This window comes from Bacteroides sp. 43_46 (assembly GCF_001915455.1).
In the GTDB taxonomy this organism is placed as follows: Bacteria; Bacteroidota; Bacteroidia; order Bacteroidales; family Bacteroidaceae; genus Bacteroides; species Bacteroides caccae.
In genome coordinates, this window is the sequence record NZ_MNQN01000127.1 from 57672 (window position 1) to 115342 (window position 57671).

38 protein-coding genes, 2 pseudogenes and 1 riboswitch (2 of these 41 cut by a window edge) are annotated in these 57671 nt (G+C 41.2%); of the genes and pseudogenes, 21 read left to right on the forward strand and 19 right to left on the reverse strand.

The window, feature by feature from the left end:
* The 7 genes from BHV72_RS15630 to BHV72_RS15660 form a co-directional block, all read right to left on the reverse strand.
* Positions 1-32, reverse strand: partial view of a glycoside hydrolase family 95-like protein gene (locus BHV72_RS15630; RefSeq protein ID WP_286856595.1) — the 5' end (the start) only. It extends 1033 nt beyond the left edge of the window; the window shows 32 of its 1065 coding nt (coding positions 1-32); its start codon is at positions 30-32; its stop codon lies off the left edge, out of view.
* Between the two features lie 36 nt (positions 33-68).
* Positions 69-1508: a glycosyl hydrolase family 95 catalytic domain-containing protein gene (locus tag BHV72_RS15635; RefSeq protein ID WP_286856596.1), complete on the reverse strand. Its 1440-nt coding sequence runs from the start codon at positions 1506-1508 to the stop codon at positions 69-71.
* 32 nt (positions 1509-1540) lie between these two features.
* Positions 1541-3529: a family 20 glycosylhydrolase gene (locus BHV72_RS15640; protein WP_122264875.1), complete on the reverse strand. Its 1989-nt coding sequence runs from the start codon at positions 3527-3529 to the stop codon at positions 1541-1543.
* A 10-nt stretch (positions 3530-3539) separates the two neighbouring features.
* Positions 3540-5348 carry a glycoside hydrolase family 20 protein gene (locus BHV72_RS15645; protein WP_182317056.1) on the reverse strand — a complete coding sequence of 603 codons (1809 nt, stop codon included), beginning with the start codon at positions 5346-5348 and terminating at the stop codon, positions 3540-3542.
* Positions 5349-5453: 105 nt separating this feature from the next.
* On the reverse strand, positions 5454-5933 hold the full coding sequence (locus BHV72_RS15650; RefSeq protein ID WP_122264876.1) for a DUF5018-related domain-containing protein: 480 nt from the start codon (positions 5931-5933) through the stop codon (positions 5454-5456).
* Between the two features lie 5 nt (positions 5934-5938).
* Positions 5939-7648 carry a RagB/SusD family nutrient uptake outer membrane protein gene (locus tag BHV72_RS15655; protein ID WP_055173554.1) on the reverse strand — a complete coding sequence of 570 codons (1710 nt, stop codon included), beginning with the start codon at positions 7646-7648 and terminating at the stop codon, positions 5939-5941.
* A 16-nt stretch (positions 7649-7664) separates the two neighbouring features.
* Entirely contained in the window at positions 7665-10781 is a 3117-nt protein-coding gene (locus tag BHV72_RS15660; protein WP_254886469.1) for a SusC/RagA family TonB-linked outer membrane protein, read from the reverse strand.
* Positions 10782-11421: 640 nt separating this feature from the next.
* Between BHV72_RS15660 and BHV72_RS15665 the strand changes: the two genes are divergently transcribed.
* The 6 genes from BHV72_RS15665 to BHV72_RS15690 all read left to right on the forward strand — a co-directional run bounded on the left by BHV72_RS15665 (position 11422) and on the right by BHV72_RS15690 (position 20841).
* Positions 11422-14376: an AraC family transcriptional regulator gene (locus BHV72_RS15665; protein WP_286856602.1), complete on the forward strand. Its 2955-nt coding sequence runs from the start codon at positions 11422-11424 to the stop codon at positions 14374-14376.
* 186 nt (positions 14377-14562) lie between these two features.
* Positions 14563-16854 carry an NADP-dependent malic enzyme gene (locus BHV72_RS15670; protein ID WP_005682800.1) on the forward strand — a complete coding sequence of 764 codons (2292 nt, stop codon included), beginning with the start codon at positions 14563-14565 and terminating at the stop codon, positions 16852-16854.
* Positions 16851-17027 carry a hypothetical protein gene (locus tag BHV72_RS15675; RefSeq protein ID WP_005679529.1) on the forward strand — a complete coding sequence of 59 codons (177 nt, stop codon included), beginning with the start codon at positions 16851-16853 and terminating at the stop codon, positions 17025-17027. Before BHV72_RS15670 ends, BHV72_RS15675 begins: the two co-directional genes overlap by 4 nt.
* A 168-nt stretch (positions 17028-17195) precedes the next feature.
* Positions 17196-18515 (forward strand): NADP-specific glutamate dehydrogenase, encoded by a 1320-nt coding sequence (locus BHV72_RS15680; protein WP_353744896.1) that lies wholly within the window; start codon positions 17196-17198, stop codon positions 18513-18515.
* A gap of 354 nt (positions 18516-18869) precedes the next feature.
* Positions 18870-20036 carry a PCMD domain-containing protein gene (locus BHV72_RS15685; RefSeq protein ID WP_286856605.1) on the forward strand — a complete coding sequence of 389 codons (1167 nt, stop codon included), beginning with the start codon at positions 18870-18872 and terminating at the stop codon, positions 20034-20036.
* 22 nt (positions 20037-20058) lie between these two features.
* On the forward strand, positions 20059-20841 hold the full coding sequence (locus BHV72_RS15690; RefSeq protein WP_005679532.1) for a porin family protein: 783 nt from the start codon (positions 20059-20061) through the stop codon (positions 20839-20841).
* A gap of 411 nt (positions 20842-21252) precedes the next feature.
* Here BHV72_RS15690 and BHV72_RS15695 read toward each other — a convergent pair.
* Both BHV72_RS15695 and BHV72_RS15700 read right to left on the reverse strand, forming a co-directional pair.
* Positions 21253-22091: pseudogene (locus tag BHV72_RS15695) on the reverse strand (Rpn family recombination-promoting nuclease/putative transposase).
* Positions 22092-22980: 889 nt separating this feature from the next.
* On the reverse strand, positions 22981-24573 hold the full coding sequence (locus BHV72_RS15700; RefSeq protein WP_286856608.1) for a PCMD domain-containing protein: 1593 nt from the start codon (positions 24571-24573) through the stop codon (positions 22981-22983).
* A gap of 265 nt (positions 24574-24838) precedes the next feature.
* On the opposite strand from BHV72_RS15700, the gene BHV72_RS15705 reads away from it, so the two are divergent.
* Positions 24839-25684: a helix-turn-helix domain-containing protein gene (locus tag BHV72_RS15705; protein WP_055173548.1), complete on the forward strand. Its 846-nt coding sequence runs from the start codon at positions 24839-24841 to the stop codon at positions 25682-25684.
* A 29-nt stretch (positions 25685-25713) separates the two neighbouring features.
* Here the strand turns inward: BHV72_RS15705 and BHV72_RS15710 are convergent, their stop codons facing one another.
* Complete coding sequence (locus BHV72_RS15710) at positions 25714-28683, reverse strand: PEP/pyruvate-binding domain-containing protein (RefSeq protein ID WP_005679539.1); 2970 nt, start codon at positions 28681-28683, stop codon at positions 25714-25716.
* Between the two features lie 357 nt (positions 28684-29040).
* On the opposite strand from BHV72_RS15710, the gene gdhA reads away from it, so the two are divergent.
* From gdhA to BHV72_RS15730, 4 genes are all read left to right on the forward strand, one after another.
* Complete coding sequence (gdhA, locus tag BHV72_RS15715) at positions 29041-30378, forward strand: NADP-specific glutamate dehydrogenase (RefSeq protein WP_022042246.1); 1338 nt, start codon at positions 29041-29043, stop codon at positions 30376-30378.
* A 234-nt stretch (positions 30379-30612) separates the two neighbouring features.
* Positions 30613-31776 (forward strand): M24 family metallopeptidase, encoded by a 1164-nt coding sequence (locus BHV72_RS15720; RefSeq protein ID WP_005679541.1) that lies wholly within the window; start codon positions 30613-30615, stop codon positions 31774-31776.
* Between the two features lie 215 nt (positions 31777-31991).
* Positions 31992-33554 (forward strand): sulfatase family protein, encoded by a 1563-nt coding sequence (locus BHV72_RS15725; protein WP_005679542.1) that lies wholly within the window; start codon positions 31992-31994, stop codon positions 33552-33554.
* A 37-nt stretch (positions 33555-33591) separates the two neighbouring features.
* Positions 33592-35118 carry an arylsulfatase gene (locus tag BHV72_RS15730; protein ID WP_005679543.1) on the forward strand — a complete coding sequence of 509 codons (1527 nt, stop codon included), beginning with the start codon at positions 33592-33594 and terminating at the stop codon, positions 35116-35118.
* Positions 35119-35234: 116 nt separating this feature from the next.
* Here BHV72_RS15730 and BHV72_RS15735 read toward each other — a convergent pair whose 3' ends face one another.
* The gene (locus BHV72_RS15735; RefSeq protein ID WP_005679544.1) at positions 35235-36668 is read right to left on the reverse strand and encodes a CCA tRNA nucleotidyltransferase; all 1434 of its coding nucleotides are present in this window, start codon (positions 36666-36668) and stop codon (positions 35235-35237) included.
* 115 nt (positions 36669-36783) lie between these two features.
* On the opposite strand from BHV72_RS15735, the gene BHV72_RS15740 reads away from it, so the two are divergent.
* A complete protein-coding gene (locus BHV72_RS15740) occupies positions 36784-37623 on the forward strand; it encodes an outer membrane protein assembly factor BamD (protein WP_122118517.1) in 840 nt (279 codons plus the stop codon).
* A 116-nt stretch (positions 37624-37739) separates the two neighbouring features.
* Here the strand turns inward: BHV72_RS15740 and BHV72_RS15745 are convergent, their stop codons facing one another.
* The 4 genes from BHV72_RS15745 to ruvA are packed head-to-tail and all read right to left on the reverse strand — an operon-like array spanning position 37740 to position 41149.
* A complete protein-coding gene (locus tag BHV72_RS15745) occupies positions 37740-39383 on the reverse strand; it encodes a beta-N-acetylhexosaminidase (RefSeq protein WP_055173538.1) in 1644 nt (547 codons plus the stop codon).
* A gap of 12 nt (positions 39384-39395) precedes the next feature.
* Positions 39396-39533, reverse strand: coding sequence for a hypothetical protein (locus BHV72_RS15750; protein WP_005682793.1), 138 nt, complete (start codon positions 39531-39533; stop codon positions 39396-39398).
* 24 nt (positions 39534-39557) lie between these two features.
* Positions 39558-40547 carry a DUF3843 family protein gene (locus BHV72_RS15755; protein WP_286856614.1) on the reverse strand — a complete coding sequence of 330 codons (990 nt, stop codon included), beginning with the start codon at positions 40545-40547 and terminating at the stop codon, positions 39558-39560.
* The gene (ruvA, locus tag BHV72_RS15760) at positions 40544-41149 is read right to left on the reverse strand and encodes a Holliday junction branch migration protein RuvA (protein WP_005679549.1); all 606 of its coding nucleotides are present in this window, start codon (positions 41147-41149) and stop codon (positions 40544-40546) included. Before ruvA ends, BHV72_RS15755 begins: the two co-directional genes overlap by 4 nt.
* 248 nt (positions 41150-41397) lie before the next feature.
* Here ruvA and BHV72_RS15765 point away from each other — a divergent pair, with 248 nt between their 5' ends.
* The 8 genes and pseudogenes from BHV72_RS15765 (at position 41398) to BHV72_RS15800 (ending at position 52627) form a co-directional block, all read left to right on the forward strand.
* On the forward strand, positions 41398-42297 hold the full coding sequence (locus tag BHV72_RS15765) for a diaminopimelate dehydrogenase (protein WP_005679550.1): 900 nt from the start codon (positions 41398-41400) through the stop codon (positions 42295-42297).
* A 99-nt stretch (positions 42298-42396) separates the two neighbouring features.
* A complete protein-coding gene (locus BHV72_RS15770; RefSeq protein ID WP_005682792.1) occupies positions 42397-44430 on the forward strand; it encodes a DUF3858 domain-containing protein in 2034 nt (677 codons plus the stop codon).
* Positions 44431-44469: 39 nt separating this feature from the next.
* Positions 44470-46344 carry a transglutaminase domain-containing protein gene (locus BHV72_RS15775; RefSeq protein ID WP_286856633.1) on the forward strand — a complete coding sequence of 625 codons (1875 nt, stop codon included), beginning with the start codon at positions 44470-44472 and terminating at the stop codon, positions 46342-46344.
* Positions 46345-46403: 59 nt separating this feature from the next.
* Complete coding sequence (gene trhA / locus BHV72_RS15780; RefSeq protein WP_005682790.1) at positions 46404-47054, forward strand: PAQR family membrane homeostasis protein TrhA; 651 nt, start codon at positions 46404-46406, stop codon at positions 47052-47054.
* A 376-nt stretch (positions 47055-47430) separates the two neighbouring features.
* A pseudogene (locus BHV72_RS15785) lies at positions 47431-47646 on the forward strand (ribose-5-phosphate isomerase A); the annotation flags it as partial.
* A gap of 248 nt (positions 47647-47894) precedes the next feature.
* Positions 47895-48081: riboswitch (cobalamin riboswitch) on the forward strand.
* Between the two features lie 34 nt (positions 48082-48115).
* The gene (locus tag BHV72_RS15790; RefSeq protein WP_005679595.1) at positions 48116-50509 is read left to right on the forward strand and encodes an anaerobic ribonucleoside triphosphate reductase; all 2394 of its coding nucleotides are present in this window, start codon (positions 48116-48118) and stop codon (positions 50507-50509) included.
* A gap of 48 nt (positions 50510-50557) precedes the next feature.
* Positions 50558-51061, forward strand: coding sequence for an anaerobic ribonucleoside-triphosphate reductase activating protein (nrdG, locus tag BHV72_RS15795; protein ID WP_005679596.1), 504 nt, complete (start codon positions 50558-50560; stop codon positions 51059-51061).
* Positions 51062-51223: 162 nt separating this feature from the next.
* Positions 51224-52627: an MFS transporter gene (locus BHV72_RS15800; RefSeq protein ID WP_122134014.1), complete on the forward strand. Its 1404-nt coding sequence runs from the start codon at positions 51224-51226 to the stop codon at positions 52625-52627.
* Positions 52628-52688: 61 nt separating this feature from the next.
* Here BHV72_RS15800 and BHV72_RS15805 read toward each other — a convergent pair whose 3' ends face one another.
* From BHV72_RS15805 to BHV72_RS15815, 3 genes are all read right to left on the reverse strand, one after another.
* The gene (locus BHV72_RS15805; RefSeq protein WP_055173526.1) at positions 52689-53777 is read right to left on the reverse strand and encodes a 2-aminoethylphosphonate--pyruvate transaminase; all 1089 of its coding nucleotides are present in this window, start codon (positions 53775-53777) and stop codon (positions 52689-52691) included.
* Positions 53778-53870: 93 nt separating this feature from the next.
* On the reverse strand, positions 53871-54656 hold the full coding sequence (gene phnX / locus BHV72_RS15810) for a phosphonoacetaldehyde hydrolase (RefSeq protein WP_286856618.1): 786 nt from the start codon (positions 54654-54656) through the stop codon (positions 53871-53873).
* Positions 54657-54699: 43 nt separating this feature from the next.
* A complete protein-coding gene (locus tag BHV72_RS15815; protein WP_122134013.1) occupies positions 54700-56043 on the reverse strand; it encodes a DUF5690 family protein in 1344 nt (447 codons plus the stop codon).
* Between the two features lie 190 nt (positions 56044-56233).
* On the opposite strand from BHV72_RS15815, the gene BHV72_RS15820 reads away from it, so the two are divergent.
* Positions 56234-57115, forward strand: a complete 882-nt coding sequence (locus tag BHV72_RS15820; protein ID WP_005679601.1) for a hypothetical protein — start codon at positions 56234-56236, stop codon at positions 57113-57115.
* Positions 57116-57370: 255 nt separating this feature from the next.
* On the opposite strand, the gene rseP is transcribed toward BHV72_RS15820, so the two are convergent.
* Positions 57371-57671 carry the final stretch of an RIP metalloprotease RseP gene (gene rseP / locus BHV72_RS15825; RefSeq protein ID WP_022042236.1) on the reverse strand. It continues 1055 nt past the right edge of the window, so only the last 301 of its 1356 coding nucleotides appear in the window; the start codon falls outside the window, past its right edge — the gene reads right to left on this strand; it ends in the stop codon at positions 57371-57373.

A 57671-nucleotide genomic window follows, 5' to 3' on the forward strand; every position in this document is an offset into this window, starting at 1 on the left:
TTAATACAATTTTTAAATAATGACTCAATCATGTATCTATCTGTTATTGTATTCTTTAATTTACTACTCTATTCATGTTCGTAAGGTTGTGCAGGATAAATATAAAATTCTTTTCGGACATCATCCCACTGAAGAAAGTTCAAGTAGAATTCTGCAGCCTCTTTCATAAACGGATAAATTGTATTCCTAAGATAGTCACGGTCTTGGGTATAAGCATAATACTCCCACATTATTTTACTTATCTGACTGGCCGGAGTATAATTCGTTGTCATATTTCCCCAATTAGCACTAACCATGTTACCGGAAAAATCATGCGCCTCAGTTATTAATAATCCGTCTTTTGTCCCTTTCTTTCTGGCTAATGCTTTTCCTTGAGGAATCATATTGACATAAGTTTCAATATAAGGTCGTAATAAATCACAATCATTCTGAACAGCAAGCCCCCAATAAGATTCTTGGGTATTCCAGTGATGGGGTGTAGCCCACTGACGATGATCATAATTAGTAGTCCATAACCCGCCATTAAATGGTACCGGATATTTTCCCCGTGAAGAACTTCCCATAAGATAACGACGAATATAATAAATATTCTCCAGATAATTGTCTGCCAGATGAACGAATGACTTCGACCAAAAGTGAGTCCACCAACTGAGATGTTCTTTCCGAAGCGCTGTAAACGTTTTTACTTCCGCTTTATCCAGTAATGAAATTGCCTCTTGAGTCGGATTGTCCGAATCATTAGAACTGACAACTGATATTAAAATCTTATATTTCTGTTTAGAAGACAAAGGTGTAATCATTGAGCTTTCCCGATCACTGACACGCAGAATCTCTGTCGGGGTCTCAAGTACCCGACACGCAATAGTAAAATGAAGACCACCTTCAAACTTTTCTTCCAAAATGATGTCATTTTCCTGTCTATTCACCTTTGCAGTACCTAATCCATTGGCCACATCCCGGTCACGTGAACCATACCATCCTCCAAAGTCACAACTGCCCCAACGCTCCAAAGAAATTCGATTTACAGCTCCAGAAGGCAATGTTTTCTTATAATCAGCCTGACAATCTATCACCCAGACATTAGAGTTTGCATCTACCCAAGATGTTATCTCCGTATCGGCAAACGGTGTCGAACTCTTAATCTTTAAATCTGCGTTTTGCAGAGATAAACGAGCTTCAAAATCAGCCAGATGCATATAGCTATAACACGGTACACCTAAATTAACATTTAACCGTCCCGCCGAACGCAAAGTCATCCTCCCATTAGCTGGTTTATCATATAAATCTATTTTGTTAATTTGTAAAGTAATGCCCTCGTTGGTAAACCATAACATACCTCCGAGATCTCCATTACCAAGAGGAAAACCATTGAAACTGTCAAACTCCGGTTCCAGATAGACAATATCATGCTGACTCAGATAGTTATCGTCAATTTTAAAAAGGGAAGAAGCTTGTATAACACATACATTACAAAACAAAACAATTAAAGCAGAAACTATATTTTTCATTTTACATTTACTCTTTGATAGTGATTGATTTTTTACTTCTGTACACAAGTCACATTTTGTATCTTTCCTTTAAACCCATTCAACGGATTGCCAATCCAGCGTAAGGGGAAGATTAACGTCTCCTGATAAGGCATATAATCCATACGCTTGTTTTTTTTGCAATAAACTTTCATTTTACGTCCTTCTAAACGTTCTTGCAATTTGCCATTAACATATAGTGATGTGCCTTTATAATCCCCTGAAATACAAATATCTGTCCATTTTCCTTTCGGAAGGCAATAAGAACCGAAAACAAAAGTATACCCATCACGACTGAAAGCAATCCGTCCGGTATTTTCCCAGTTGGTATATACTTTGGAATGTGGTCCTTCAAATAGAATTCCGTTGATATTGGTATCCTTGTCCGGATAAATTTTAAATGATACTACGTAAGGGTAACCCACTTCCTGCAAAGCAGTACGAATAGTATCCGTCCCACTCAATAAACACACCTTTCCTAAAGGAGTCAGACACATTTCTTTAGGAATCCGTGCCAATAAATTCACTCCCGGAGCTTCCGGCATTATGCGGCATAAGGCTTCAAAACTTTCGTAAGAAACAATCTTGTTATCTCCTTTCCAAAGTTTTTCAGCCAACACTTGAATAGCAGGAAAAGAACGTAAATGTACATCCTGTTCAGAAATACCATTGCCACACATGTCATTCCATACAGCAAACATTCCACCTAACACTCCCGGAGTTCCTTCAGGAAGCGTCTGCTTACTATTCATCAACCATGGACTCCATGATTCATAGATCCATTTATGATCTAAAAATTCACGATAGTAACCAGCTCTGGGCACAATATATAGATAAGTATCGCATGTGTTTATTAGTTGATATCCCTCCCTTAAAGAGGCTTCGGGATCTATCCAGTCATACGACCATGCATTAACTGTCACTCCTCCTGCCTTTACGGGAGTTTTACCGGGTAGCCATTTCAAGCCACCCCACATACGAGGGTTCTTACCATATTTTTCGATATACTTCAGATAACGATCAGTAAAATAACGATATTGCTCCGCTTCCTTCTTGTTATATTCATCCGTACCGATATGTACGTCAGGACCAATGAATATAGGATGCTCACCAGAAAGATACTCATCAAACAGCGTATCAAGAAAATGATAAGTCTCATCCTTATAAAGATCCAAATGATCCATTCCGTATTCCTTACTGCCGATCTCCGGTTTGTAATGCGTAAAAGCAAGAGAGTGTGCAGGAATATCTATTTCAGGAATAACGTTTACTCCATAGCTCATTCCCATACGTTGTAAATTAGAAAATTCCTGTTTAGTATACGAACCATCCTTAGCCGTCAATCCAGGAAAACGTTCACTTTCCAGGCGGAAAGCAGCGTAGGTCATCTTCCAATCATTGTTAAAGAATTGTGGAAAACCATTGTCATTCAAATGGATCTGGAACTCATTCATTTTATAGAATGAAAGTATTTTGACATATTGTTTCAAATAATCCAACGTGAAAAATTTACGAGCTACATCCAACATAAACCCACGACTCGAAAATTTCGGAAAGTCACGTGCTGTTCCTTTCGGCAATTTACCTTGCTGATTATACAAGATTTGCAAAAGGCTGCGTGTCCCCCAAAAGAGTCCCTTCACAGTAGGTGCCTCAATACTGACATAATGGGTTGTAGCCAACACATACCCCTCGTCACCTAACTGTTTGTCTGGTTTTATCAACGATAGATAAATATCATTCCTTTGTGGTTTTCCTGTTTTTATGATGTAATGCCAATTCATTAAATCTCTCAAGTCATCGACCAATATACGAGCAGTGGATAAAAGTTCTGCTTCATTGGCTGGATTTACAACGATACTTCCTTCAGCAGGCAGGAGCAATTTTCCATTTCCTCCCTTCCATTGCTGCAAAGCAGGAATAACACAAGGACACGGTTCTTGCGCAGAAGTACCCAAGCATACCACAAACAGATAATATAATGTAAGTAACAGTTTTCTCATAATTTCAAATTTATCTATACTTTTGATAGAACATCTCTCTATTTCCACTCTGATCATTACGATTATCTACCTCACTGAACATCCAGATATCATTTTCTTCAGCCAGTTGAATTAATTGAGTAAGCAGTTGTTTGCGTTCTTCTCTCGTGCCATATTCCAAACGAATTTGAGCATACATTATAGCCATTCGCTCTTTCCGAACCCGTTTCAATACATCCGGTTGGTTTATTACAGCTTTTTCAGCTAAATCAAACCAATGTTTGTAACGCTCTATACATTCTTTTGACAGATAACCTTCACGATGAGCTTCAAGATCACCATCCATAGAAAGTATGGCTTTTGATTTTTTTAATGCTTGTTCCATGTCAGCGATATATCGCTTGATATAAACTCCTGCCTTACCATAATACCCTGTTAAAAAATCATCCATCTCCTGTTTCATATCACATTGTGGATTCCATAATAATTTAGCTAGCAAATAACCACGTAGCTCGGCAAACTCACCCCCTTTTTCCCTATTTCCTTGACAAAAAACAGCTGAAACATTATTAGCTATATAGAAATTAATATTGTCCTGCATAGTACTGAAATTGGGAAATGGTGAAACTAAGTTTTGAAATTGGATAACATAGTCCCAAACCAATATTTCATTACAAATCTTTCCCCAGTCTACCAAATCCTTTCTAAATGTAGCATGAATATTTGAAGTAGCGATAGGAAAATTAATACCTTGCCGGGCTGTTTCTATAGCACACATTTGAATTACAACATTAGATGCCGGTTTAGTATATAGCGGAGCCTTTCTAGTGTAAGTATAAGCTAAAGTCGCTATTTTTTTGTGCGGAAAGTGCTCAGCTATTTGATTAACGAATTTCAACATCGTTCCACTGGGGCTTCCATCATACAAATCTGATGTTTGACATTGCTGACAAGTACAGTTCCCTCTTCCGTCCATTTGACTCACACTCCAATAATGTGCTAATGAATCAGCCCATACAGGAACTTCTGCCTGTGTTTTTTGAATCAGTCGATTTAAAGAATTGATAGCATGATAAGGAAGTTCTGGATTAGTCAAACATAATTGTGTTCCTTCCGAACGTGGTTGAATTCTTTTTCCCTCAATTTCAGAAAAATATTCAGGATGAGTATCATAAAGACTGGGAGAAACCACATCATAGAGTGAATGACACCACAGCCCCCAATCAGCATGACGACCACCTTTTATAGCCCACCTATTAGGAGCTGTCAGTCCTTTTCGAAGCATATTCCCATTCAGTTTCAGTTGTGCAGCAATAACAGGATCACACAAATCATAATAATAAACTTCCCGCCATTTCACAACAGGTGTATAGCTTTCTTCTATAAAAGGTAATTGCTTTTTATTTAATAAGGGAATAAAAGAAACTTCAGAGCTATACCAGCGACATCCTATATATTTTTCTAAAAAAGAATATACTCCATATAGAACACCTCTACCATTTTGTCCACTGATGACAACTGCATTTTTTTGTATGTTTAAGTAATAACCATCTTCACCAAGTGCAATATTCGCCGGGAGTACGTATCCTGTACTATCTTTCTCTTTAGTAAATACTAACATTTCAGGTCGATCCAATGAAGCAGAATGTCGAACACATGAAACTTTAAATACTTGAGTGATGTATTTGCTTAATTCATCGGCTGCATGAGTTACGACTTTGGGGGCGTCAGGGCAAGTATAAACATAATAGGTTCTACCACTTTCTAAAACCATTTTTTTGTTTTGGGCCTGCAAAGATACTGCTACCAATAGAATATACGTAACAAATATATATTTCATGGAAACTTTATCATTTATAAAATTTAGAATAAAAAAGAGGGGACAGGACATTCAGAATAATGCTTATCCCCTCTGTTAATTATATATACTGATTATCTATTGGAGCTATTTTATCAACGTACATTGTATAATCCATTCTTTGGTTGTTTTACCATCGGCTGCAACAACCTTGTATTTGGAAACTTTGGAAAAATCGCCCCATTTGCCTAAGGCAGGTGCACCTTCTAGCGGATAAATAGTAGATGCGGTAGAAATTGTAGCAATACCTACAATCTTTTCCAACTTTACATTATTGCGTACCTCCTCAGTGAAAAAACTGGGATTTCCAGCTTCAGGAACAGTGATTGTGCAATAAACAGTATTTCCTTCTATTTTTACATTAGTAGGTAGTGAAACCACACCCAATTGAGTGTTATTTCCCCCATTTATAGTTTGTTCCCAACGATGTTCAAACTTAAATCCTCTGATCTCTGCGTCATTATAAGATTCCAGTTCATCCAGCCCTGCTTCCAAACAAGAAGATAAAGTCAATAACATGAAGAACGTAAAGGCACTTAGCCAAGAGATATCTATAACTTTTTTCATATTCATTACCAATGATTATTTTGTTGTAAATTAGGATTAGACATGAGTTCTGATTCAGGCAACGGGAAATACATGCGTCTAGGCCAAGAGAACACTCGGTCGCTTCCTGTCGAACTTCCATGACTGGTATCAATTAAAGTAAATGTATCATCGTCCCCATCAATAATAATACAGTGGGTACGTTTGTTAAACTCAGATACGGAGGTTGCATTTTCCACTTTTGCCCAACGAATGACAGAAAAATAGCGGTCACCCTCCAAAGCTAATTCAACCCGACGTTCTATCTTATAATATTTCCAGAAATCTGCTTCTGAAGAACTTTCCGGCAAAGCGGGTAATCCACCATGTTGAGTACGAGTCATGTTCATCATTCTAATAGCCTTGTCTATTTCTCCCTTGCGGCCAAGCGCCTCAGCATAGTTAAGACAAGCTTCCCCCAATCTAAATAGGATATAACGAAAATCATAAAGGATCTGGTATCCCGGAAGTGCATCTGTACCGTCCAATTCATAAATGTATTTACGCCACATATATCCACTTTGAGTCATAAAACCATGATTCTGTGTATTTTCCCAGTAGCAATTACCTTTAGTATCCATCTCAATAGGAGAAGTGAAATAAGTAGTACCATCATAACAAATAGTAGCATCCAAACGTTTATCTCTGTTACTATACATAATGGAAGCAGTCTTTACCGGAGCATTTTTCCATTTTGCTGTCTCTGTATAATGTTTTGCAGTTTGGTCTCCCTCTACATCAATTGCCAAATAGGCTTCTGTCAGTTCATGGGAGGGCCAGTTAGCACACCATGCATCCACTTTATCATTAAAAGCCGGCCCCATAATATTTCGTCCGGGTGCTAATGTACCGGCAACATACATAGGAAGTAAATTCTCACAATACTGTTTTTTATCACCTTGTGTAAAATAGAACTGAATTTCCGGACTCGTTTCCGGATAAGAAAAACTACCGAACATTTTACGATATTCAGGGTCTATACTCCAGTTAGCAGCTTCCTCTCCTTCAAACAGTTGTTTTCCAGCAGCAATAGTTTCATCATAGAGACCGCCTTCCAATGATACACGCGTTAGTAACGTGAGTGCTGCTCCTTTTGTAAAACGCTCTTTATTGGCAGTTGAGGGTAGATCGGGAATCGCAAGTTTCAACTCATTGACCATAAATCTATACATTTCTTCTTCTGTACTACGAGACATTAACATTTCATCACTAGGAGTCATCAGTTTATCAACAAGCATTACTCCTCCCCAGCGACGTACCATCCAACTATACACCATTACGCGCAGACAACGAGCTTCGGCAATAAACTGTTTACAACTTTGTCCGTCAATATCAGGATTGTTAGTCAATTCTTCTATGATAAGACTCGTTCTACGGATATAAGAGTATTTATTAAAACCTCCTATATTATTTTCAATATTTGTAGGAGAAATAGCTTCCGCTGCTACAGAGTTGTTATCCTTATTCCAAACATTATCTGTCCACGAATCTGTACGCAAACATTCTGTATTATTATCTCCCGAACAATACAAATCCTTAAGAATTGTCCAATAAGCTTCTCTCAGCACATTTTCGGCCAAATCTTTATTACGCCATATTAAAAGTTCGTTGTACGAGTCCATTGGTTCTGTATCAAGCACATCACAAGATGCCAGTCCACACACCATTATCAATGCTATATATAAATATTTTTTCATATATTTTCCCTTTTATTTAAAATGTTAGGTTAACTCCAAACTGAATAATCTTCTGCACCGGATAACCTACTTGTCCCATAGACTCATCATCTCTACCGTCTTCCGGGTCAATGTGATACTTTTTAACCGGAGAGAAAGTCAACAAGTTGTTACCACTTACATAAAGCTCAAATTGAGAAATAAAGCTCAAATTTTTCAACAAGCTGTATTTCAGGTCATAGCTAAATTTGACATTCTTTAGTCTAAGATAAGAAGCATCCAGCAACCAATAAGTTGAAGCCATATCATTGTTCCCCCCGTTTTCTTGTGCATTATTAGTTAAGCGAGGGTAGAGTATTTCTCCGGTATTACCCGGATAATAGAATTTTTCACTACCTGCCAAACCAATCTGATTTGTATTAAACTTCCGGTTGAATGATTCCAACAACATATTTCGGGCACCTGTACCTTGTAACAATACGTCAAGTGTAAATCCTTTATAAGATGCTCCCAAAGTGATGCCATAAGTCAAATGCGGGAATCGTGGAGCACCTTGACGTATCCGGTCATTAGTATCTATCACACCATCACCGTTGATATCCTGATAAGCGATATCACCTGGTCGTAACAAGGTAGAGGCCTGAGGACGGGGACTATCCAATATTTGTTCCATATTTTGATAAAGTCCGTTTGAGACATACAATAAGTCAAAATATGATTTTTGGTGTGTGAGACGACGTAATGGATTCTTCAAATCGGATTCTTGTTCATCATATTTCCTTTCCCAGAGTTCATTATAATATGACAAATTAAGTCCCACATTATACTTGAAGTCACGTGCTATCTTATCTCTCCATGCCAAATTTAGTTCATACCCCGCTCTACGATGAGCCGAATTTGTCTTAACCATAGGCATAGCAGTCCCCAACGGTGTGGTATAAGCATCTTTAGGATTAGCTAAATAATTGGTCGTACGATAATAGAAATACTCAAAGTTAGCAGATAAACGTTGTTGGAAAAACTCTGCATCAACAGCAAGGTTGATAGTATTTCTGCTATACCATGTCAAATCCTGACTAACTAAATCACCTTCACGCAAGGTAGAATTCCATTTTCCTCCTTCGTAGAAATCATTTCCCTTATTATACACCGACAAATATTTAAAATTACCTACGTCATCCAAGCCTATTTTGCCCCATGAGAAACGAAATTTCAAGGCGCTAAACCAATTGTTATTCAATAAAGGTTGCATGAAAGGCTCTTTATCTACATTCCACCCCACAGAAACTGATGGGAAGAATCCCCAACGCTGGCCTTTAGGAAACTTGTCCGAGCCGTCATAACGGAAGTTAGCTTCTACAATATAACGCATCTTATAATCGTATTTTAAACGACCTACCAATCCCATACGTCCATTTTCCCTTGCAGTACCGTTGTTTTCCGCTGTAGAACTTGGTCCTCCGTTTATCTGTTCAATAACGCTAGTCTCATATTGTCTTCTCAATGCTCCCAATTCGTTATAATTGTACTTCCAAGAGTTGAAAACAGCAGTCGCCCCAATTGTATGAGCTTCTTTGAATGTTCTATTATAATCTGCCCGTGCTTCAAAAGTCACCTCATTGGAACGGTACATATCTTCATCCAAACGAGCTTTTCCAAGATTAGTAGGTTCATCATTCCATTCCCATACAGGTCCTACGCCTGCTTCATTAGCACGCCAATCCTTATTAAAACTATCATACAGATTATAATTCACAAGTGCTCCAAAACTCAGTCCGGTAACTTTAGGAACATCCCATTGCATCGACAAATTCATATTGGTATAGCGGGTATCATTTTTTCTATATCCAGCAGTCGGATCAATTTCCACATATGGATTTTCCTGACCACCCGTCGGATGACCTGCACTATTAAAACATCTAGCCAAAGAATTTAAACGTGCCACATGTGTCCAAATAGTATACAAACCATTAGGGGGATATTGTGTTTTGTTCTGACTAAAAGAAACATCTCCATTTAGTCTCAATCCTATTTGATCGAAATAGTGGTCCACATGCATTCTCATATTTAAACGATCATTTTTAGAAATATCTGTTTTATAAATACCTCCTAAAGTGTAATAACGTGCAGACATAAAATAATGAGTGTTCTTACTTCCTCCATTCAACGAAATGTTATGCGACTGCATAGGAGCAAATTTGTGGAATAACAAGCTATTCCAGTCCGTGTTTCCTGTCACATCGTTGAAAGTACCATTTTTCACAGCGTCCAGTACACCTTCCGGCCAATACAAATTACCATTCGCATCCACTTTCATAAAAGTAGGCATTCCGTTATTATAGACCGCGGCCCTGTCTGATAACTCTGCAACCACATAGTTGTCAAGGAATTCAATAGGCTGTGTAGGTGAACTTAAAGAGTAAGAACCATTATAACTAATTGTCATTTTTTCGTTTGTACCCTTTTTGGTTGTGACCATCACAATACCATTACCGGCCCGTGCACCGTATACAGCCGCTGCAGCAGCATCTTTTAAAATAGAAAAAGATTCAATATCACTAGGTGAAAGCACCGAAAACTCTTGTTTTGTACTAGGTATACCATCAATTACATACAAGGGTTCTCCACCTCCACGGATAGAAATACTAGGTAATGCCCCCGGCTCACCTCCTGCCGATTGAATAAAGACTCCGGTTGCTCTACCTTCCAAAGAACTGATAATATTGGTATTAGGCATATTTACCAAATCATCGCCTTTAACACTAGATATAGAACTAGTTAATCTTTTCACAGAGCTCTTTCCATACCCCACTACAACAACTTCGTCTATAAGTTTACTATCTTCTTGAAGTTTAATGGTTAGCGAAGTGCGGTTACCAATCTTAATAGTCTTAGTCAAGTATCCTACATAAGATACCTCAATCACCGGAGAATCACCGGACACATTGACAGTAAATCTACCATTTGCATCAGAGATTGTTGCGTTCGAGGTATTCTTTTGTAAAATAGTAGCTCCAATTAAAGGTTCTCCGTTGTCGTCTGTTACTACACCGCTCAGTTTGCGACTCTGCTGTTGTTCCAGCACATTAAAATTGTTTTCGTCTATCGTCGTAGTGGCTGATATTCCCAAAATAGGCAAGGATATAAATATCACAAGTAGCCCTTTTTTTAATAATTGAGATAGACAATAATGGTGATAATAATTACTTTGCATCATTAGTCTTAAATTTTAAATCATGAATACTTTTTATATTACTTGAGTTAAAACCGTATGGCTTAAGGGCCGGATTTGTTTTTCATAGGCAAATGATTTTTTTGTTAATATAGCTTTATTAGAATTAAGTTCTTGGGCACAAAATTAGTTAATGTACAAGTTGCCCACCCCACGTAATTTTATCAATTTCCCCCCTTTTTTCTATCAATAATGCCTCTACAGCTATTCTCATCAAAAGAATATCATATTTTTCTTCGCAATTTAGCTACTGGAGTATAATGCGAGTTCGATATAATTCAACTACACTCTTTATTTCATTATTAATAATTTCGACATCAATAATGAAATCTTTTCAAAATATAATATACTGCAATGAGCACATTACAATTCTCTTTTCACTCTACCGAACACACATTTTCCTGATACAACACAAATTCTTTGCAGAAAATATCCTTCATTTAATAAAATTCCGTAACTTTAGTCTCGAAAAACACAGTGGTAATTATATAAAATATCACAAAATGATACTTTTTGTTACTATTTTTATCTTTTAGGAAACAATCATTAATTTAAGTTGAAAATGAAAGTAATGAAATTATATCTCTTAATCATTTTAGGATTACTATTAGGAAAATTAAACAGTAAAGCGATATCTCCGTTTTATACAAACCATACAAATTTTAAGCAGTTAACCATTCAAGATGGGCTTAAAGACAACACTGTTTTATCCATTCACAAAGACTCTAAAGGTATAATGTGGCTAGGAACAAGCACTGGATTAAGTAAATATGACGGCAATCATTTTACTAATTACACACTAGACCAATATTTTAGCATGAATGTAAGAAAAATAGAAGAGGATAGTCGACATATATTATATTTGCAGACCAATGATTGGATCACATACATGGATTGTAAGGATGAAAACACAGGAAGACTTCATACTCTTGTAAAAAACAAAGATTATCAGGTAACAGATTTTCTTTTGCTCAATGACTCCACTCTCTTTGCTTGCGATAATCAGACGTTAAGCAGCTTCAGAATAATGCTAGACCAAAACGGTCATCCTTTTTCAAAATTAGAAAAAGTTTACCCGTTTGAAATGGCAAAAGGAGAGCGATTTATGAAATTCTGCATAACCAATAACCATAGGAAAATCTACTTAGTGACTAACAGCGCACGCGTTCTTTTATTAGAGATCAGTACAGGACGCGTTTTAAAGCAAAAACGTTTGTTAACCACAAAACATGAGTTTGGAGCTTCTTCGGTTGTATGCCACAATGGGAAACTATTTATATCCTCAATGTTACATGGCATTTTTATTATGGATACTTCATTGGAAAACCTCAGTCATATTGCCAATCAACAAAATATATTTCCCACTCATTTGTCCCATAACGATGTTTACAACATCATTCCCATTTCAGATTCATCTATCCTTGCTACAACATGGTATGGATATACTATGCTTTTGGCCGATAATAACATTCCAGGTGGATGGACTACAGAAATACGTACCAGCGAACCAACGTGGCAGTCATTAAACTTCGAAGCACGCATGATATCTTCTTACTATGATCCCCATGGATTTTTATGGATCGGAACACACGGAGGAGGCGTATTAGTTTCCGACTGGAAGTGGAATTTTATCAAACAATACAATTTCAAAGAAGACAATGAAGTAGAAAGCATCATTATTGATGATGAAAAGAGGATTTATTTGTCAACTTATGAACAAGGTATTTTTTACACTCCACCATTATATGACCTAAAAGATTTCGGTTTACGTGAGTTATCGCAAACAGATAGAAAAACAGTACTATGCAGCATGAAGGATAAAGATGGGAATATATGGTTCGGTTACAAAAATGGAATGCTCGTTTTTTATTCTCCACAAAAAAAAGAAGTACAAAAGTATAATGTAACTGACACCCCTATCAATGTACTGTTTACAGATTCCAAGAAAAACTTTTGGATTGGAACAGAAAATGGCCTATTTCTATACGACTGTGACAAAAAAAAGAAAAAGGAAGTAAAATTAAAACAGACTGTAAACTGTGTATTTGATATAGCTGAAGACAATGAAGGCAATTTGTGGATAGCTACCAGTTTAGGGCTATTAAAACTAAATTATGCCAACAACAAACAACATATACAACATTTTCCGACAAACAAACATACATATACAGCTCAGACTGTATTAGCAGCAAAAGACGGAACCGTATATGTAGGCTATCAAAATGGATTAGGGATTGTAGCACACGGAGAGACAACTGTAAAACAAGTGTTTACCACCATGGATGGTTTGGGAAGTAATTGGATAAATTGTCTATTGGAAGATAAACAAGGCTATATATGGATTGGAACTAATTCAGGGTTCAGTTGCTATGACAAATCCATAAATCAGTTTTATAATTATTATGCTTCCGGAAGCAGCCGTTCTGTGGCTCTTTGGGGAGATATGCTTTGCTGGGGAGGTAACAAGCACCTACTTTTCTTCTCACCCCAACAGGCAATAAACACTTTTAAAGCAAATACTAAAAACCCAATAATCATTACAGGTATTGAGGTTAATAACAAACCTCTGATTCCGGGAAAACCCGTCAATGGACAAATGGTATTGACGAAAACAGCCGAGTACACAGATTACATCTCTTTGTCACACAAAAACAGAGATTTTGCATTATCATTCAGCAACAGTCCTTATCCCACTGCGCAAAAATACGTATACAGGTTGATACCTTATCAAAATGAATGGATAGAATGTAATAGTAAAGAGAAAATTTCTTATGCTAACCTATTACCGGGAAACTATACATTTCAGATAAAAAACCAAAAAGCAGTCAAAGAGGAAGATATAACCTCCTTAAAAATCAACATACAACCACATTGGACACAAACCTGGATGTTTCGGTTCTTTGTATTGTTAGTAATCATTGGAGGTATTTATTACTCAATATTTACAATTAAAAGGAAACACCAACGTGACCAACTAATTGCTGAGTTAGAACATGGCATCGCCATCTATAAACTACAACATCAACAAGCAGACCAATTGTCACATGTACAAGAACAAGGGACAAATTATGGTAAAGACAATGAAGACAGTAATTTAAACAATCCATCAGAAGAAAAAGACTATCCTCTTTCTGATTATCTGGAAGCACCCGTCCCTCAACAATCTAACACCAACAATGAATTCAAACAGTCTAACCAATATATCTTCATGCAGAAAGTGACCAACGTGATAGAAGATAACATAGCAAATGAGAACTTCAATGTAAAAATATTGGCCGATACACTTTGTATGAGTCAACCTACATTATATAGAAAGGTAAAAGAACATTTTCACCTAACTGTTACAGAATTAATACGAAAAATGCGCATGAACAAAGCAGCTTCCTTATTGGCAATGCGCAAATATTCAATCTTAGAGATTACCGAAATGGTAGGATATAATGATTATGAAACTTTTAGGAAACACTTCAAGAGTCAATTTGGTGTATCCGCCTCAAAATATGTGAATTGCGAATAAAATAACGAGCGAACAGACTTATTGACCGGAAACAGGACACAATTACAGTCAAACTACATATCGACTCATTATTTTAGTCATTTTGCTATAAAATTAATAGAAATTATCTCCAAAAGACGACAGATTCAAACTTTTATTCCTACATTTGCAGCCAAATGATAACTTATTAATAAAAATACAGATACCATGGCTAAAATAACCAAAGAAGCCGCTTTGCTCTATCACTCACAGGGCAAACCCGGTAAGATCGAGGTAGTTCCTACCAAACCTTACAGTACACAAACCGACTTATCACTTGCATACTCTCCCGGTGTGGCAGAGCCTTGTCTTGAAATAGAGAAGAATCCGCAAGATGCGTATAAATATACAGCTAAAGGCAATCTTGTTGCCGTTATCTCCAATGGTACAGCTGTGCTCGGACTGGGTGACATAGGCGCATTGAGCGGCAAACCCGTAATGGAAGGTAAAGGACTGCTTTTCAAAATTTATGCAGGTATCGACGTGTTCGATATTGAAGTAGATGAGAAAGATCCGGAAAAATTCATTGCAGCAGTGAAAGCTATCGCTCCTACTTTCGGCGGCATCAACCTGGAAGACATCAAAGCTCCCGAATGTTTCGAAATCGAACGCCGCCTGAAAGAAGAACTGGACATTCCCGTCATGCACGACGACCAGCACGGAACGGCTATCATCTCCAGTGCCGGACTGGTGAATGCCCTGCAAGTGGCCGGAAAGAAAATCGAAGATGTAAAAATCGTCGTGAACGGTGCAGGTGCCTCTGCCGTATCTTGTACTAAATTATATGTATCACTGGGCGCACGTCTCGAAAACATCGTCATGCTGGACAGTAAAGGCGTAATCAGCAAGGCGCGTACCGATCTGAATGAACAGAAAAGATATTTTGCAACCGACCGCACGGATATCCATACATTGGAAGAAGCAATCAAAGGTGCAGATGTATTCCTCGGACTGTCAAAAGGAAATGTGCTGAGTCAGGACATGGTGCGCAGCATGGCTCCAATGCCTATCGTATTTGCACTGGCAAACCCGACACCGGAAATCTCTTACGAAGACGCTATGGCAGCACGCCCTGACGTATTAATGGCAACCGGACGTTCCGACTATCCGAACCAGATTAACAATGTAATCGGTTTCCCGTACATCTTCCGTGGTGCTCTGGATACGCATGCCAAGGCGATCAACGAAGAAATGAAAATCGCCGCCGTACACGCTATTGCCAATCTAGCAAAACAGCCTGTACCCGACGTCGTGAATGCAGCATACCACGTGAACAATCTTTCTTTCGGGCCGGAATATTTCATCCCGAAACCGGTAGACCCACGCCTCATCACCGAAGTTTCCTGTGCCGTGGCAAGAGCTGCTATGGAAAGCGGAGTGGCACGTACCGATATCAAGGATTGGGACGCTTATTGCGTACACTTGCGCGAACTTATGGGATATGAATCCAAACTGACCCGCCAACTGTATGACACCGCCCGCCGCCACCCGCAACGTGTAGTGTTTGCCGAAGGCATTCACCCGAATATGCTGAAAGCCGCCGTTGAAGCGAAAGCCGAAGGTATCTGCCATCCTATCTTATTAGGAAACGACGAAGCAATCGGCAAACTGGCGGAAGAACTCGACCTCAGCCTCGAAGGTATCGAAATCGTCAACCTCCGCCACCCGGACGAATCGGAACGCCGCGAACGTTATGCACGCATTCTGGCAGAGAAACGTTCACGCGAAGGCTTTACTTACGAAGAAGCCAACGACAAGATGTTCGAACGTAACTATTTCGGTATGATGATGGTTGAAACCGGAGATGCCGACGCGTTTATCACGGGACTTTATACGAGATATAGCAACACGATCAAAGTTGCCAAAGAAGTAATCGGCATCCAACCGGGATTCAAACATTTCGGAACCATGCATATCCTGAACTCCAAGAAAGGCACTTACTTCCTGGCAGATACATTGATTAACCGCCACCCGGATACAAGCACATTGATTGATATCGCCAAACTGTCTGACAAAACAGTCCGCTTCTTCAATCATACACCGGTCATTTCGATGTTGTCATACTCCAACTTCGGCGCCGACACCGCAGGTAGCCCTGTCAAAGTGCACGAAGCGGTGTCATATATGCAGGAAGAATATCCCGAACTGGCTATCGACGGTGAAATGCAGGTCAACTTTGCCATGAACCGTGAGTTGCGCGATGCCAAGTATCCGTTCACCCGTCTGAAAGGTAAAGATGTGAACACACTGATTTTCCCGAACTTGAGTTCTGCAAATGCCGGATACAAATTGCTGCAAGCAATGGACCCTGACACAGAATTTATCGGGCCTATCCAAATGGGATTGAACAAGCCTATCCATTTCACCGACTTCGAAAGCTCTGTTCGCGACATCGTCAATATCACCGCCGTAGCCGTGATTGATGCTATCGTAGACAAGAAGAAAAAGGAAAGCAAATGAGAAGGCCGTTATCAAAATCACAAATAGTTTGTATCAGTCTACTTTGGCTGGCTCTTTGCTATTTGGTTCTTACAAAAGCCGAACGAATTGACGGAATGACAGTAGTAATGCTTGTCATTTCGGCAGCATTAGTCTTTATTCCTGTCTATAAGTCGATCAAAAAGAATAAATAAATATCTTTTTTTCTGCTTTTAATGCGATAAAATATCAAATTTGATGTTTTATAGCATTTTTCTTTATAAAATGTTTGTTAGTTCAATTTTTATCTTTACTTTTGCAACCGCATAAGAGAAATAGATAATCGAATTTTAAACAACCAATAAAAGAAAAAAAGATTATGAATGCAGCAAAGGTATAAAAGAAGATTTCCCAATGAACCGGAGTATCATCAAGCAGTAGAAGAAGTACTTTCTACGATTGAAGAAGAATACAACAAACACCCGGAGTTTGATAAAGTAAACTTGATCGAACGTCTGTGTATTCCTGATAGAGTATATCAGTTCCGCGTGACTTGGATGGACGACAAAGGTAACATTCAGACGAACATGGGTTACCGTGTTCAGCATAACAACGCGATTGGCCCGTACAAAGGCGGTATCCGTTTCCATGCATCTGTAAACCTTTCTATCTTGAAGTTCCTTGCCTTTGAACAAACATTCAAAAACTCACTGACTACCCTGCCTATGGGTGGCGGTAAAGGTGGTTCCGACTTCTCTCCGCGCGGTAAGTCAAATATGGAAGTAATGCGTTTCGTACAGGCTTTCATGCTTGAATTATGGCGTCACGTGGGTCCTGAGACTGACGTTCCTGCCGGTGACATCGGTGTTGGTGGTCGTGAAGTAGGTTTCATGTTTGGTATGTACAAGAAACTGACTCATGAATTCACCGGAACATTTACCGGTAAAGGACGCGAATTTGGTGGTTCATTGATTCGCCCGGAAGCTACCGGTTACGGTAACATCTATTTCTTAATGGAAATGCTGAAAACTAAGGGTACTGACTTGAAAGGCAAGACTTGCCTAATTTCCGGTTCCGGTAACGTTGCTCAATACACAGCAGAAAAAGTTCTTGAACTGGGTGGCAAAGTGCTGACCATGTCCGACTCTGACGGTTACATCTATGATCCGGATGGTATCGACCGCGAAAAGCTGGATTATATCATGGAACTGAAAAACCTCTACCGTGGTCGTATCCGCGAATATGCAGAGAAATATGGTTGCAAATATGTAGAAGGAGCTCGTCCTTGGGGCGAAAAAGCAGATATCGCCCTGCCTTCTGCCACTCAGAACGAACTTAACGGCGACGATGCCAAGACATTGGTTGCCAACGGTGTAATTGCAGTTTCCGAAGGTGCTAACATGCCTTCTACTCCGGAAGCAATCAAAGTATTTCAGGATGCTAAGATTCTTTATGCTCCGGGTAAAGCGGCTAATGCTGGTGGTGTATCTGTATCAGGTCTTGAAATGACTCAGAACTCTATCAAACTGAGTTGGAGTGCAGAAGAAGTTGACGAGAAACTGAAAAGCATTATGAAGAATATCCACGAAGCTTGCGTTCAGTATGGTACTGAAGCCGACGGATATGTAAACTATGTGAAAGGTGCTAACGTAGCCGGATTTATGAAGGTTGCAAAAGCAATGATGGCACAAGGTATCGTATAATCAGCCCATAAGATATAAGTAAGCTATAGTTTATTAAAAACTCCCGCTTTCCTAAGGGAAAAGCGGGAGTTTTTTTATACAGTCTCAAAGTATGGTTCCGTAAAAGGTTACGAACTGAACGGTTATATGGGAAATGACAGGATTTTCCCGATATAATACAGAGACTCCATGAAAAATTTCGAATTGTTCATCAAACAGCGACATACATGTTATAAAACAAATCCAGCATACAGAACGGGAGTTGCCATATCATTCTCACAACCCCATTTTTTCTTTTAACATTCAATGTCAATTGATATTCAACTCTTTTATCTACCTTTGCATACGAATAATCCATTAATTCTGAATAAACAGATGAAACTAAGAAATGTATCAGCCGGAATAGTCTTATGTCTGACAATGATTTCCTGCATCCAAGATGAAGCTTTGAATGTCGAAGCAGCTATAGACGGATGCAGCGGTACTAACATCCAATTATCCACTATTAACCCTAGTAGTAAAACAGCTTCTATTTATGTATCTAAGTCTACAGACTTATCTGCATTAGAAATTAAATTCACATTACCAGACGGAGCTAGTATAGAACCTGTTAATGCAATAGCAAATGATGCTCCTCCCAAATATGACTTTTCTACTTCACAGATCCCCATTACTCCAGAACAAACATTGGAACAGTATCAACGTAAGTTCAGAGTTACATCTGAAAGTGAAACAACTGAAGCTGTCTATACCATTACTGTAATCAAATCTGAACTTCCTACAAATTTCCATTTCGAAAACTTAGTAGATGGAAGTTCCGATTACCATGAACTTTATGAATTTAATCAGCAACAAGGAGAAACGCTCCAATGGGCGAGTGGAAATCCGGGCTTCAAACTTACCGGTATGGCAAAGTCCCCCTTTGATTACCCAACTTTACAAACTGAAGGTTATATAGGTAAAGGTATTCGACTAGAGACAAAGAGTACAGGAGATTTTGGCGAAAAAGTTAAGATGCCAATTGCAGCAGGTAACCTTTTCATCGGTACATTCATAGTAAAAGATGCATTAAGAGATGCCAAAGCTGCTACAAAATTCGGATTCCCATTTTTCAAACATCCAAAAACATTAAAAGGATATTATAAATTTCAACCTGGCACTGTTTATATTTCGGGCACTGATGAAAACCGAAAGCCTATAATAGATCCTTCAATGGAAGGAAAGGATAAAGGTGATATATATGCCGTCTTATACGAAGCTGACGATGTGGAAGATTTCCTTGATGGATATAATTCCCTAAATTCCAATAAGATTATAGCTCTTGCAAGAATTCCGTCAATAGAAAAGACGAGTGAGTGGAAACAGTTTGAATTACCTTTTGAATATAAAAAAGCAATAGATGAATCAGCTCTCAAGGAAGGTAAATACAAACTCGCTGTTGTATTCTCTTCCAGCATAAATGGAGCAGAATTTAAAGGTTCAGTAGGAAGTACTTTGTGGATAGACGAGGTAACTATTCAGTGTAAAGAAGACAACGAATAATAACTTAAAAAGTAATTTATATATGAATAAATATATATTGGCTAGTATTGTTATCCTTTTTTGCAGTATCAGCCAAATCAATGCACAATCGTCCGAACACAAAGGACTACTATGGTCTTCTCTTCATGGACTAGACTATCAATTCAAAGCAGGTGTAAATATCGGTGGGACATCTCCTCTTCCCCTTCCCGAAGAAATCAGAAGCATCGAAAGCTATTCTCCCGGACTTGCTATTACTCTGGAAGGTAATGTAACAAAATGGATAGATGTCCAAAAGAAATGGGGAGTTAGTTTAGGAGTACGTCTTGCTAACAAAAACATGACTACCGAGGCTCTAGTGAAAAACTATGGTATGGAAATATTCAACGACATAGGCGGAAAAGTAGAAGGACTTTGGACAGGAGGAGTCAAGACTAAAGTCAAAATGTCTCTTTTGACAATACCCATATTAGCCAACTACAAAATCAGTGATCGCTGGAAATTGGTTGCGGGGCCTTATCTATCATATATGATGGATGGTGATTTCTCTGGACATGTTTACGAGGGCCATCTCCGCTCCCCGGATGCTACTGGTAGCCGCGTTAATTTCGAGGGTGATAATATAGCAACTTATGATTTCTCTAGCAGTCTACGCAAATTTCAATGGGGATTACAGCTAGGCGGAGAGTGGAAAGCCTATAAACACCTAAATGTGTACGCTGACCTAACATGGGGACTAAACGATATTTTCAAGAAAGACTTTACTACAATTTCGTTTGCTATGTATCCTATTTATTTGAATATAGGATTTGGATATGCATTCTAAAGATAAGTACACAGGGAATCTCCTATGTAAAACCGAAATATTATTTTAAGAGAGTATACAAAAAGAGGCTGTCTCAAAATAGAAAAATTGGATAGACTTACTTATAATCTATAAGTTACGATATAAAAATCTCCTGTTTTAGCTTTCATCTATCTTAATGATATGGCTAAAACCAGGAGATTTTTTACTTTTAAGTTTCAATCTATAAGATTTTTGCTTTAGCAATTCTATTTTGAGACAGCCTCTTTTTAGTTTAGTTTTCAAGCGAAAGGAAGCTATATTTAATTTAACAAAAGAAAACCTCCAACAGAAAAAATTATTCAGTAGGAAAGGAATATATTTATAATTTCACTCATTACCGTACGGAGACGAATGAAATGCTATAATAGTTTGCAACATTGCTTTTGCAGCCTATAACTCTTTGATTTCATCAAGAGACAGTCCTGTGTATTTGGATATGAAATCAACCGCTAATCCGTCCGACTTCATTTTTCGGGCAACTTCAAGCTTCTCTTGCTCGATACTTTTTTCAATCCTCTGCGTTCCGCACTGTTATACAACGTCTTTTCCACGCTGATAATGTCCCAAAAATTTTCATATCCCAGCAGTTGCGCATCGGTAAAAGCTGATTCCTCCAATGCATTAATAGCTTTTTTCACTTCCGGATTATCTATCAAATCTTCGGGCACTTCGCGAGTGTTTTCGTTGATTTCGGTCAGATAGCGTAACCACAACACTTGCATCTTCTTTTCACTATATGTATGCGGGCTGAACTTGGGTAGTTCTACGAATATCAAATGCAGGCCATCAATCACTCTATCGGTATTCTCCTCATGAACCAGACGATAATAGTGATAGAAAACCGGTAATTCAGATTCAAACATTTCGTTCACTAGATTGAGCGAATACACAGGTTGAAGCAGTTCATATTACTCGCCCGAATTGATTTGGCGTACGTATGCTTTGGAAGCATTGAGCAATACACGCTGCTTGAATTCCAGAGACCAGATCATCTGCATCTCAGCAATAAACTACTGCCTTCCGAACTTATCCTTGCAACGCACGTCCACAATGCTGTTTTTACGCAATGGATTATCCGGCACAATTTCGGCAGGAAGATATTCAATATCAGTAATCTCCTGACCGACAGAAATGGGAAGCAAGGCGTTAAGCAAGCTCATCACTAAATCGGGATGCTCACCAAATACACGTTTAAAAGTCAAGTCCGCCTTTGGATCTAAGTATTTCATAATCTCATTATTTATTTTTTAGACATACAAAAATAAAATTTATTTTTCTAATAAAAGAGAAGAAAGGAGATATTTGCCCCGATAGGGCACGGCTTTTTCATTTAAGAAATATTGTTCATCGCTTGTTATTGTAGTAAAAATCCTACTGCGCAGCGATGCGGAAACACCGCCTTAGGTGTTTCTTCTTATCGTTCATTTTTGACGGGATACTATCTCCTTGTGTTGATTGGTTTGAATTATCTGCATATTTGGAAGAAATGAAAAATGTTATCTTATATTACTTCGTAAATGGATGCACTTTTCGATGCTCCTCTATTCTATAATACAGTTTTCTCTATTTTTACAACCAGCTATTCCGCTATTAATAAACTTGATTTCTGTTTATAATAAACTTTTGGATAGTTTATTATAAACGGTATCCGAGTTTATTAAAAACTATTTTTCCCGTTTTTCGGAAATGGATTAAATGTTTAAAGTAAAAATATAAACAAAATAGGGCAATAATCGTTAGACTATTGCCCTATATCATATCTATCCTGATACTAAAATATATCAGTCAGAATGTTATTTATGTATCTATTGTTCTTATATTTCTCATACTGTTTATCACTTTTATTTTTTCAAAGATACAAAATAAAAAGTCGTTTGTCAAGTATTTCAGAAGAAAAGCAGACTATTCATGCACGGCTGAGATAATAAGGGGCTATCAGTAAGCTTCTGATTACCAATAACGGGAATTCCTCTCATGCCGCATTGGCATGGATGGGGGAATCGAACGACTAATTCAAAGCTTAAATGAAAAAGCCGTGCCGATAGGGTACACATTATCTTATTAAAAAAGCCGGAATGCATTCTACATTCCGGCTTTTTTAATAAGATATGAATTGATTTATTTTTTATATATTACTTCTATATCATCTACCCATAATTTACTCTCTGGAGCTCCCCAAAATTTATCTCCTTCTTTACTAGATGAACAAACAATAGCAAAACGATATTTTTGATTTATATCAAACTCTGCGTCACCATAATCTAAAGTTATAGTAAATTCTTTCCATTGTCCGTCAGTACTTCCTCCTTCAACTCCTCCTTTTGCTACAACACGACTAGAAGTATAAAAATTATTATCACCAGATTCTCCTGTCAGATAATCTGAAAAACCAGTCTCATCATATTCTTCTGTAGTATATAAAGATACCTTTATAGAATATTGATCAGCATATTCACCTTTAGATACATCTATGGTAGCTTTATCAGTTGCATCTGATTCACATGTATAGAAATCCTTACCTGATTCATATTTATACCATCCCTTTACTGCAACTGGTCTTCCTAAAGAATTATTAAATTGATTACCAAATTTTGTACTATTCAGAGTATTACCCGCATTAGTACTCCATGTCCCTAGAAATAGAGAGCCTGTTGTTATTGTAGGTATCAAACCTCCAACACCACCTTTGGAATTTATAGTTCTAAGTAATGCACTCTTACCATTATGACCTTCACTTTCTTCAGTAACTAACCACTTACTCCTTCCTAACATAGGTTTAAACATTCCCATTTCTACTATGCCATAATTACTTGTACACCATCCTGTTGGAGTAGTAAAGGTTTCCTCATCCCCAAACATCGGTTTATGTGTAACAGGATCCCACTCTTCAAAATCATAACTAACTACAAAAGCACGTCCTGAAATAGAAGCCGTATAAATTTTAGAACTTCCATCTTCAGCTACGACAGTAAAAATAGCCTTATTTGAAGAAAAATCCACAGTTGCACCACTTGCAGGTGTTACAGTTGCTTTAGCAGAAACTTCAATAGTAGGCACCAATTTCTTCAAATCATCTGTTGTTACATCTTTTAAAACCTCAAAAACAATAGTCCCGTCTTCTTCATTGACTATTGGTTCTGAAAAAACGACAGCATTAGCTTCAACAGATTTATCAAAAGTAAAACTCAAAATTTTAGCCTCAGTACTTTCTGTTCCAGCCAACTTAGTTCCCTTATAATCAACCTTAACCTGCAATGTTCCACCACCAACTTTAACGTCGACAATCATTGCAAGATTTCCACTACCAATAGTACCGGAAACCGCTACATCACAGTCTCCTACTAAAAGAGTCATCTTTTGATTACCAGAAAACTTATAAGAAGTACCTTCTACCGTTACAGGACAGTTTTCCACAGCAATAGTACCAAGATTAAGTTCCTCACTACCTAAAAAGAAAACAAAATCTCTCAATTCTAATTTAACAGCAGTATCAGAAGCCTTAGTTACATAGACTTTTTGGGATAAACCGGAAGCTATTGGATCTGGCACGCCAACATAATATACATCCATTGTCCCTTTATAATCACCTGCCATCTCTTGCTCAATAGGAATAACTGTCGGAGTATCATCACCATCGTCATCACTACAAGATGTAAACAATGTCACTGTACACAATACAGCAAACAGATAATAAAATAATCTCTTGTTCATTTCTAAATTCTCTTTTTAATTAATAAAAGCAAATGCGTGATATTCCCATCGCACACAAATGCCAAAATTTCACAGGCGCAAAGTAACTATTATTTTCACACACCTGCAAGGTCTATTTTTCTTGTTTCTGTTCTATTTTTAAAGAAAAGCGCCTAAAATATCTTATAAGATACCGTTTTACGAGTCAAAATTATAATTTTTGAAAAGAAAAACAGCCCATTAATCATAATCCATATATCTTTGTATAAAGTAAAAAGTGTGAGAAATGAAAGAACTACCCAAAATAGATTTACCCGAAGAATGGCTCATAGGTACAGGAGTAAACAAGGCATTGCTTAGCTTGTATACCAACTTTCCTTGCCGACTGAAATCGGAAATATTCGTGCTATGCATGGAGGGAGAAATCGAAGCCTCGGTCAATCTAAATCGCATAACAGTACGGGCTAATGACTTCGTTACAATTATGCCCGGAAGTATTCTTCAGATACACAGTGTCAATGGAGAACCGATGCTTTATTTCGGAGGCTTCTCATCAAAATACATAGAGCAAGCCAATTTACTTCCTTCGGCTATCAACACCCTATTTATAACGATAGGCCGACCGGTTATTTCATTAAAGCCGGAAGGAGCCAAACTACTGGCAGAATACTTTCAATTCTTGATAAAGCTATATGATTTTTTCGACGAATCAACCCGCAAAGGAATTACTCCGCACTTGTATAATAATATACATACCGGAATAGCTGCCATGTATAACAACCAGCTACAAAACACGAAAGAGTATTCGTCTAAAAGCGAGTTAATCTACAAAAACTTCACTCAACTGGTGATACAAAATTACAATAAGACGCGCAATGTAGCATGGTATGCCGAGAAACTCAAAATATCAAATATTCACCTCTGTACTACTGTAAAGAAAGTGACAGGAAACACCTGTGTCGAAATCATCTCACACATGGTAATTATGGATGCCAAATCACAACTGAAATCGACCAATATCCCCATCCAGGAAATTTCCAACTCACTCAATTTCGCCAACACATCATTCTTCGGCAAATACTTCAAACGATATGTTGGCATGAGTCCATTAGCATATAGGAATAGCGGATAAACAACATCGGTCTTAATTAACAGAATCACTTAATCTTCCGGCCTTAAAACGACACCCAGTTTTTTCTTTCCGTCCATCTTGACTATCATCGGCTTCTCAAAACGGACATGACGCAAGAATTTCGTTTCGTCTACCGCCGGTTGGGCATTAAGGAAATCCTGATCGTAAACACCGTCATTCATAAAAGCGTTGATAGTGAAATAGCCTACTCCGAAAGAAGTCAGGTTCTGGAAGAAGTGTGTGCCTTGACTCGGATCTACGCGGTAATTAGTCAAACCGGCTTCCACTATCACACGGGCAGCAGAAATATGCGGCCATTTCACCGGAATACCCAACCATGTATCGCTGCTTCCCCAACGTCCCGGACCGACAAGTACATAATTCTTACCTTCATTCAGGAACTGCCGGTTGATTTTTTCTATTTCCCAAGCAATAGCCTGATTGTTCGAAGCACTGTAACCCTCAGTCTTTACATAGACAATATCGTGAATTTCGTTCATAATGCCATGTCCCAACGAATTATAAGAACGAAGGATAACGTCCTCATCCCGTATCTCATTCAAATCTTCATCCAACATTTCCTTACTATCCACAATCGGCCGGATCTGTAACAAATAAAATGTGCCTGTCTTATCCTGCTCGCGACTCATGGTAGCCGCAAACTCAATTTCAACCGGACGGCGCATTTCCTGTTCGCCATACTTCAGCACTAATTGAAGAATCCGAGGCAACGGGAATACATCATGTTGCAGAATGTTTGCAAACGTAATCACCTTGCGTCCGCCCGGATACAAACCGTCACGGATAACCTGATCGTAAGGATCGTATGTAGAAGCAATATACCGCAAAGCTCCATCGTTTTCCGCCTCTTTCACATGAAGTTTCAACAAATTGAAGCCATCATCGATAGAGAAATCATGCCCTGCATTCTTCAAATCCAAGGCATAGAAGCGGGTCTGGGTTTCTTTCAGAGCTATTTCCATTTCGCTGGTCTGTAACACCTGATTGGGGTGATAAGGAGAGAAACGAAGCGTCATACCGCCGTCTACAATATATTTTCCCAATCCCAGTGCCAGATTGACGGTTCCTTCCTCCGCTTTTTCATCACCCAACGGATAATAATTCAGCGAACGCGCCACACCGGACATGGATGGATAATAACGGTCACCATACTGATTGCCGACTACTTCCTGCAAAATAACGGCCATTTTTTCCTGATCGATCACATTCGATGTAGCCTGCATATAGGCTTTACTATCCCGAAAATAAACGGAAGCATAAACGCCTTTGATTGCATCGGAAAGCATACGCAACATCTCATACCGATCGTCCAGATAAGGAATCATATAAGTGTTATAGATTCCGGCAAACGGCTGATAGTGAGAATCTTCCAACAAAGAAGAAGAACGGATAGCAATAGGCGATTTCACCACATCAAAGAAAGTAAAGAAGTCCTCTACCAGTCTGTCCGGCAATTTTGCTTTCAGGAAATATCGCAATATCGTATCATCATCCGCATCCGAAAGCGCAATCTGATACAGATTGTTAATGTCCATAAATTCATCGAATACGTCCGTACAAAGCACCACTGTCTTAGGAATGGCAACACGGGCATTCTCAAACTCTTCAAATTCGGGATAACGTTTCACCATATTATCTATAAAAGCCAAACCGCGTCCCTTTCCTCCCAACGAACCGTCACCGATACGGGCAAAGTTGGAATAACGGTCGAAACGGTCACGTTTAAAGACGGCAACCACTCCCTGATTCTTCATTTTACGGTATTTCACAATCGCTTCAAAGATAATCCGGCGATGCGCATCCACGTCCTGAAGGCTGCTCCACGTAATAGGTTTCAAAAACTCTGCCACCGGGAACATGGCGCGTGAATAAAGCCAGCGTGACACATGATTCCGGCTAATATGATACAAGAAAGACTCGGCAGGCACAGCGAACAGGATATTCTGCAATTCTTTCAGATTACGTACACGGGCAATCTCCTCCCCTGTCTCCGGATTACGGAACACAAAGTCGCCGAAACCAAAGTTATCAGAAACGATACGCCGCAGGTCGACGTCCATTTTCTTGGAGTTCTTGTCGATAAAACTAGCGCCATACTTTGCTGCATACGAAGCGTTCTCTGATTCGGAAGACTGGATAATCAACGGTACAAACGGATCATTCTTACGTATCTCAGCGCATAACTTAATACCCGCCAGACCGTCTTTTTCGCCACGCTCCACCTTCGGGAAACGTACGTCTGTGATAACACCTAATATATTGTTCTGATATTTACGATAGACCTCCATTGCCTCTTGATACGTGCGTGCCAGAACGATTTTAGGACGTCCACGCATACGGAGTGTACGCTGATGCGCATTCAACGCCTCGGTAGAAAATTCCTGGCTTTGCTTTAGCACGAATTTATACAAGTTGGGAAGAATGGAGGAATAGAAACGGATACCGTCTTCCACCAAAAGAATCAACTGTACACCGACTTCCTGCACATCATGTTCCAGATTCATCTTATCCTCCATTAACTTAATGATAGAAACCAACAAATCCGTATTACCCAGCCAGCAGAATACGTATTCGAACGCACTCAGATCTTCGTTGATAATCCTCTTTGTAATACCATGGCTGAAAGGAGTCAGAATGACAATAGGAATATGCTCATATTTCTCTTTAATGTGACGGCCGATGTCGAAACTGTCATTATCACCCGTACTCGGCATACAAATTACCAGGTCGAACGACATATTCTCCAATTGCGTCAAAGCCTCTTCCTCCGTAGATACTTGTGAGAAACGCGGCGGATAACGCAAGGACAAAGAGGTGTATTCATTGAATATCTTTTCATCAATACGTCCGTCATCTTCCAACATGAAAGCGTCATAAGGGTTGGCTATTAACAACACGTTGAAAATCCGCCTGGTCATCAGGTTGGCGAACTGCGTATCTTTGAAGTAAAGCTGGTTTAATTTATATTTACTGAGCATAAAATTATTCTCCTTTCTTATTCCAAATCATCATGTTTCCAAAATCCGGTTTGCAAAGTTAATTTTTTAAATCTCATTTTCTATCATCTTCTTTATAAAGTTTACTTGCTTATCTCTTATTATTTTGTAGATTTGTAACATTAAGTTTATCCTCGATTTTTTTATTCACATGAAAAAAGTAACATTATTAATGTGCGAATACTATAAGCTCCTTAGCTAGTATCCCCGACTCTATCATTTTATCATTATTTAATCAAAATATAGCCATAAAATCAATCACATTTGAAAACTTTTCCTATATTTGCAGTATAGTTAGTTGACATTTTATCAGAACAACCTTTTTAAAAACATACTATTATGAACATCCAGAAAATCATGTCCTCTTTGGAGGCAAAACATCCCGGTGAGTCTGAATATCTTCAAGCAGTGAAGGAAGTACTTCTTTCTATCGAAGACATCTACAATCAACATCCTGAATTTGAAAAAGCCAAAATCATCGAAAGATTGGTAGAACCAGACCGTATTTTTACTTTCCGTGTCACTTGGGTAGACGATAAAGGAGAAGTTCAAACAAATCTCGGCTATCGCGTACAATTCAACAATGCGATTGGTCCGTACAAAGGTGGTATTCGTTTCCATGCTTCGGTCAATCTTTCCATCCTTAAATTCCTCGGATTCGAACAGACGTTCAAAAACGCGCTGACTACCCTGCCTATGGGCGGAGGTAAAGGTGGTTCGGACTTCTCTCCACGTGGAAAGAGCGATGCTGAAATTATGCGTTTCTGCCAGGCATTTATGTTGGAATTGTGGCGCCATTTAGGTCCGGATATGGATGTGCCTGCCGGTGACATTGGCGTGGGCGGACGTGAAGTAGGTTATATGTTCGGTATGTACAAAAAGCTGACCCGCGAATTTACCGGAACATTTACCGGTAAAGGACTGGAATTTGGCGGTTCGCTGATTCGTCCCGAAGCTACCGGTTTCGGTGGTTTATATTTTGTCAATCAAATGTTGCAGACAAAAGGAATTGATATTAAAGGTAAGACCGTTGCCATCTCCGGTTTTGGTAATGTAGCCTGGGGAGCAGCTACGAAAGCTACCGAGTTGGGTGCAAAAGTTATCACAATCTCGGGCCCGGATGGATACATCTACGACCCGGACGGAATCAGCGGCGAAAAGATAGACTATATGCTCGAGTTGCGTTCTTCGGGTAATGACATTGTAGCTCCTTACGCTGAACAATATCCGAATGCTACATTCGTAGAAGGCAAACGCCCGTGGGAAGTAAAAGCAGACATTGCACTTCCATGCGCAACTCAAAACGAATTAAATGGAGAAGATGCACAAAATCTCATAAAAAATGACGTACTTTGTGTCGGAGAAATTTCTAACATGGGATGTACTCCCGAAGCAATCGATTTATTTATCGAACATAAAACGATGTATGCTCCGGGTAAGGCAGTCAATGCCGGCGGTGTTGCCACTTCCGGCCTGGAAATGTCTCAAAACGCAATGCACCTGAGCTGGAGCGCTGCCGAAGTAGATGAAAAGCTTCATGCGATCATGCACGGCATCCATGCCCAATGCGTGAAATACGGCACAGAACCCGACGGATATATTAATTATGTGAAGGGTGCTAATATTGCCGGATTTATGAAAGTAGCTCACGCAATGATGGGACAAGGCGTTATTTAAAAAGACTTTGTTTAGTTGTATTTGTATTTGTGGTTTTGCGCTACTCGCCTCCTGTGACAGGACGCGGGTAGTGCTATTTTTTTGAGATTAACATTATTTTCAATGGAATTAATTATCTTTGTGGCATAATAAGGTAAATAATAGATTATGAATTTGTTGTTCACAGTAAACAACTCACAATTAATGATTTACTATTAGCAATTGTGTAATTATTAATCATGTAACAAATATAAAATGCTACAACCCGAATTAAAACTTCGCCGCGATAAGATTCGCAGTCTGATGGCGTTACAGGGCATTGACGCCGCACTTATTACTTGTAATGCTAATTTAATTTACACGTATGGTTGCGTAGTCAGTGGTTATCTCTATCTCCCACTACACTCACCTGCTTTACTGTTTTTTAAACGTCCCAACAATATCACAGGAGAACATTCATTCTCAATCCGCAAACCAGAACAAATTGTAGATTTGCTAAAAGAAAAAGGATTGCCCATGCCTGCCAAGTTAATGTTGGAAGGTGACGAACTCCCTTACTCGGAATATTGCCGGTTGGCAAGCTTGTTTCCTGAAACGGAAGTAGTCAACGGCACTCCGTTAATCCGCCAGGCACGTAGTGTAAAAACTGCCATTGAAATTGAAATGTTCCGTCGTTCGGGCATTGCTCACGCCAAAGCCTACGAACAAATCCCCAGCGTATACCGCCCCGGCATGACGGACATCGAATTTTCTATCGAAATCGAACGTCTGATGCGTCTGCAAGGCAATTTGGGAATCTTCCGCGTTTTCGGACGTAGCATGGAAATCTTCATGGGTAGCGTGCTGACCGGAGACAATGCCGGATACCCCTCTCCATACGACTTTGCTTTAGGTGGCCAAGGCCTCGACCCTGCCCTGCCGGGAGGGGCGAATAAAACCCCACTGAAAGAAGGCCAGAGTGTAATGATTGACTTAGGCGGCAACTTCAATGGATACATGGGTGACATGAGCCGTGTATTCTCTATTGGGAAATTACCGGAGGAAGCGTATGCTGCTCATCAGGTCTGCCTGGATATTCAGGAAAAAATCGCTTCTATCGCCAAGCCGGGTATTCCTTGCGAAACCCTTTACAACACTGCCATAGAAATGGTGACTGCTGCCGGATTTGCAGATAAATTTATGGGCACGCAACAGCAGGCCAAATTTATCGGTCACGGTATCGGACTCGAAATCAACGAGGCACCCGTGTTAGCTCCCCGCATGAAACAAGAACTGGAACCGGGAATGGTCTTTGCTCTTGAGCCTAAAATCGTTCTTCCGGGTATAGGTCCGGTAGGAATAGAAAACTCTTGGGTAGTAACGAACGAAAGAATAGAAAAACTGACGAACTGTAACGAAGAAATTATTGAATTGAAATAGTTTATATTCAAAAAATATGCTGACAAATCCGGGATATATCAATTAATGCCAAAAAACAACTTCCGGGGTATTAATATAAAGCAACTTTACTCTCTATTTTTTTAAAGAATGAGAATAAAGTTGCTTTCAATGATTAAATATACTATATTAGCGTCTTAAAAACACATGGACAATAAAAAATTAAACACCTTAATCAATATAAATTTAATAAAACAATGAAACAACCTTTGCTTTTTACCCTTTTATCTTCTGCTGCCTGTGTGGCCACAGCCGCAGACAAAGCCCCCAAACAAACCACCCCCGAAAAAGCAAAAACACCCAACGTTGTGTTTATCTATGCCGACGATCTCGGTTATGGAGATTTGGAATGTTACGGAGCTAAAAACGTACAAACTCCCAATGTCAACAGATTAGCAAAATCAGGTATTCGCTTCACTAATGCCCACGCCACCGCTGCAACCAGTACCCCTTCCCGTTATTCCATGCTGACAGGAGAATATGCTTGGCGCAAAAAAGGAACAGACGTAGCTGCCGGAAATGCCGGCATGATTATCCGTCCCGAACAATATACCATGGCGGATATGTTCAAAAGTACCGGTTATGCTACCGGAGCTATCGGAAAATGGCACTTGGGATTAGGAGACAAAGCCGGTACACAAGATTGGAACGCTCCACTGCCATGTGCATTGGGAGACTTAGGATTTGACTACCATTACATTATGGCAGCTACCGCTGACCGTGTACCTTGCGTATACATTGAAAACGGGAAAGTAGCCAACTACGATCCTAGTGCACCTATCGAAGTAAGCTATCAAAGAAATTTTGAAGGTGAACCTACCGGAAAGAGCAATCCGGAAATGCTTTATAACCTGAAACCTAGTCACGGACACGATATGTCTATCGTCAATGGCATTTCCCGCATCGGCTTTATGAAAGGTGGAGGTAAAGCTCTTTGGAAAGACGAAAACATTGCTGACTCTCTGACAACACATGCCATTCAGTTTATTGAAGAAAATAAGGATAAACCTTTCTTCCTTTATTTTGCAACAAATGATGTACACGTTCCTCGTTTCCCCCATGACCGTTTTAGAGGAAAGAACCCAATGGGACTGAGAGGTGACGCCATTGTACAATTCGACTATTGTGTCGGTGAAATTCTGAATACACTTGAAAAACTAGGCTTGAGAGAAAACACATTAATTATTCTTTCAAGTGACAACGGCCCGGTAGTTGACGACGGATATGATGATAAGGCGGAAGAACTCCTTAACGGACACAGCCCTGCAGGACCATTAAGAGGTAATAAATATAGTGCATTTGAAGGAGGGACCCGTATCCCGGCTATCTTAAGCTGGCCGAAAGAAGTGAAAAAAGGTAAAACATCGGATTTGTTGGTTTCTCAGGTCGATTGGTTAGCTTCACTGGCTTCTCTGACCGGAGCTGTTATGCCCAAAGGCACTGCACCTGATAGTTACAACTTCCTGGGAAGCTGGCTAGGCAAAGAAAAGAAAGACCGTCCGTGGGTAATCGAACAAGCTTCCAATCATACACTATCTGTCCGCACAAAAGATTGGAAATATATCGAACCGAATGGGGGACCGAAAATGATCCAGTGGGGACCGAAAATCGAAACCGGTAACTCAAAAGAACCGCAACTGTATAAAATGGAAGAAGTGAAAGAAGTAACTAATTATGCTTCTCAAATGCCAGAAAAAGTGGCAGAGCTACAAACTATCCTTCAGGGTGTACGCGAAGGAAAAGACCTTATCGGCAAATAATTTAAACAACCCATACAACATTTAATTACGTAACATTATGAATTACAAATCTATATCATTAATAAGCGGCACATTACTCCTTTCCACTCTCTCCGCCAACGGACAGAAAAAGGATTCCAAACCCAACATTATATTTATCCTCTGTGACGACATGGGATATGGCGACTTAGGATGCTACGGCCAGCCATTCATACGCACTCCCCATATAGACGCTATGGCAAGCGAAGGAATGCGCTTCACACAAGCGTATGCAGGCAGCCCGGTCAGCGCACCTTCCAGAGCTTCATTTATGACAGGACAACATACAGGTCACTGTGAAGTACGCGGAAACAAAGAGTATTGGGGAAATTCACCCATTATCATGTACGGAAACAACAAAGAATATTCGGTAGTGGGACAACATCCTTATGATCCGGATCACGTTATCCTACCGGAAATTATGAAAGACAACGGATATACCACCGGTATGTTCGGTAAATGGGCCGGAGGTTACGAAGGATCTTGCTCTACTCCGGACAAACGCGGCATAGATGAATATTATGGTTACATTTGCCAATTCCAAGCTCACCTCTACTACCCTAATTTCTTAAACCGATATAGTAAAGCTCTGGGCGATACAGGAGTAGTACGTATAGTAATGGACGAAAACATCAAATACCCGATGTACGGTCCTGAATATCAGAAACGCTCGCAATATTCTGCCGACATGATTCACGAGAAAGCAATGGAATGGCTGGACCAACAGGATACCAAACAGCCTTTCTTCGGCATATTTACCTACACTTTGCCTCACGCAGAACTGGTACAACCGGAAGATTCGATCTTAAACGAGTATAAAGCAAAATTCGATCCGGATAAGGTTTACAAAGGAAGCGAAGGTTCAAGATACAATGCTATCACCCATACACACGCTCAATTTGCCGCCATGATTACCCGCCTGGACTATTATGTAGGGGAAGTTTTGAAGAAATTGAAAGAAAAAGGATTGGATGAAAACACATTAGTTATCTTCTCCAGCGACAACGGGCCTCACGAAGAAGGAGGAGCCGACCCTACTTTCTTCGGTAGAGACGGAAAATTGCGCGGACTGAAACGCCAATGCCACGAGGGAGGAATCCGCATTCCATTCATTGCCCGTTGGCCGGGACACGTACCGGCAGGCAAAGTCAATGACCACATCTGCGCTTTCTATGATTTAATGCCTACTTTCTGTGATGTGGCCGGCATCAAAAATTATGAAAAGAAATACCGTAATAAAGAAAAAGAAGTTGACTATTTCGACGGAATTTCTTTCGCACCGACCTTGCTTGGCAAGAAAAAACAGAAACAACACGACTTCCTGTATTGGGAATTTAACGAAACCAACCAGATAGCAGTGCGCATGGATGATTGGAAATTAATCGTTAAAAAAGGAAAGCCGTTCCTATATAACCTAAAGACAGATATTCACGAAGACAACGATGTAGCACTCCAACATCCGGATATCGTAGAAAAGTTGAAAAAAGTTATATTTGAACAACGCATACCTAACCCATATTTTTCTGTGACACTGCCTAAGCAGTAACCGGATCAACAAAACAAGAAAACAGTGAACACTGTATGGAGTAGATTCATTAAGTGTTCACTGTTTTCTTGTTTATACAGATTTAGACTTATACAAATAGTAAAAACAACCGCCAATTAGTCAAGTGGTTTCAATCCCATTTTCGCAGCTCTTTCCAACATAAAGGCATGAGCGGCCTCATATTCATTCGGGATAACTCCATCCAATATAGCATCTTTAATCGCACTTTTCAAAGCCCCGACTTCACGGCAAGGCTGCAAACCGAAGGTTTCCATGATTTCCTCCCCACTTACCGGAGGCTGAAAATTACGAATCCGGTCTTTCTCCTCCAAGTCTTTCAATTTCTGACGAACCAACTGGAAATTATTCAAGAAACGTTGCTTACGCTCCATATTCTTTGAAGTAATATCCGCTTCACACAAAGTCATCAAATCATCAATATCATCTCCCGCCTCAAAAAGCAGACGACGAACAGCCGAATCTGTCACCACGTCATCCGCAATCACGATTGGTCTCATGTGCAGACTAACCATTTTCTGTACATACTTCATCTTCTCATTCATCGGCAACTTCATCTTACGGAAAATATTCGGAACCATTTTTTCACCGATGAAATTATGGTTATGGAACGTCCAGCCAGCTTTTGGTTCCCAACGTTTAGTGGCAGGTTTGGCAATATCATGCAACAAGGCAGCCCAACGCAGCCAAAGATTATCCGTTTTCTTGCTGATATTATCAAGTACTTCCAACGTATGATAAAAGTTATCCTTATGCGAACGTCCATTCCGTGTTTCTACCCCCTGCAAAGCAGCCAGTTCGGGAAAGATTAACGACAACAACCCACTACGCTCCAAGTCAATAAAGCCCTTTGAAGGAACAGGCGAAAGAATTATCTTATTCAATTCATCTGCAATACGCTCACGGGATATGATGTTGATCCGTTCCCTATTACGGCAAAGCGATTCAAAAGTGTCATCATCAATGTAAAAATTCAGTTGCGTAGCGAAACGGATACAGCGCATCATACGTAACGGATCATCACTAAACGTAATATCCGGATCAAGAGGAGTACGAATCGTCTTCTCCTTCATATCTTCCATACCGCCGAACGGATCTACCAGTTCCCCAAAACGTGCTTTATTCAGGCAAACGGCAAGAGCATTAATCGTAAAATCACGACGGTTCTGATCATCTTCCAGTGTTCCGTCTTCCACGATAGGTTTTCGTGAATCCCGATGATATGACTCTTTGCGAGCTCCTACAAATTCTACTTCCGTGCCTTTATATTTTACTTGTGCCGTTCCGAAATTCTTGAAAACAGAGACATGAGCACCACGTCCCAGACGTTTTCCAAGTGCTTCTGCCATAGCAATTCCACTGCCTACAACTACTACATCTATATCTTTAGAGGGACGTTGCAGAAAAATATCGCGAACGTAACCACCTACCACATAGCACTCTAAGCCCAGTGCATCGGCAGTTTCGGCTATTTGTCCGAAGATTGGTTCGCTGAAATGCTGCTTCAATTCCTCTTGAGTCAACTCTATCATTCCTTTTAGTTATAAGTTTTGAGGGGGCAAAATTACAAAAATAAGGGATATATTTGTATTTTTGTCGCTAATAAAGTAAACGAAGGATGATGAACAATAAAATATATACAGTATGATAAAAAAACTGATTTACCTCTTTTGCGGCACATTAGTGCTGACAGCTTGCGGAAATAGCATTGAAAAAAAAGCGAACGAGAAACTGGTGATTGCTAAAGCCGCTTATGAACGTGGCGACTACGAAGAAGCAAAGTCTCAAATCGACAGTATCAAAATTTTGTATCCGAAAGCATTCGAAGCGCGTAAAGCCGGTCAGGAACTAATGCTGGATGTTGAGACGAAAGCACAACAAAAAACACTTGCGTATCTGGACAGTGCCCTGCAAGTAAAACAACAGGAATTTGATGCAATCAAAGACAAATTCACGCTGGAGAAAGATGCGGAGTACCAGCAAATAGGAAATTATCTGTGGCCTACCCAAACCGTTGAAAAGAATCTGCACCGTTCATATCTACGCTTTCAGGTAAATGAACAAGGTATCATGAGTATGACTTCTATTTATTGTGGCAGTAATAACATTCATCACGTCGGTGTCAAAGTAATTGCTCCTGACGGCAGTTTTGCAGAAACTCCTACATCCAAGGACAGTTATGAGACAGTCGATATGAACGAAAAGATAGAAAAAGCGGACTATAAACTCGGAGAAGACGGAAGCGTAATCGAATTTCTGAATCTCAATAAAGACAAGAATATCCGGGTTGAATATCTCGGCGACCGTATTTACAAAACGACCATGAGCCCCACTGACCGTCAGGCAGCAGCAAATATCTACCAATTATCACAGATCCTTTCGGCAATGCAGCAAATCAAGAAAGAACAGGAAGCTGCGAATCTGAAAATCGAGTTCATCAATAAAAAGAAAGAACGGAAAGCACAGGAAACTGCAACAGAGCAATAGTCAACAGCCTATCATAAACTGTAATTCTAAAATAAGGAGGAGCCGGAGGATAATAAAAATCTCCGGCTCCTCCTTATTTCATTTTTAAGAACACATACTTAAAAATACCAGGCAAATCACTTCATTATATGTTTGCCGTAATTCCACCCTTTGAGATCATACAATACGGCATCCTTACGAATCCGTTCCTTAAAACTTACATAATCCCTTTTCTCCTGTGGAGTCCATCCGGCTTCCGCAACAGCCGCAAGACGAGGTAACATCAGATATTCAAGTACAGAAGAATCAACCACCCATTCAGTCCAAAAGTTAGCCTGCACACCGCTATAATAAGGTTGCAAGTCCGCCTCCACTCCCTTCATCGGCTGATAATTATAAACGGCTTCCACCGTCTCGGTACCATGTCCCTGCGACATAGGTTCCGTAGGGAGATCAGATTGCCTCCTGTTTATATAATAAGGAATTTGTGGGCTTAAAATTGTACTCATACCTTGTTTTGCTGCATTTTGAGCCGCAGCATCAGCCCCTATCCATGCCATAATGGTGATGTCATTACCTAGGAGCGCAGTATTTCCGTGGAGTACTTCATTCCAAAACACCAGTCGTCGTTGTTGGTTGGCAGGTTTCGTGGCCATATAATCTTTTAGTTGTTTATAGAAATAAATCTGTAAATCTCTAAAATTAGTAGAGCCCATTTCTTTTAGTAAGGACTGACACTCTTCGTTTTTCTGCCATTTATTAGTAGGACATTCATCACCGCCCAAGTGAATATAACGGAATGGAAACAGGTCGATAAGTTCATCAATTACATCCCTGGCAAATTGCATGGCTTGAGGATTAGCTACATTGATAACATCCGTCGAAATGCCTTGCCGTAGCCACACCTCATGCATATTTTCAGGATCACAAGCCAGAAACTCCGGATAAGCGGCAACAGCAGCCTGGGAATGTCCGGGGATATCTATTTCAGGAATAATCTCCACAAATTTAGTTTTGGCGTAAGCTACAATTTCTTTGATGTCATTCTGGGTATAAAATCCTCCATAACGCTGCCCGTCCGTTTTCACATCGCCATACGCCAAAACTTTGCTATTCCGCCAAGCACCTACTTCCGTCAACTTGGGATACTTCTTTATTTCTATTCTCCAGCCCTGATCTTCAGTCAAATGCCAATGAAAACGATTCATTTTATAAGTAGACATGATATCAATCACCCGTTTTACCTCATCTTTTCCGAAAAAGTGCCTGCCCTCGTCCAGCATAAAGCCCCTCCATTCGAAACGGGGAACATCTTCTATTTCTACGGTCGGAATACTCCACTCCTGCCGGCCGCCTACTGCCACCCCTGCCATTACATGACGGGAGATTAACTGCTTCAATGTTTGAAGTGCATAATAAAACCCGGCAGGGCGCGCAGCTTCAATACGAATCTGTTTTGGCGAAACATCCAACTTATAAGCCTCCGGTGCAAGCGTTTGATTCACACTTAAAACGATTCCAGCCTTAGCCTCACTATGCACAGACGTAACTTTTATGCCCGTAGCCTTTTGGAAATCATCTTTAAATGAATCGAAAACAAGAGTAACGCTATCACCCCGATAAGAAGCGATACAGACTTTGAGCTGCTTACCGAATTTAAAACTTTCATTTTTCACGATCAAATGAGCCGGTTGCGGAATGATAGCTATTTCTTGTGCCATCAAGACTCCAAATCCGCTTACTATCACCCATAATAAAGATAAAAGATACTTGTTTTTCATATTAGAATTATTTTATTTCACCCTTCTGTTCAACTGATTATTAGCCTTTTCCTGTTTCGACTTCCCGACTCTTTTTCCCGAAGTTTTTTTCTTTCCGACTCCGGGTTTTGCCTTTCCGGCAAAGGGATTATTACTTTTTTTGATTACCATACTCTTCTCGGTATTTCTACTAATTTACTCCCCTTCGTAATACTCTCCCAAGTACCAACGGGCCACAAAATCCCAATTCTCGTGAAGCAGAGCCTTTCCATTCTCAAACGGGAACTGGGCCTCCGGCAATAAGTCATGTTCCATAGCATATTTCAACAAATCGAATGGACACAAGCCTTCTTCACAAAACAGTTCGTACGCTTCCTCCTCCGCTTCTTCAGCACTATAAAGCGGATTATGCTTATCTGCAAAATAAGAAGCAACATCCGGCCCTATCAACAGACCTTTCGGATTGGCATATAACACAAAGTTATCAAACTCCTTCAAATCAGGTAAAAGAGAATCCTCTTCGTCCTCCCATTTCAGTGCTTGCACAAAAAAGACTTTCAATGCCTCATAAGAATCAAAGAACATTAATGCCTCTCCCTTGCTTGCCTCCAAAAAGCGTTCGACATTCGTAGGTAACTTTTCACCGGGTACGGCAGTAGGCAACGGCTCCCGTTTTCTCTGCATCAATTCCGTTTCCATTATCCAGTCCACAGCCAGATTCTCACTGATAAGAGCCTCTTCAAAAACAACATCCAAACGGTTATAGATTACATCCGCAAACTTCAACAAATCTTCATCCAACGGATTTTCCACTCCATCGAAAGAGTCACCTACCGGAGAATTGACAGCCCACAAAAGAAAAGCGACATCCTCACGATTTATCTCGTCAGGCAGATATTCGTCCGTCAACGAATAAAAAGGAAGGTAACGTCCGTAACTTTTCTGATGCCAACGGATAAATTGTCTCCAGTTTCCCCCGTCAGCCACACAGTCTTCCAAATACAAAGCTAGTATTAAAGCAACCTGCTGTTGATCTTCCTCCGCAGTCCCCCAGTATAAACTAGATTCTGCCACCAAAGGCAGTAATTCATTGACAAAATCAAGATACCACTGGTCCGTAGCTACCACCTTTACACGACGATGAGCCTCCAGCCATGTTTTCATATAAATTTTCCGTTGCTTCATAATCTCTTCAAAGCCAGTTTAATCACCTTTTCTACCGGGGCTTCCGGTTCTTCCTTTAAAACAGCCAGAACAACCTTCTGCGAAGGTGCGGCAGCAAAACCCAACATTGTCAACGCAGCCACCGCTTCTTCCTGCACTTCGGCATTGGCAGACTGCAACAACATTCCGGCGGATGTTGTTCCGCCTACGGCAGCCATTCCTACCGTCTTTATCTTATCTTTCAGTTCGACAATGAGACGCTGTGCAGTTTTCAGCCCGATACCTTTCACCGTCTTCAGGAGATTCGCGTTTTCAGCACTGATTACACTGACCAACTCTGATGGAGAAAGAGCAGAAAGAATCATTCGTGCCGTATTTCCTCCAATCCCCGACACAGAAATCAATAATAGAAAAATCTCCCGTTCCTGTTTGTCGGCAAATCCGTAAAGCACGTAAGCGTCTTCACGGATAGCTTCATAAATAAATAATTTACAAGTTTTCTTCCCCTGAATAGCCGAATAGGTATTCAGAGATATATTGGCGGCATACCCCACCCCATTACAGTCTATCACTGCGGTTGCCGGACTGAGTTCGGCAAGCTCGCCTCTAACATATTCTATCATAATGGGAACAAAGATAAAACAATTTCACCACAGAGGACATAGAGGACACAGAGTTTTTTCAATGAGATGATAGCACACTAATTAAAGAATTACGTTATTTCTGTTCATCTAGTTTGACGTTCGCAACAAATATATTCATTACTAGTGAAAAAATTAAAAATAATTAAGCTAACGAACCAAAGCTACTAGTAAAATGTTTATTTTTGCAAGCAAAAGAAAGAAATTTGTTCACTAAAACCAATAAAAGGATGAAAAAAGTAAGAGCTGCCATCGTTGGTTATGGCAACATTGGTCATTATGTACTTGAGGCGCTTCAAGCCGCACCAGATTTCGAAATAGCCGGAGTAGTTCGTCGTGCAGGAGCCGAGAATAAACCGGAAGAGTTGGCAAATTATGCAGTTGTAAAGGATATAAAAGAGTTGGAAGACGTAGAAGTTGCCATCCTTTGTACTCCGACCCGCAGCGTTGAGAAATATGCAAAAGAATATCTGGCTATGGGAATCAACACCGTAGACAGCTTCGACATCCACACCGGTATCGTTGACTTACGACGCACACTGGATGCTACGGCTAAAGAACACAAAGCCGTATCTATCATCTCCGCAGGCTGGGACCCGGGAAGCGACTCTATCGTACGCACTATGCTCGAAGCCATTGCTCCGAAAGGGATCACTTATACCAACTTCGGTCCGGGAATGAGTATGGGACATACAGTAGCCGTGAAAGCCATTGACGGAGTGAAAGCCGCCCTGTCTATGACTATCCCTACGGGTACGGGAATCCACCGTCGCATGGTATATATCGAGCTGAAAGACGGATACAAATTTGAAGAAGTATCCGCAGCTATCAAAGCAGATCCTTATTTCGTGAATGACGAAACACACGTGAAACAGGTTCCGAGCGTGGACGCCCTTCTCGACATGGGACACGGAGTAAACCTCACCCGCAAAGGCGTATCGGGCAAAACCCAGAATCAGCTATTTGAATTTAATATGCGCATCAACAACCCTGCACTGACTGCACAAGTACTGGTATGCGTAGCACGTGCTTCCATGAAGCAGCAACCGGGTTGCTACACAATGGTGGAAATTCCGGTGATCGACCTCCTTCCGGGTGACCGCGAAGAATGGATCGGACATCTGGTATAAAACATGATCCGCATAACAGATAAAAAAAATAGAGAAAGATTAACAGTCTTTCTCTATTTTTTTTATCTTTGTCCGAATACTAAAAACACGCACAAGATTATGAAAAAGCTATTCATTCTATTTACACTCCTGTTACAGCTTTTGTCACCCATTTACCCGCAACAAGCCGCAACAGTAATCACTCCCAGTCTGAAATACGGTAAACCCTCCAAAGAAGAACTCTTGTTCACCACTTATACTCCGGATACTACTGCCACAGCCCTCTATCTGTTCCACCAGGGGCAGAGCAACTTTACCTACCACGATGGTTTTCAACTGATAACAGAACACTGGATACGCATAAAAATCCTGAAGCCACAGGGAACGGCATACGCCGATGTTTCTGTCCCGTTTTATGCCCCTACGGATAAAGAGGAAGGAGAAGAAAGGGCCAGCGAAGTAGAAGGTTGCTCTTATAACATGGAAAACGGGAAATGTGTAAAAACACCTATGAAACGCGAATCCATATCTTTCGAACGGATTGACAATCGATACAAAATTCTTAAATTCTCCCTACCCGCTGTCAAGGAGGGGACTATTATCGAATATCACTACAAGCTCTACTCCGACTACTTCATCCACATAGATAACTGGATGATGCAAGAAGAACTGCCCATGCTATACAACCAATACAAAATCACAATTCCCAATGTATTCATCTACAACATCGAACTTCGGGGAAAAGACTACATACAAATGAAACAAAAAGAATCTGCCCTTCACGCAACGGCACGTGAAGGTGGAACGGCAGGAATCAACAAAGATTTCACTATCCTGGCACAAGAAACGACATTCATTTCTCAGAACCTCCCAGCTATCCGTCAGGACGAACCCTATTGCTGGTGTCCGGAAGATTATAAAGTACAAATAAGTTTTGACCTACAAGGTACCAACTTCCCCGGCAAAGAATACGAACCATATAGCCAGAAATGGGAAGATGTAGATAAACAACTGATTAAGCCGGAGAATACACAATTCGGCGTGTTCCTCTCTTTCATCAACCCGTTCCGCCCGGAGACCAAAGAGATTTTTACCAGCAAAATGAATTTTGAGGAAAGAATCATCCACTCATTCCGTCTGCTAAAAAAGAAACTGGCTTGGAACGGAAGATATAATCTTTATAGCAAAGACCTCGAAAAAGTAATTCAAAAAGGAAGCGGCAGCAATGCTGATCTGAATTTTATCCTAATCAGCATCCTTAAAGACTTCGGGCTGAAAGCCTACCCTGTTGTTTTAAGCCGCCGTTCAGCAGGAATGTTGCCTCATAATTTCCCGTCTCTGCAAAAGCTTAATACCTTCGTTATCGCCGTTTACGATACGGACAAAGAAAAATACGTCTTTTTGGACAGTTCAATGGATATTCCTTCTCTTAACATTCTGCCGCCCGACTTGTCTGTTAACCAAGCACGCATACTTTCGCCAACAGAAAAGGAGGAGAACAAATGGGTAGACTTAATGATGCTCACAGAAAACACAAGCTTTATGAACATTAAAGCTAAATTAGAAGGTAACCTAATTAAAGGACACCGCAGTACAGTCTTGCACGGACAGGAAGCGGTGGAATACCAGAAAAAGAGACAACAAGAACAAGACAGTATCGTTCCAGACCCGACAACCGAAATTACCCCGAAAGACAGGCTAACCGTCACCAACCTAAAAGTGGAACATACGGAAAACGATCCGGGTACGATAAAAGAGGAACTCGACTTCACCATACAAACCGAACAGGTAGGTGATCACCTCTACATCAATCCGATGCTTTTCCCACAACTGGAGACCAATCCATTTATTCAGACCGACCGAGTGCTTCCTGTCGAATTTCCATATCCGTATAAATTCACATTATTATGCAAATTGGCCCTTCCCGAAGGCTATGAAGTGGAAGAACTACCCCAATCGCAATTTATCCGAGCAGAGGGGGATCATCTGCAATGCAGATATATGGTTCAAAAACAAGGGAATACGATCCTGGTCAGCTACAGATTCCACCTCAAAGAATATATATTCCTTCCTGAACATTATAAACAACTGCAAGATATGTGGACAAAAATCATTGAGAAGAATCACACGTTGATAGTACTCAAAAAAATATAAGAAAAATCATTCAATATTCTGATAATGAAAAAATCAGCAATGAAAATCATCGGATTATTATTCGGTCTCTACCCCGGTTCTATCATGTCTGTACAGGCACAAGACCTTTCAAAAGACGCCACTTCTATTATAACGGATTCGCGGACGGAAGTCCTCTGCAAATCAATGACGCAATCTATCGAAAAAGAAAGCCGCACAATTCTCATTCTTAACCGTAAAGGACTGAATGCTGCACACTTCGTCTGTGAATGCGATATGTTCCGTTCCTTACAGAAGTTCTCGGGAGAAATACTTAACGCATCCGGTCAAAGCGTCCGAAAGATAAAAAAATCGGAACTGCAAAAGAGCGAATATAGTTCCTCGTTAAGCACAGATGACTATGCCTATTATTACGAATGTAACTTCCCCTCTTTCCCCTTCACCGTAAAATATGAATGGGAAATAAAATGTAATAACGGGCTTATCGGCTACCAGTCCTTCCTTCCGCAAACAGACTTTCAGCAAGGAGTGGAACAAGCGACATACCGGATCGAATTGCCTGCCGGACAAGAATGCAGGTACCGCGAGCTAAACACTGGAGGAAAAAATATCCAAGTGACAAAGTCGACCGGTACGGACGGGCAGCAAGTGATTGAAGTCACCGCTTCGAAACTGCTGCCGATACAGAAAGAACCGTTCGGTCCCGATTTCGCAAAATTGTTTCCACGGATTTATTTCGCTCCTTCCGCTTTCAAATATGACAAATCGGAAGGGGACATGAGTACTTGGCAAAAATACGGAGAATGGCAATACAAACTACTCGACGGACGCGACGAACTCACCGAACCTTTCCGCAACAAGTTACACGGACTGACTGCTCACTGCTCTACCGACCGCGAAAAAGTAAAGGCAATTTATGACTATCTGGCAAAAACTACCCGCTACGTCAGTATACAGCTAGGTATCGGAGGATTGCAGCCTATCGCAGCATCCGATGTCTGCCGCACCGGATTTGGCGATTGTAAAGGACTTTCCAATTACACCCGTGCCATGCTGAAAGAAATAGGCATACCTTCTACTTATACGGTGATAAGCACTACCAACGAACGCCTGTTGCCTGATTTCTCCAGCGCCAACCAGATGAATCACGTCATTCTGCAAGTACCTCTCCCCAAGGACACTCTGTGGCTGGAATGTACCGATCCATCGCTTCCCTTCGGCTATATCCACCAAGGCATTGCCGGACATGACGCATTGCTTATCGAACCCGCCGGTGGCAGCATACATCGTCTGCCCACGTATCCCGATTCATTGAACACACAGCACATCATAGCTACTATCACCCTATCGCCTACGGCAGAAACACAAATAGAAGTGAACGAAATATCCCGATTATTCCAGTACGAAAATGAGGCAGGAATCGTTTATTTGGAACCTAACAAACAGAAAGACCACATCCGTTCGACCCTCAACCTCTCGCAAGCCGACATCCTTCGCCTGCAAATCAAAGAATGTAAGGAAGCGAATCCATCTATCACTTTCAGTTATACGGCAAGCAGCCAGCAATACGGTTACAAAACAGGAAACCGGCTGTTCATCCCGACTAACATATTTAAAAAAGGATTCAGTGTACCTCGTGCCATCAGCCGGAAATATCCTATCCATATTAACTACGGGTATTCGGACACTGATAGTATCTGCATCAAACTACCTGACGGATATATCGTGGAAGGACTTCCCAAACCAATCGATCTAAAAAGTAAATTCGGGAACTTTCATTCCAGTATCTATACAAAAGACAATAAGATATATATTGTTCATCAACTGTTTATGCGTAAAGGGGTATACAAGCCCGGCGAATATACCGCTTTCCTCGATTTCCGTAAACAAGTGGCGGAACAGTACAATGGAAAAATCATATTAAAAAAAGAATAAGATGACTACTTACAGAAAATAAAGTATCTTTGTAACTTCAACAAAGTACGTAAGAAACATTGAAAAATAAAAGATACAGCAACGGAGAAGAATGGGCAAACACGCTCAGTCACGGAGCAGGCATACTGCTTGGAGTTATCGCAGGTTACTTCCTGCTAGTGAAAGCAACCGAAAATGCCGAACCGCAATGGGCAGTGGCTTGTATTTCTGTTTATTTGACAGGAATGCTTTCATCCTATATCAGTTCTACGTGGTATCACGGTACGCGTCCGGGCAAAACGAAAGAGCTACTCCGCAAATTCGACCACGGAGCCATTTATCTTCACATAGCGGGCACATACACACCCTTCACATTACTCGTTTTGCGTCAGGCAGGCGGTTGGGGGTGGGGTATTTTCGCCTTCGTCTGGCTGTCGGCTATCGCCGGTTTCATTTTGAGTTTCAAAAAGCTGAAAGAACACAGTAATCTGGAAACGTGCTGTTATGTGGCCATGGGAGCCAGTATTTTGGTCGCTATGAAGCCTTTAATGGATCATCTGGCATTGCTGAATGCCACCCCGGCTTTCTGGTGGCTGATAGGAGGAGGCGTATCTTATATTACAGGTGCCGTATTCTATTCATTGCGCAAGCCTTATATGCACGCCACCTTTCATCTGTTCTGCTTGGGAGGAAGTATCGGGCACATCATAGCTATCTGGCTGATATTATAGAGGGAGACATAACGATTGTAGACATACAGACAAAAAAAAGGCTATCTATCCCAGACAGCCAATCTTTTTTGTTAACCTTAAATCTAATACTATGAAAAACACATTGCAAAGATACGGACTTTCTGCATATCTCCAAATTTTCAAGGCAAAGCAGGGCATCTTATAACATGGTTTAATAGAATACAGGCAACCGTTAACAATTAACGGAATTAAATTTAAAAATTAACTAAAAAGGCAGAAGACAGTTATTCGATTATCAAAAAGCAAGATTGAACCAAACATCCTCATCCGGTTGTTATACATATTTAAAATCATCGAGAATGTAAGATCATGAACCGGAAAAAATCATCTGATAAAGAATCTGCAATGGTCGGATTCAATTATCAACCGGGAAGCGAAAGAACGTATAGCATGCGAAATTGCGACCATGGCGAAAGATGGACCGGTTCTTACCGAAAACGGCAACTTTATCCCTGATACTCGTTTTCATTACATTGACTCTTCTTTGGAGGAACAAGTGAAGGCAATCACCGGAGCGATTGAGAGCGAGCTGTTCATCGGATATGATGTAGAAATAATAACGGCGGAATAAGACAAAGAAGATATTTTTTATTTTTGTACGGAACATAAGAAAATAATTTCGCACCTTTGCAGCCCAAATAAAGGAAAACACACCGAATCATGTCCGGTTTCGAGAAAAGAAACAGGCAAAAAGAGAACACTTCACGAGTTAAATTCAGAAAAAAGTTTTCCAAAACGGAAAAGTTTCTGTATCAGCAAGAAAGAAAAGTTTCCCGAAATTTAATGTTAAAAGGTAACCGGGATATTAGATTATCACTTATCTTTGTATCCGGTTTCGGAACTAAAAAGAGGTTTAGTCAATGAGGGAACGCTGTGCAAATCGGCGACAGTACCCGCTGCTGTAATTCTCTGTGAATCCGCACACTATGTCACTGCATCGGCTGATGTGGGAAGGCGTTGCGAGGGAGAGATAAGTCAGAAGACCTGCCGGAACAAATCAACCATATTATTAATGTCTAACACTTTCGGGAGTTAAAGTTATGAACTACGCGGAAATTTGTATCATCAAACGTGATGGTAAAAGAGAAGATTTCTCTATCAGCAAGATTAAGAATGCAATCAGCAAGGCATTCAGTGCGACAGGCATTCAGGATGAACAGCAATTAATTGCTGATATCACGATGAATGTAATCAGCCAGTTTGCCACCCCTACGATTACCGTAGAGGAAATCCAGGACTTAGTAGAAAAAGCATTGATGAAGGTACGGCCGGAGGTCGCCAAAAAGTACATCATCTACCGTGAATGGCGGAATACGGAACGAGACAAGAAAACCCAGATGAAGCACGTCATGGATGGTATTGTCGCTATCGACAAGAACGATGTAAACCTAAGCAACGCCAATATGAGCAGCCATACACCTGCCGGACAGATGATGACGTTTGCATCGGAAGTAACCAAAGATTATACTTATAAATACCTGTTGCCGAAGCGTTTTGCCGAAGCTCACCAACTGGGAGACATTCATATTCATGACTTGGATTATTATCCGACAAAAACGACGACTTGTATCCAATATGACATGGATGATTTGTTCGAACGCGGTTTCCGTACCAAAAACGGCAGTATCCGCACCCCACAAAGCATTCAAAGTTATGCAACTCTGGCTACGATCATCTTCCAGACAAACCAGAACGAGCAGCACGGCGGACAGGCAATTCCCGCCTTCGACTTTTTCATGGCAAAGGGTGTGGCCAAGTCATTCCGCAAGCATTTATCTTCTTTCATCAATTTCTATGTGGCCATGGAAAACGGTATACAGGCCGATGAAAAAGCGATCCGCACACTGATTAAAGAATATCTGCCGTCTATCCAATCCGGTGAACGGGAACGGGAAACGTTACGCATCGCCCTGATAGCCCTGCAAATCAATATTGACAAAGAGCACTTGGCACGCATCATAGAGAAGGCATACCAACAGACACGGAAAGATACGCATCAGGCAATGGAAGGATTTATACACAACCTGAACACGATGCATTCTCGTGGTGGTAACCAGGTGGTATTCAGCTCTATCAACTACGGCACGGATACTTCCGCTGAAGGCCGCATGGTGATTGAGGAGCTACTGAAGGCCACGATTGAAGGGTTGGGAACCCGTGGTGAAGTACCCGTATTCCCGATTCAGATCTTCAAAGTGAAAGACGGAGTTTCTTATTCGGAAAAGGACTATGAGAAGGCTATGAAAATGGAAAGCATCGAAGAGGCCATGAAAGCAACTTACGAAGCTCCTAATTTCGACCTGCTGCTGAAAGCCTGCCAGACGACATCGAAAGCTCTTTTTCCAAATTTCATGTTCCTCGATACTCCTTTCAACAAGAACGAAAAATGGAAAGCAGACGACCCGAAACGTTATATTTACGAGCTGGCAACAATGGGTTGCCGCACTCGTGTGTTTGAAAACGTAGCCGGAGAGAAATCGTCTTTAGGACGCGGCAACCTTTCATTCACAACACTAAATATGCCCCGACTGGCTATCGAAGCTCGTATCAAAGCTGAAAATCTGATAGAGGACGAACGCAACAAAGACGCTATCGAACAGAAAGCGAAGGAGATTTTCATGGAATCGGTACGTAACACGGCTACTTTAGTGGCCGACCAGCTTTACGAACGTTATCAATATCAGCGTACAGCCCTTGCACGCCAGTTCCCCTTTATGATGGGAAATGATGTATGGAAAGGCGGCGGCACACTGAACCCAAACGAACAGGTAGGTGACGTGCTGCGTAGCGGTACGCTGGGAATCGGATTCATCGGCGGGCACAACGCAATGGTTGCTCTCTACGGAGAAGGCCACGGGCATAGCCAAAAGGCATGGGACACATTGTACGAGGCCGTAACGGAAATGAACAAGGTAGCGGATGAATATAAAGCGAAATATAACCTGAACTATTCTGTACTGGCTACTCCCGCCGAAGGTCTTTCCGGACGTTTCACCAAAATGGACCGCCGGAAATTCGGTAAAATTCCGGGAGTAACGGACAGGGACTATTATGTCAACTCATTCCACGTAGACGTGAAAGAGCCTATCAGTATTGTTGAAAAAATCAAATGCGAAGCTCCTTTCCACGCTATTACCCGTGGCGGACACATCACATATGTGGAACTGGACGGAGAAGCACAGAAAAATGTACGTGCCATTGCCAAAATAGTAAAGGTGATGCACGACGAGGGTATCGGTTACGGCTCTATCAATCATCCGGTAGACACCTGCCATAACTGCGGCTACAAAGGGGTGATTTTCGACAAATGCCCCGTATGCCAGAGTGAAAGTATTCTCCGGATGCGCCGCATCACCGGCTACCTGACAGGTGACTTAAGTTCGTGGAACTCCGCTAAACGGGCGGAAGAAAAAGACCGCGTAAAACACTTGTAAAAATTGAGAGTTGAGAACTTTACTTATATTTTCATATCCTAATTTACAATGACAACTCTTGACTCTCAACTTTCAACTCTCCGCTTGTTAGGAACTTATCCGGAAACAATCGTTGACGGTGAAGGGATACGGTATTCCATTTATCTTGCCGGATGTTCCCATCACTGTCCCGGTTGTCATAACCCGGAAAGTTGGAATCCGAACGCAGGTGAAGAACTTACGGAAGAAAAGATACAATCGATTATCCGGGAAATCAAAGCGAATCCTTTACTGGATGGAGTCACTTTCTCCGGGGGGGATCCCTTGTTCTACCCGGAAGAATTTCTGGCGCTTGTCAAAAGAGTGAAAGAGGAAACAGGAATGAATATATGGTGTTACACAGGATATACGTATGAAGAAATCCGGGAACAACCCCGACTGAATGCGGTTCTTCCTTATATAAACGTATTGGTAGACGGACGTTTCGAACAGGATCTTTTCTCTCCTTATCTGGAATTTCGTGGAAGTAGTAATCAACGAATCCTAAAATTATCAGACCGTTTTCAACCATAAAAACAGACGGTTGCCGGCACTAAAGACAAAGTCTCCCCGGCATCCCGGACAGCACCACCGGCTGCACTAAAAAAACTTATTTTTTTAAGAAAACGAAAACACGTAAAGCGCTGTTTTGTTTACTTTTACAGAAAAAAGAAAATTCTACAAGAATAAGTTTTTATGATACAATCAGTAAAGCCTGCTCCAACGGACGAAACCGACGGACTACCAATGCCCAAACGTATCTGGGCGGTAATATCCGTCGGATTCGCTCTTTGTATGTCAGTATTGGACGTTAACATTATTAACATCGTACTCCCCACCCTTTCGCACGATTTCGGGACTTCACCCGCCGTGACTACCTGGATTATCAACGGTTACCAGTTGGCAATCGTTGTTTCTCTGTTGTCTTTTTCCGCTTTGGGGGAGATTATCGGTTATCGAAAAGTATATCTTTCGGGGATTGGGTTATTCTGTATCACTTCACTGATTTGCGCCCTGTCCGATTCATTCTGGACATTGACGATCGCCCGCATTTTTCAAGGATTCAGCGCTTCGGCTATTACAAGTGTGAACACGGCGCAGTTACGATATATTTATCCGAAAAGCCAGCTCGGACGCGGAATGGGAATTAATGCCATGGTAGTAGCGATCTCTGCCGCCGCAGGACCTTCCGTAGCCAGCGGGATTCTTTCCATTGCCAGTTGGCACTGGCTGTTCGCGATCAACGTACCCTTGGGAATTACGGCATTAGTGCTGGGTATGAAGCATTTACCGAGACAAGAAGAACGCACGAAACGAAAGTTCGATACGATCAGTGCCATAGCCAATGCTATTACTTTCGGATTACTGATTTACACGCTGGACGGATTCGCACATCACGAAAAAATGGATTTTCTTTTCATCCAATTAATTGTTCTCGTGGTGGTGGGTACTTATTACGTGCGCCGTCAACTCAGCCAAGCCACTCCGTTACTACCCTTGGACCTATTACGTATCCCTATTTTCCGACTGTCTATCCTGACCTCCATTTGTTCGTTTATCGCGCAAATGTCGGCAATGGTTTCTTTACCCTTTTTCCTGCAAAACACCTTGGGACACAGTGAAGTTATGACAGGACTCCTGCTAACCCCGTGGCCGTTGGCGACCCTCGTCACTGCTCCTTTGGCGGGATACCTGGTGGAACGGATTCATCCGGGAATATTAGGAAGCGTCGGTATGGTACTGTTTGCCGTGGGGCTTTTCTCCCTATCCGGCCTGACTGCCGAGTCCTCCGATATCAGCTTAATCCTACGGCTGATGCTATGTGGTGCAGGTTTCGGGCTTTTTCAGACACCGAACAACAGTACAATTATTTCTTCTGCTCCGACGAAACGTTCGGGAGGAGCAAGCGGAATGCTGGGTATGGCACGCCTGTTGGGACAGACATCGGGAACTACGCTCGTCGCATTACTTTTCAGTTTCGTTATTCCAAGTAAAAGCACGGCGGTCTGCCTGATAGTAGGAAGCATATTTGCAGTGGTAGCGGCAATCGTTAGTAGTTTGAGACTTTCGCAACCTTCTACATTAAAAAACAATTCATAAATTGAGGCCGGCACGATAGGTGGGCTACTACTGACCTTCTACCGGCCTCGCAGTAAAAAAATCAATATTCCGTTTCACGAATCACCTCTACCAGCCGGCGGAAATCCTCCGGATATACGTCACCGATGTTTCCGATACGGAAAGTGTCGGCTTTTGAGATTTTGCCCGGATAGATGACGAACCCTTTGCTTTTCAGTGCCAGATAGAAAGCCTTAAAGTCAAAATCCTTATGCGGGTAAAGGAAAGAAGTGATAATCGGTGACTGAATAGCGTCGTCGAGCAAAGTTTGGAAACCGAGAGAACGCATCCCTTCTACTAATATACGATGATTTTCGCAATAACGCTGGTAACGTGCTTCTACCCCTCCTTCTTCGAGAAGTTCGGCCAACGCCTGTTTGAAAGCGCGGACTACATGAGTAGGAGAAGTGAAGCGCCATTTTCCATGCCCTTTTTCCATAGTTTCCCATTGGTCGTAGATGTCCAGAGAAAGAGAGCGGGCCACCCCCTTGCAACGCATCAATTCCGAACGGCGGGCAATGATAAACCCGAATCCGGGTACGCCTTGAATACATTTGTTGGAACTGCTGATAAGAAAGTCAATTCCTAATTCATTTACATCCAACGGAATTCCTCCGAAGCTGCTCATGCAGTCAACAATCAGTTTCTTGCCATGCATTTTGACAATGTGGGACAACTCTTTGATAGGGTTCAAAATTCCCGTAGTCGTTTCACAATGTACAAAAGCCACATGAGTGACATCGGAATTATTGCTCAAATAGTCGTCTACATATTCCACAGATACCTGCTCTGTTTCTTCAAAAGCAAGCATATCATAATCGAGGTGATAATATTCGGCAATATTACCCATGCGGTCTCCGTAAGCGCCGTTGCTGCAAATCAGAAGTTTGTCTTTCGGAGTGATAGTGGCGCCAAGTACAGCTTCCACGCAATAGGTCCCGCTTCCCTGCAAAAGTACAGAAGTATAATCTTCAATATTCTTTGTGGCAATGCTCACCAGATCTTTGCGCAATTCCTGAACAATGCCGAGGTTATAATCTTCGTCCCATGTACACCAGTCAGTCATCATGGTTTCTTTTACTGTTTCAGACGTGGTCAGAGGACCGGGAGTTAATAATAAATATGGTTTCATAATGATACATTTTTTTACCAGCACAGTGCTGGAATAAAGTTTCTTTGCGATATATTGTTATAAAAAGTACAGAAGCGGTTACCGTTCCGCTTATCATCTGTCAGCGTTCATTCTTTCGATCAATGCAGGCAGTTCCTCCATGGAAAGAATCACATAAGAGGCACCTGCAGCAAACATACGTTCCTTCACATCAGCGATGCGAGCTTCAAGTTCGGCAGCCGGCATGGCCTTTGTTTCGGCCTCGGTGAGAGCCATTTCGTTACTTCCGAGAACAACTCCCACACTGCAAACCTTTGCGTTGACTCCCTCTTTGATGTCGGCAATCGTGTCCCCAACTTTTACTACGGCATCAAGACTGTCGACACCCAGCTTTATCAGGTTTTCAAAAATCATGTAAGGAGCCGGACGTCCGGCGGGAAGTAAGTTCGGAGTAGCACAGTAATCCACCCGATACCCTTTTGCCTGCGCAGCAGGAAGAACAACATTCATCATTTCGCGGGTATATCCGGTAGTAGAGCCGATTTTCAGACCTTCGGCACGCAGTTTCTCCAGTGTCGGAATCACGCCCGGAATAGGGTCTGTGTAATTTTCGAGCGAGGCAAACAGATGTTTTTCAAAAAGACGGTTCAATTCCACCACATCTTCCTCCGTCCAGGCACGCTGATAACGCGTAGCAAACTGTTCATTCACCTCGGGCATCGACAGCAACTCGCGAATATGCTGAATCTTTGGTAACCCCATTGGTTTGCGGGTCTGCGCCACATCTATAATCAGTCCTTTTTCGGCAAATGCTTCGATAAAAGCTGCCACCGGGGCAAAACATCCGTAATCGACGGCTGTACCGGCCCAATCCATAATTACACATTTAATCTTTTTCATTCTTGTTTCCTATATATAATTAATTTATTTATGATTTATCTTTTCAATAAGAAGATGCAAGGGAAGGAAGCGGACAAGAAGTTGCCTTTTCACGTATTTCCTTCCGCTTGCCTTTCCGGTAGCGCTGCATCAGGTAGAACAAGGAAACTGTAAACGCCGTACAGCAAACGATTCCCACCGTGCCCGCCATTGTATTGTAAAATTCGAGCCAGTCCAGATTCGGATTGAAACATTCTTTAAATACCAACACCAATACCGTTCCCGTATAGCCGATAGAATCAACCATTGCGATGAAGAAACCCACATTTCCCCTAATCCGGAAACAGGCTATAAAACGGTCGAAGAAAATTGTCTGAAAACTAAGATAGGAAAAGTAGAGGCAAAGGCTCTGAATAAACAACCACACCAACGGAGAAAGTTGCAAGCTATCGTAATTGAAAGCGACGAAACTGAGAGTTACCGCACCTGCAATGACCAGCGTCAGCAAGGTCGAAAGAACTTTGATATGACTTTTCACTAATGCAAGAGTGGCAAAAACAGCCAGAATAATCAACGTCACAACACCGTCTACTTTGGCAAATACCCAAGAGGAAAGACCGGCGGCATTCACATCTATAATCTTCACAAGAAAGTCTTCCTTGACATCTTGCAGGACAGTGAGAAAGAGATTGGCAAAGAAAAGTAACGTCAGCACAGGGGCAAAGTTGCGGAAAAGTTCCCAACGTTGTTGTCTGTCCAACGTGACACGCTCCACACGCAACGCTTTATCTTCGGCAGTCGGCTTGGGTAGGTGGTCGAGAATGTATCCCAACCCCGCCAACAGAGGCAGCGCTACCGCACCAATCAACGCAGGCATCCAAAACTCGCTGACATTCAAGATATCGACTACGAAAAGCCCGATCGACTTTGCCGTACCACTACTCACCGCAATACTCAGCCCGAAAAGGGAAGCGAGTAAGTCCGTCACCCGCCGGCCTTCGAGGAAGCTGAAGATAACGCCCCACATACAACCCAACGACAGCCCGTTGAAGAACAACGCCAGCACATTGAACGGACGAGGCAGACATCCGAAAAGAACTAAAGAGAGCTCGGCAACCCCAATGGAGACAAGAATGAATTTCAGGCGGCCCTCTCTCTTCAGTTCAGAAATAAGTTTGATTCCGATAAACTTGGATACCATGTACCCGAATATCTGAATGATGCTTGTTGCCACTTTATAATCCATGCCAAACAGTTCCATGCCGTCGAATGTAGCAGCGGTGAATGGCTTGCGAAGCGCATACACCAGTGAGTAAGACAACAGCGCCGCACCTCCCGCATAGAAGATAAAAAGTAAATCAGAAAGTTTTTTTTGAGCCGAAGGCGACAGTTTTTCTTTGAAATTCATATAGCGTCATTTTTTTGTTTCCGGTGCAAATGTAGGACACCGGGACGAGTGAAAAAATGAATTTCAATGAATCATATCGTATATTTTTCTTTTCGGACAGAGTGAAATATTAATGTAATATTCATGCAACAAAATCATAATACATTAGTCATTCCTTTGCAACGAAATTCAATTTGCAACCTCAAGAATCATGGATGAACTGACCGATATTTACAAAAGAATAGAATACCTGCGCAACAATGGCGTAAAGATGAAAGAAATTGCCGACCGTGTAGATATGGCACCAAGCGTATTGTCCGCCTTATACTCCAGCGTACTGCCTGCCTACATCGACCTGCTGAAAACCCGCACACCGGACGAGGCATTGGACGACGCGCTGGCACTAGTGAACAATGTGTCGAAAAAACGCTTATTAAATAATGTAAGCTCGATGAGAATACTACTGCAGGAAATGGAACCGGAACAACAGAATGAAGCGGACAGCGGTAACTCATTCATCAAGCTGCTGGAAAAGGAAATGAAAGAATCCGTACAAGATGTTTTCAATTACAGCGGCACTTATCTCAGTTACAGTCTCTCCTCCTCTACGGACAGCCTGAAAATCGAACCTTACATGATTTGCGCTTCCGAAAACAGTGAATATGTGAAAATGGGCATGATAAACGCTTATAAATCTGTTCATTGGGGAAGCGGAATTATCAGTAATCACCAAAACTCATACCTGATGTTCAACGAACGGGATCTGCCCCAGTTTGCTTTGGTCACCATTTACCTGCAACTGCCGCATTACGAATTTCCCACTATGCTGAAAGGGCTGTACCTTTGTCTGGACTATAACCACAACCCCATTGCCCGACGCATCGTATTAGTGAAACAATCGGACAGCACGGACATCCGGACTTTCTTGGAAATGGAGAGCAAACTGGTCCCGAAAGCGGAACTGACACCGGAACTGGAGGCATATTATAATTATACCTGCCGGGAAGGAGATTACATCAAAACGTGTACTGTTCCCTCCCCAAAACTGGACGAAACTGACTTGGAGCGGGAAAAGAAAATGTTAACGATTTAACAGTCATGACTGATTACAAACGGAAGAAAAAGAGGAAACGCCGTTTCTTGTATGCAGACCAGGGCATTTCTGCATGCAAGAACGGCGTTTTAACACAATGTTAAAACGCCGTTCTTGCATCACAGGAATCACGTATTCCATTTCATTGAATATCAACACAATGCAGCATACTCATGCGCTAACATCCACACCAAATACCGATCATCCCGTTTTAATGAGATTGCCAATCTGACAACTACCGTGTCAGAGTAGAGTTTAGAAGAAAAACCTCAAAATATCATTAAAGTTTGCCCAAATAAGCAGACCGAAAAGTAAAATCATACCGGTCATCTGGGCATACTCCATAAACTTGTCACTCGGTTTGCGGCGGGCTATCATCTCGTAAATAAGGAAAAGAACATGGCCACCGTCCAACGCAGGGATAGGCAGAATATTCATGAAAGCAAGGATGATAGACAGGAAAGCTGTCATGTACCAGAACTGGTGCCAGTCCCACGTAGCCGGGAAGATACTGCCGATCGTTCCGAAACCGCCCAACTGCTTCGCTCCTTCTTTA

Excerpts from the sequence above, each read along its gene's own strand:
- BHV72_RS15770 (WP_005682792.1), top strand. The coding sequence starts at position 42,397 with ATGAAAAAGCTATTCATTCTATTTACACTCCTGTTACAGCTTTTGTCA.
- BHV72_RS15745 (WP_055173538.1), bottom strand. The coding sequence starts at position 39,383 with ATGAAAAACAAGTATCTTTTATCTTTATTATGGGTGATAGTAAGCGGA.
- BHV72_RS15635 (WP_286856596.1), bottom strand. The coding sequence starts at position 1,508 with ATGAAAAATATAGTTTCTGCTTTAATTGTTTTGTTTTGTAATGTATGT.
- BHV72_RS15690 (WP_005679532.1), top strand. The coding sequence starts at position 20,059 with ATGAATAAATATATATTGGCTAGTATTGTTATCCTTTTTTGCAGTATC.
- BHV72_RS15675 (WP_005679529.1), top strand. The coding sequence starts at position 16,851 with ATGAGAAGGCCGTTATCAAAATCACAAATAGTTTGTATCAGTCTACTT.
- BHV72_RS15680 (WP_353744896.1), top strand. The coding sequence starts at position 17,196 with ATGCAGCAAAGGTATAAAAGAAGATTTCCCAATGAACCGGAGTATCAT.
- BHV72_RS15640 (WP_122264875.1), bottom strand. The coding sequence starts at position 3,529 with ATGAGAAAACTGTTACTTACATTATATTATCTGTTTGTGGTATGCTTG.
- BHV72_RS15750 (WP_005682793.1), bottom strand. The coding sequence starts at position 39,533 with ATGGTAATCAAAAAAAGTAATAATCCCTTTGCCGGAAAGGCAAAACCC.
- BHV72_RS15765 (WP_005679550.1), top strand. The coding sequence starts at position 41,398 with ATGAAAAAAGTAAGAGCTGCCATCGTTGGTTATGGCAACATTGGTCAT.
- BHV72_RS15735 (WP_005679544.1), bottom strand. The coding sequence starts at position 36,668 with ATGATAGAGTTGACTCAAGAGGAATTGAAGCAGCATTTCAGCGAACCA.
- BHV72_RS15815 (WP_122134013.1), bottom strand. The coding sequence starts at position 56,043 with ATGAATTTCAAAGAAAAACTGTCGCCTTCGGCTCAAAAAAAACTTTCT.
- BHV72_RS15820 (WP_005679601.1), top strand. The coding sequence starts at position 56,234 with ATGGATGAACTGACCGATATTTACAAAAGAATAGAATACCTGCGCAAC.
- BHV72_RS15650 (WP_122264876.1), bottom strand. The coding sequence starts at position 5,933 with ATGAAAAAAGTTATAGATATCTCTTGGCTAAGTGCCTTTACGTTCTTC.
- BHV72_RS15645 (WP_182317056.1), bottom strand. The coding sequence starts at position 5,348 with ATGAAATATATATTTGTTACGTATATTCTATTGGTAGCAGTATCTTTG.
- ruvA (WP_005679549.1), bottom strand. The coding sequence starts at position 41,149 with ATGATAGAATATGTTAGAGGCGAGCTTGCCGAACTCAGTCCGGCAACC.
- BHV72_RS15685 (WP_286856605.1), top strand. The coding sequence starts at position 18,870 with ATGAAACTAAGAAATGTATCAGCCGGAATAGTCTTATGTCTGACAATG.
- BHV72_RS15755 (WP_286856614.1), bottom strand. The coding sequence starts at position 40,547 with ATGAAGCAACGGAAAATTTATATGAAAACATGGCTGGAGGCTCATCGT.
- BHV72_RS15655 (WP_055173554.1), bottom strand. The coding sequence starts at position 7,648 with ATGAAAAAATATTTATATATAGCATTGATAATGGTGTGTGGACTGGCA.
- BHV72_RS15800 (WP_122134014.1), top strand. The coding sequence starts at position 51,224 with ATGATACAATCAGTAAAGCCTGCTCCAACGGACGAAACCGACGGACTA.
- BHV72_RS15805 (WP_055173526.1), bottom strand. The coding sequence starts at position 53,777 with ATGAAACCATATTTATTATTAACTCCCGGTCCTCTGACCACGTCTGAA.
- BHV72_RS15725 (WP_005679542.1), top strand. The coding sequence starts at position 31,992 with ATGAAACAACCTTTGCTTTTTACCCTTTTATCTTCTGCTGCCTGTGTG.
- BHV72_RS15710 (WP_005679539.1), bottom strand. The coding sequence starts at position 28,683 with ATGCTCAGTAAATATAAATTAAACCAGCTTTACTTCAAAGATACGCAG.
- BHV72_RS15775 (WP_286856633.1), top strand. The coding sequence starts at position 44,470 with ATGAAAATCATCGGATTATTATTCGGTCTCTACCCCGGTTCTATCATG.
- BHV72_RS15705 (WP_055173548.1), top strand. The coding sequence starts at position 24,839 with ATGAAAGAACTACCCAAAATAGATTTACCCGAAGAATGGCTCATAGGT.
- BHV72_RS15665 (WP_286856602.1), top strand. The coding sequence starts at position 11,422 with ATGAAAGTAATGAAATTATATCTCTTAATCATTTTAGGATTACTATTA.
- gdhA (WP_022042246.1), top strand. The coding sequence starts at position 29,041 with ATGAACATCCAGAAAATCATGTCCTCTTTGGAGGCAAAACATCCCGGT.
- BHV72_RS15700 (WP_286856608.1), bottom strand. The coding sequence starts at position 24,573 with ATGAACAAGAGATTATTTTATTATCTGTTTGCTGTATTGTGTACAGTG.
- BHV72_RS15670 (WP_005682800.1), top strand. The coding sequence starts at position 14,563 with ATGGCTAAAATAACCAAAGAAGCCGCTTTGCTCTATCACTCACAGGGC.
- BHV72_RS15720 (WP_005679541.1), top strand. The coding sequence starts at position 30,613 with ATGCTACAACCCGAATTAAAACTTCGCCGCGATAAGATTCGCAGTCTG.
- phnX (WP_286856618.1), bottom strand. The coding sequence starts at position 54,656 with ATGAAAAAGATTAAATGTGTAATTATGGATTGGGCCGGTACAGCCGTC.
- BHV72_RS15790 (WP_005679595.1), top strand. The coding sequence starts at position 48,116 with ATGAACTACGCGGAAATTTGTATCATCAAACGTGATGGTAAAAGAGAA.
- BHV72_RS15730 (WP_005679543.1), top strand. The coding sequence starts at position 33,592 with ATGAATTACAAATCTATATCATTAATAAGCGGCACATTACTCCTTTCC.
- nrdG (WP_005679596.1), top strand. The coding sequence starts at position 50,558 with ATGACAACTCTTGACTCTCAACTTTCAACTCTCCGCTTGTTAGGAACT.